Genomic DNA, 49,698 nt, shown 5'->3' with positions numbered 1-49,698 from the left:
CGCGGTGCGGTCCTCGGCCGCGCACGAGGACACCGGCCGGACCTCGGCGGCCGGTCAGCACGACAGCTTCCTCGCCGTGCGCGGGCTCGGCGCCGTCACCGACGCCGTACGGGCCTGCTGGGCGTCGCTGTTCACCGCGCGGGCCGTCGGCTACCGGGGCGCCCGGCCCCTCGGCGACCTCGCCATGGCCGTCCTCGTGCAACGCCATCTGGACGCCGAGGTGTCCGGGGTCCTGTTCACCCCCGCCGGCCCGCGCGACGCGACCCGGATCGAGGCGTCCTGGGGGCTCGGCCCGAGCGTCGTCGGCGGCACGGTCACCCCCGACGCCTTCCGCGTCACCGGGGACGGATCGGTCACCCGCGCGGTCGCGCGCAAACAGACCCGCCTCGACCGGCGCGGCGGGCGGCTCGTCACCTCCGACGTGCCCGGTTCCGACCGTGACCGGCCGGTCATCGACGACGCCACCGCCCGGCGTCTCGCCGCGCTGGGTACGGAGATCACCGCCGTACGCGGTGGACCCCAGGACGTCGAGTGGGCGATCGCCGACGGCCGCGTGTGGATCCTGCAGGCCCGGCCGCTCACCGCCGAGCCCCCGGCCTGGCCGCCATCCCTCGCCACCTCACCGGCCACCACGCCCTCCACCACGCCGGCCACCAGTTCGGCGGCCGTCGCCATGCTGACCGGAACCCCCGGCAGTCGCGGGATCGTGACCGGCACCGCGAGGATCATCCGCGGCCCCCGCGACTTCGAACGAGCCCGCCCCGGCGACATCATCGTCTGCCCCTTCACCGACCCCGCCTGGACGCCGCTGCTGCGGATCGCCGCCGGCGTCGTCACCGAGACCGGAGGCGCGCTCTCCCACGCCGCCATCGTCGCCCGCGAGCACGGCATCCCCGCGGTCCTCGGCGTCGCGAACGCGACGGCCAGACTTCACGACGACAGCACCGTCACCGTCGACGGCGCCACCGGCACCGTCACACAGGAAGCCCCGTGACCGGGTCCGCGCCACCCCGGAGCCGTCACCAGGCGGCCCCGCACCGAGGCAGGCGCCCATGACCACGCGACACCTCTATCTCGCACGCCACGGCGCGGCCGACGCGTTCGGGAACCTCACCGACATCGGCCGCCGGCAGATGGACCTGCTGGGCCGGCGGCTCGCCGACCTGCCGATCGACGCCGTGTGGCACTCTCCGCTGCCGCGCGCCGCGGCCAGCGCGGGCGAACTCGCCCGGCACCTGCGGGACGCGCCCGTCGCCGAGGCCGCCGAACTCATCGACCACGTGCCCTACGTTCCCCGACCGGCTGAGACGCCGCCCTCCTGGGCCGGTTTCTTCGACGGCTACGACGAGGCGGAGGCGGTCTCGGGGCACAGGCTCGCCGAGGCGCTGATCGCCCGGTTCGCGCAGCCGCCCGGCCCCACCGACACCCACGAGGTGCTGCTGACGCACGCCTACCCGATCGCGTGGCTGGTACGGCACGCCCTGGACGCGCCGCCGTCGCGGTGGCTCGGCCTGAACAGCGCCAACTCCGCGCTGACGGTCATCGACTACCGCACCGCCCTGCCGCCGACGCTCGTGATGTTCAACGACATGAGCCACCTGCCGGCCGACCTGCGCTGGACCGGCTTCCCCGGCGGCACGAGGCCATGAGAACGATTTCGGGAGAGCGGCTCCAGCGGGCTCCCTCCCCACCTTCGGTACAGGGGACCGGCGGTCAGGGGCCGGACGCTCGGAGCCGGGCAGGCGGAGGGGTCAGGTGACCCAGGTGGGGCCGCCGTCGGGGCGTGCCGGGTCGGACACGCTGGAGCAGTTCAGGTCGACGTGGTCCAGGCGCCGGGCCGTGCCCGCCTGGCTGTCGATCCACCTCAGGTCGATCGGCCCGTGCATGCTCATGCGGTACTGCCACACCAGCGCGGAGGGGAAGCCGGACGTCGCCGGATCGCGCGCGAGTTCCGTGCCGAGGTCGATCGTGGACGGCCCTTGGTCGATCGGGCCGTACACCCACGTCTGCACCGGGTGGCCGGTCTCCGTCACGATGTCGGCCACGTTGTCGGCCACCTGCTGGGCGGTCTGGGTGCGTGAGCAGTAGACGCCGGCCCAGTAGATGGAGTTCACGTGGACCTCGCGGATCCACGCTTTCACGTACTTGACCTGGTTGTTCGGCATCAGGCCGCCGTTTTCGACGTCGAGGTAGACGACGCACTGAGGGTGCAGCCGGATCCCGGCGGCGAGACCGGCGGCGTGCAGCCCGTCGATCGTGCCCTGCGCCTCGGTGACGTGGTGACTGCCCGAGCCGATGACCTGCTGGCCGACATAGGTGGGCAGGACGCCCCAGCCGATGGACTGCAGGGCGGGGGCCGCCTCCATCCAGGAGGTGTCCGGGTGGCTGGGCGCGGGCGCCAGATACAGCCCGACGAACGTCATGTCGGCGACGGAGTCCCACAGGGACGTCATCAGGGTGGCGCCGGGGAAGCTGAAGCGATCGAATCCGAGAAGCATGGTGGACCCCCGCAACGTCGAATCGGCGAGTGTGCTCCAGCTACCCCTCTCTGACCTGCGCTAACGGTCGGTCGGAGTGCCCGGGAAAGGGCCGGGGCGGTGCCGTCAGCCCGGGCCGGGGGGTACGGCCGGCCGGACCCACGGGGTCAGCTCCGGGCGTTTGGCCGTGCGGCCGTCGCCCGAGGAGCGGCCGCGCAGGCGGCGGCCGATCCAGGGGCCGGCGAACGAGGCGAACCAGCGCAGCTCGGCCGTCGCCGTCCGCCAGGCCGCCGCCGGGGGCAGCGGCGGGAAGGGCCGCATCCACGTGTCGTCGCTGCCGGGCAGGCCGAGGGAGTGGGCCATGGCCGCGGCGATGCGGGCGTGGCCGGCGGGGCTGGCGTGCAGCCGGTCGGTGCCCCACATGCGCGCGTCGGTGACGAACTCCATCGCGAAGGTGTCCACCACCGTGACGCCGTGGCGGGCCGCGGCGTCACGGATGCGGGCGTTGAGGTCGAGGACCTTGGGCCGGAGCGGCCGGGCTACCGGCGCTATCTTCCCGATGTCGGGGAAGGTCACGGTGACGACGTGGGCGCCGGACCCGGTCAGGGCCGCGTACATCTCCTCCAGTTCCCGCGCCACGGCGGCGGGCTCGCAGCCGGGGCGGATGAGGTCGTTCATGCCCGCCATGACCGTGGCCAGGTCGGGGCGCAGCGCCAGCGCGGGGGCCAGTTGCTCGGCGCGGATCTGGGCCGCGAGCCGGCCGCGGACCGCGAGGTTGGCGTAGCGGAGCTCGGGGTTGGCGCGGGCCAGGTGCTCGGCGAGCCGGTCGGCCCAGCCGCGGTGGCCGGTGACGTCGTCGCCGTCGCCGAGGCCCTCGGTCTGGCTGTCGCCGAGCGCGACGTACCGCGCGTAGACGGTCATGGCTCTCCCCTCCGGCGCTTCACGGGGTTGACTATAGGCGGGTGGGGCCGCCTTCGGTTCGCCGAGGTCGCGCGGGCCGTTCGCCGAGCCCGGCGCGCAGCCCGTACCAGCCGATGGCGGCGGCGAGCGCGACCTGCAGCAGGTACACGGCCATGGTGGCCGTGCCGCCGAGCAGGTCGACCGGCAGCGCGGCGATGACGAGGATGTAGACGATGCCCGTGATGGACAGCGGGCGCGGCATCGTCCTGGACAGCAGCGTCCCGGCGAGCGCGAGGAGCACGCCGGCGGAGATGACGATCTGCGTGCCGACGATCGCCGGGATGAGCAGGCCGAGATGGGCGTTCAGCACGACGAACAGCTCCCGTCCCTCGGCCTCGGGCAGGACCGCGGGGTCGGCCGCGTAGGCGAACGGCAGCGCCTCCGCGGTGATCACGAGGGCGAAGAGCACCCCGCCGACGCCCGCCAGCAGGGCGCCGGCCAGGTTCAGCGCGGCGCCCCGGCCGCGGCCGAGCAGCACCAGGAAGATCGCTGTGGCCACCCAGGAGAGCGCGTACCCGGGGCCGCCGAGGTAGAGGTTCATCGGCCAGTAGGCGGCGCCGAGCGCTCGGATGTCGTCGTACCGGACGGTGCCGTCGAAAGGAGGCTCCCAGAACGCGAAGGACGTCCGTGCGGCGAGCGAGACCAGCAACAGGACGAACAGGGCGATGAGGGCGGCGCGCCACGGCGCTGTGCGAGCCGGGGCGGGCCCGGCGGACGCGGGCAGCCCGGCACCGGTGAGTTCGGATGCGGTCAAGGTCGTCTTCCCTTCGATCGGCACGGCCGGTGTCGCGCCGATCGTCGCCGGGAAGGTGCGCGCGGCGCATCGGTGCCAGCACCTATCTTGGGGTCCGGCCTGGTCAGGGGCCCTTTGCGCGTGCCCTGCCGTCCAGCCACATCCGCGCGGCCTGCACCCGCCGGTTGGCGCCCGCCTCCTGCTGGAGTCCGAGCTTGACGAAGATCGCGCGCAGGTGGGCGTCGATCGTCCGTTCGGAGACGACGAGCTGGGCGGCGATCCCGGCGTTGCTGGCGCCTTCGGCGAGCGCGGCGAGGACCTCCGCCTCACGGGGGGTCAGGACCGCCACCGGCTCGGCCGCCGCCGGGAGGGCGCCTGGCGGCGCCGGGCGGTCGTCCTCGGCGGTCAGGAGGCGGGCCAGCCGCGCGGTCCCGGTCCAGGCGCCGCCGACGACGGCGAGCGTCACGGCCGCGATGAGGAGGGCGACGGGCGTGGCGCCGAGCCGGACGCCGGGAGCGGCGATGATCGTCCCGATGGCGGTCACGACGAGGAACGCGGCGGCCAGCCCGGTGCCGCGGATGACGATCAGCACCTGCCGGGGCTCGACCCCGCCTCGGGCGGCCAGCAGGGCGCAGGCCGTGCTGAACGCCGCGGCCCCGGCGAGCGCGACGAGGAACGCGGCCGAGCCCAGCGCCGGGGTCACGGCCCCGGGGTCGCGGGCGACGGCGAGCAGGAGGCAGAAGCAGACGGTGAGCGGGGCGCCGCTGGTCCCGGCCGCGGCGACCGCGATCCTGGCGCGGGCGGATCCTGCGGAGCTCAGCGCGGCGCGCCACAGAGTGACCGGCAGGAGCAGCAGGGCCAGGACGCCGGCGAGCGTGGCCAGGACGCCGATCGGTTCGAGCGCCGTGCGCCAGGACTCGGGGGCGATCGTCGGCAGGCCGGCGAACGGCTCGCCCGGCGTCGTCAGCAGGGCGTTCGCGCACGTCACCGCGGCGATCACCCAGATCACGGCCCGGTGCGTCCACGGCGTCCGCTCGCCGGCCCGGACGGCCGTCGAGGCGACCAGTTGCAGGAGCGCGAGCGGCGGGATCCACGCCGAGCTCCACAGCGTGACCGCGAGCGCGGAGCTCGGGTCCGCGCCTTCCACGGCCCACACCGCCCAGCCGGCCAGGGCGAGGTAGGCGAGCAGGGCGGCGCAGAGCCGGCCGGCGAGCGTGCCGGCCGCGCGGTTGCCGGACTCGGTGAGCCGGGTGGCGGCGACAGCCGCGCCCGCCGCCGATGCCGCCAGCGCGAGCACGCCGGCGGGGTCGGTGGGGAAGTCGTCGTGACCGGCCAGCCGGAGGGCGAGCAGCGCGGCCGCCGCGACGGCCGCGCCGGTCCCGGCGATCAGGGGCAGGAGCCGGCCGGTCGCGGACGGCTCGTCGATGACGGTCATGCGGGTCCCACTCCCAGGTCGTCGCCGGATCGGCGGACCGGCTCCGGGCGGACCGGAGCCGGACACCGGACCCGGAGGACGCCGGGTCCGGAAGAGCTGCCGCCTCCCATGGTGGTCCCGTCACGGCCGCGCTGTCTCGCCCGGCGCTACAGGCCGGTCATCACCAGGCTCATGTAGTACCAGTAATCGGAGCCGAAGATGTGCTGCGGGATGACGGTGGTCTGCCCGGTCGCGAGGCCGGCGCAGGTGGAGCCCCGCGCGGTGACCGAGCCGAGCTCCTTGCCCTGGCCGACGGCGGGCGGGGTCACCTCGCGCAGGCTGAACAGCGCCGACCCGTTGGTGCCGATGGTGGTGGCGGGGTTGGCGAAGTTGCCGGAGTAGGCGCGGTCGCCGTCGTTCATGGCGACGTAGCGGCCGCCGCCGGGGTACATGTATCCGGCGAGGTTGATCCGGATCTCGTCGCCGTTGTTCTCGTCCACGTCGTAGGCGTCGACGTACTCCACCTCCACCCGGCACGTGCCGGCCGTCGCGGCGGCTTGTGAGGGCGCGGGTGGGACCGCGGACACGGTCAGGGCGGAGGCCAGGAGCGCCGTCAGGAGGCGCCCCCGGGTGAACTTGTCGGATCGCATGCCGTTCTCCCTTTTCGTCGATCGGCGTCACCGAACGGAACGCCGTTGCCTCAGGGTGTGACAGCGGCCCGGGCAGGTCAGTGGCCGAATGCACGCTTGATCCACGTCTTTTTGCGCGGTCGCACGCGCGCGCTTGACCGCGCGGGCACGGGTGTGAGCAAATCCCGTTATTGTGACGTTCAGCACGGGAAAGTGGAGCGGTAGTTGACGACCACGACGGAGCCGGCCTCAGGCGGAGCTCACCTCTCTGACACCAAACGAGCTCTGCTGGAACAACGCCTTCGCCGCAGGTCGAACGGCAAGCCGGCCGCGATCCCACGCCGTCCCGCCGGCGCGGACATCCCCCTGACCCACGCCCAGGAGGGGCTGTGGTTCATGGAGCAGTTCGCTCCCGGGACCGCCGCCTACACCATCCCCTTCGTGGTGCGCCTGCGCGGGGACCTCGACCCGGCACGGCTGCGCCGGGCCCTGGAGGCGGTCGTGGCCCGGCACGAGATCCTGCGTACCCGCTTCCCCGCCGACGCCGACGGCCGCCCGCGCGTCGTGGTGGACGACGCCGGGCAGGTGGAGCTGCGCGGCGTGAGCGCCCCGGACGAGGCGGCGGCCCGTGAGCTGCTGAGCGCCGAGCTGGCCCGGCCCTTCGACCTGGCCGCCGGGCCTCCCGTGCGGGCCCTGCTGGTGCGGCTGGCCGGCGACGACCACGTCCTGCTGGTGGCCCTGCACCACATCGCCGGCGACGGCTGGTCGCTGGAGATCCTGGCCGGGGAGCTGCGCGCCCTGTACGCGGGGGAGGAGCCGCCCGAGCTCGCCCTGCAGTACGCGGACTTCGCCGTGTGGCAGCGCGGCCGCCCGGCGGAGGAGGCGGATCTGGCCTACTGGCGCGAACGGCTGGCCGGGGTGCCGCCCATCGAGCTGCCCCTGCACGGCAGGCGCGGCGCGGTGGCCACCTTCGCGGGCGACTCCCACACCTTCCGGCTCGGCGCCGACGAGCTGGCCGCCGCCCACCGGCTGGCCCGCGAGCACGACGCGACGCTGTTCATGGTGGTGCTCGCCGTCTACCAGGTGCTGCTGGCCCGGCACAGCGGTCAGTCCGACTTCGCGATCGGCACGCCGGTGGGCGGACGCCCGCGCAGCGAGCTCGAACCCCTCATCGGCATGTTCGTCAACATGCTGGCCATGCGCGCCGACCTGGAGGACGATCCCACCTTCGCCGAGCTGCTCGCCCGGGTCAGGCGGAGCACGCTGGACGCCTTCGCGCACCAGCGGCTGCCCTTCGAGCAGCTCGTCGGCGAGCTCGGCCTGGCCCGCGACGTCTCACGCACCGCGGTGTTCCAGGTGGCGCTGGCGCTGCGCAGCTACGACGAGGACAGCGCCGCCTGGCCGGGCCTGACGGTGGAGCCGTACCCGCTGACGGCCGGGGCCGCCCCCTTCGAGCTGGAGCTGTTCCTGACCGAGCGCGGCGGCGGGCTCGACGGGCTGTTCGTCTACAACCGCGACCTGCTGGCCAGGGACACGGTCGAGGAGCTCGGCGACCGGTTCGGGACGCTGCTGCGGGCCGCGCTCGCCGACCCGGACCTGCGGGTGTCGGACCTGGAGCTGCTGACCGGGCCGGAGCGCGAGCACGTGCTGGCCCTCGCGGCCGGGCCGAGCGTGCCGTACCCGGCGGACCGGACGCTGGGAGAGCTGTTCGAGGAGCAGGCCGCCCGCACCCCCGACGCGGTCGCCCTGGAGTTCGGCGGGCTCCGGCTCAGCTACGCCGAGCTGGAGCGGCGCTCCGGCGAGCTGGCCAGGCGATTACGCGAGCTGGGCGCGCGGCCGGGCGTCAGGGTCGCCGTCGCCATGGAACGCTCGCTCGACCTGGTCGTGAGCCTGCTGGCGGTGGTCCGGGCCGGCGCCGCCTACGTGCCGCTCGACCCCGACTACCCGCGCGAACGCCTGGACTTCATGCTGCGGGACGCGCGAGCGGCGATCCTGCTGCCGGAGGAGACCGTACGCGAGCGCGAGGATCTGCCGGACACGCCGCTGACCCCCGCCTGCCCCGCCTACATGATCTACACCTCCGGCTCGACCGGCCGCCCCAAGGGCGTGCCGAACTCCCACGCCGCCATCGTCAACCGCCTGGACTGGATGCAGCGCCGCTTCGGCCTGACCGGCGCCGACGCGGTGATGCAGAAGACGCCCGCCGGGTTCGACGTGTCGGTCTGGGAGTTCTTCTGGCCGATCATCACCGGCGCCCGCCTGGTCGTCGCCGCGCCCGGCGGCCACCGCGACACCGCCTACCTGCGCGACCTGATCGTCTCCTCCGGCGTGACGACCATGCACTTCGTGCCGTCGATGCTCGCCGCCTTCCTGGAGGAGGAGGACGTCGAGCGCTGCGGGTCGCTCAAAAGGGTGATCTGCAGCGGGGAGGAGCTGCCGGTCGCCGTCGCCGCCCGGTTCTTCGAGCGGCTGCCGGAGGTGGAGCTGCACAACCTCTACGGGCCGACCGAGGCCGCCGTCGACGTGACCGCCTGGCGCTGCTCGCCCGGCGAGAGCCGGATACCGATCGGCCACCCGGTGCAGAACACCCGCATCCACGTGCTCGACGCGCGGCTGCGCCCGGTGCCGCCCGGCGTGACCGGCGAGCTGTACATCGGCGGCGTCCAGGTCGCCATCGGCTACCACGACCGGCCCGCCCTGACCGCCGAACGCTTCCTGCCCGACCCGTACGGGCCCGCGGGCTCGCGGCTCTACCGCACCGGCGACCTGGCCAGGACGGACCGCGACGGCGCCGTGGAGTTCCTCGGCAGGGCCGACGACCAGATCAAGATCCGTGGCCAGCGGGTCGAGCCGGGCGAGGTCGAGGCCGTGCTGCGCGAGCAGCCCGGCATGCGCGAGGCGCTGGTCGTGGCCGACGCCGACGGCCTGGTGGCCTACGTCGTCACCGAGGCCGACCCGGCCGGGCTGCGCGCCCGGCTCAAGGAGCTGCTGCCCGACCACATGGTGCCCACCGCGTACGTGCGGATGGACGCGCTGCCCCTCAGCCCCAACGGCAAGGTCGACCGGTCCGCGCTGCCGGCCCCCACCCGGTCGAGCGGCGGCGGAGCCCTGCCCGGCACGCCCGCCGAGATCGCCGTGGCGCAGATCTGGAGCGAGCTGCTGGGCGTGCCCGGCATCCGGGCCGACGACGACTTCTTCGACCTCGGCGGGCACTCGCTGGTCGCCATCCAGGTGGTGGCCAGGATCCGCAAGCTGCTGGCCCCGGCCGAAGGCCGCTCGGTGGGCGTCATGGACCTGTTCCAGCACCCCACCGTGCGGGGCCTGGCCCAGCTCATCGAAGGGCCGGCGCCGGCCGAGGACAGGCCGCGCGAGCTGCTGCACCGCCTGACCCGCTCGCGCGCCACCCCCGCCCTCACCCTGGTCTGCTTCCCGTACGGCGGCGGCAGCGCCCTGGTCTACCAGCCGCTGGCCGACGCGCTGCCCGAGGAGTGCGCGCTGTACTCCATGGCCTTCCCCGGCCACGACCCCGGCCGCCCCGACGAGCCGGTGATGCCGCTGGAGGAGGTCATCGAGCGGGCCGTGCAGGAGATTGTCGACGGCATCGAAGGCCCCATCGCCCTGTACGGCCACTGCGGCATCGGCGGCGCCGTCACCGCCGAGGTCGCCCGGCGGCTGGAGGCGCGAGGCCGCGAACCGGTCGCCGTCTACATCGGGGCGATCTTCCCGTTCGCCCGCCCGGAAGGGCGGATCGCCGGCCCGCTGGGCAGGCTGCTGCGCACCGACCGGCTGCGGGGTGACCGCTCCTACGAGAACCGCATGAAGGCCATGGGCAACGACATCTCCGGCCTGGACGAGGAGCAGGTCAAGTTCATGGTCCGCAACCAGCGGCGGGACACGCTGATCGCGGAGGAGGCCTTCACCCGCATGCTGTCGCAGCAGGCCCGGCCGCTGCGCGCCCCGGTCATCGCCGTCGTGGGGGAGCAGGATCCGGCCACCGACTACTACCGCGAGCGCTACCGCGAGTGGCACTTCCTGTCCGAGACCACGGCGCTGGTCGTCCTGGACGAGGCCGGCCACTACTACCTCAAATACCGCGCCGACGACCTGGCGCAGGTCCTCACCAACACGCACATCGCCCTGGAGTACGGCGCGGCCGACGAGCTGAGCCGCCAGGCCCGCGGCCCCGCCGCCGGGTGGTGGGTGGAGAAGACCTCGACCCGGGGCGGACAGGACGATCCGCCGCCGCGCAAGCGGGCGCCCGAGCCCGGCATGCGCCGCTTCCTGGCCGTCTCGGCGTTCCAGCTCCTGTCCATGGTCGGCACCGCGGTCACCGACTTCGCCATCCCGATCTGGGTCTACACCACCACCGGCTCCCTGCTGAACTTCGCCCTGCTCGTCGCCCTGGCGATCATGCCAGGCGTGCTGGCCGCCCCGCTGATCGGCGCGCTCGTCGACCGGCACGGCAAGAGGGCCATGATGGCGCTGGGCAACTGCGCGGCCGGCGCCGTGCAGCTCGTCTTCGGCGTGCTGCTGTGGACCGGCACGCTGGCCACCTGGCACATCTACCCGCTGGTCGCCCTGCTGTCGATCACCCTGGTCTTCCAGCGGCTGGCCTACACCGCGGCGCTGCCGCAACTGGTGCCCAAGCAGTACCTGGGGCACGCGGCCGGGGTGGTGCAACTGCTCGCCGGCACCTCGCAGTTCGTCGCCCCGCTGCTGGCCGTCGCGCTGCTGGCCGGGATCGGGCTCGGCGGCATCCTGGTGATCGACGTGATCAGCTTCGGCGTGGTGCTGGCCGCGCTGGCGCTCATCCGCTTCCCCGCCACGATGGCGCTGGAGCGGCGCGAGACGCTGGCCGCCGAGCTCGCCGGCGGGTTCCGCATGTCGCTGGGCAACCGCCACCTGCGGTCCGCGCTGCTCTACTTCGCGGTGCTGAACGTCATGCTGGCGGCGGTGCTGATGTCGATCTCGCCGCTGGTGCTGTCGTTCGCCGACCTGGACACCGCCGGCCGCATCTCGTTCATCGGCGGCCTGGGCGCCACCCTCGGCGGCGTCATCGTCGCGCTGTGGGGCGGGCCGCGCCGCCGCCGGATGCGCGCCGTGCTGCTGGGCACCCTGGTGCTCAGCCTGTTCGCCGTCGTCACCGGGATGTACGCCTCGCCGCTGGTCGTGGGCCTGGGCGCGTTCGGGCTGTGGTGCAGCCTGTCGGTGGTCAACGGCGTCTTCATGACGATCATCCACGTGAAGGTGCCGCAGCGGTTCCACGGCCGGGTGATGGCGTTCAACCAGATGATCTCCTGGTCGACGCTGCCGGTCGGCATGGCCGTGGTCGCCCCGCTCGGCGAACGCCTGCTGGAGCCGCTGCTGATGCCCGGCGGCGCGCTGGCCGGCACCGTCGGCGCGGTGATCGGCGTGGGCCAGGGCCGCGGCATCGCGTTCATGTACGTGCTGCTGGGGCTCGGCATCGCGGTGCTCGCGCTGGTGGCCATGCGGATCCCGGTGCTGGCCGGGTTCGACGAGGCGGTGCCGGAGGCCGACCCCGACGACCTGGTCGGCGCGCGGGCGCTGCGGGAACGGGCGGGCAACGTCGTCAGCCTCGCCTGGAGCGCCCCGGCCTTCGCCAAGGCGCTCACCATGCCGCTCAGCGCGGCCAAGGCGGGCGAGCTGCTCGGGGAGCCGGTGGAGAAGGTGCTGCTGCGCACCGGCGGCGAGATCAGCGCCGTCTACGAGGTCAGGACCGCCGACCGGGAGCTGATCGTCAAGCTGTACCCGGGGCTGTTCACCGAACGCATGCGCAAGGAGCGTCAGGTCTACGACCTGCTCGCGCGGACCGGCGCGGCGGCGCCCGCCGTGGTCCTGGCCGACGACTCCCGCCGTGACCTGCCCCAGGCGTACCTGGTCATGACCAAGGTGCCGGGCCGGCCGCTCTCCCAGGTCTCCGCCGGCCTGGACCGCGACACCGTCGAGCGGCTCTACCGCGACATGGGCCGCCTGCTGCGCACCGTGCACAGCGTGACGGCGCCCGCCTTCGGCCCGATCGACGGCGTGACGGAGCCCACCAACGACGCCTACGTCGGCGGCCAGTTCGAGCTCAAGGCCGCCCACTTCGCCGAGTTCGGCGGCGACCCCGGCCTGCACGCGGCGCTCCTGGCCCGCCTGAGCGCCGACCGCCACCTGCTGGCCCGCTGCGCCACGCCCGTGCTGCTGCACCACGACTTCCACGAACGCAACGTCATGGTCGCCCGGCGCGACGGCCGATGGGAGCTGACCGGCCTCATCGACGTCGAGAACGCGCTCGGCGGCGACCCGCTGATGGACCTGGCCCGCACCGACTACTTCGCCGTCCGCGACGACCCGCTGCGCCGCCGCGCCCTGTTCGAGGGGTACGGGGACCTGCCCGGCGACCGGGACGAGCGGCTGGCGTTCTACCGGCTCTACCACGCCCTGGACCAGTGGCACTGGCTGGCCACGATCGGCGAGGTCAGCGCGCTGGAGCCGATCACCCGGGAGATACGCGCATGCCTTTGACCGAAGACGCCTTCGCCGCCTCCTACGCGCAGGAACGCGTCTGGTTCCTCACCAGGCTGCTGCCCGGCGTGCCGCTCTACAACATCGCCGGCGTCTCCCGGCTGGAACGGCTCGGCGCGGTCGAGCCCGGCCTGGTGGAGCGGGCGCTGCGGCTGGTGGCCGAACGGCACGAGCCGCTGCGTACCCGGCTGGAGCCGCGCGGCGACGCGGTCATGCAGCTGATCGCCCCCGAGGCGTCGGTGCGGCTGGCCCACACCGACCTGTCCGGCCGCCCCGAGCAGGACCGCGCCGCGGACCTGGCCGCGCTGGCGGCGGCCGACGCCGCCGAGCTGTTCGCCCTCGACCAGGCGCCGCTGTGGCGGACCCGGCTGGTGCGGCTCGGCGGCGGGCAGTGGCGGCTGGTGCTCGTCGCCCACCACGCCGTCTTCGACGCCTGGTCGATGCGGATCTTCACCGAGGACCTCGCCGAGGCGTACCACGCGCTGCGGGAGAACCGGCCGCCCCGGTTCGCCGAACTGGCCGTGCAGTACGCCGACTACGCCGTCTGGCAGCGCGAGCAGGGCTTCGAGGCGTCCCTGGCCTACTGGCGCGAACGCCTGGCCGGGGCGGCGCCGCTGGAGCTGCCCACCGACCGGCCGCGGCCGGCCGAGTTCGGCTACGCGGGCGCCAACCACCCCTTCACCGTCCCGGCCGAGCTGACCGCGCGGGTGAGCGAGCTGGCCAGGCGCACCGGCAGCACCTCCTTCATGGTGCTGCTCACCGCGTTCGCCGCGCTGCTCGCCCGCTGGAGCGGGCAGAGCGACGTGGTGATCGGCTCGCCCGTCGCCGGCCGCGACCAGCCCGAGCTGAGCCCGCTCATCGGCATGTTCGTCAACACGCTGCCGCTGCGCGCCGACCTGAGCGGCGACCCGTCCTTCGCCGAGGCGCTGGAACGGGTCCGCACCACCGTCGTGGACGCGCTCGACCACCAGGACGTGCCGTTCGCCCGCATCGTCAGCGAGCTGAACCCGCCGCGCGACCCCTCCCGCACCCCGCTCTACCAGGTGGCCTTCAACCAGCTGCCGTACGACGTGCGCGGCCAGATCGGCACCGGCACCACCAAGACCGACCTCACGCTGGAGATCCAGAACGCCGACGGCGACCTGAGCGCCTGGCTGGAGTACGCCACCGACCTGTACGACCCGGCCACGATCGACCGGCTGGCCGAAGGGTTCCTCGCCCTGCTCGGCGCCGCCACCGCCGATCCCGCACTGCCGCTGTCGCGGCTGCCGCTGATGCCCGAGGGAAGGCGGCGGGAGGCGGTGACCTCCGGGCACGGGCCGCGGCTGCCGTACCCCGGCGTGCCGGTGCACGCGCTCGTGGCCCGGCACGCGGCGGCCCTGCCCGGCGCGGCCGCCGTCGTCGTCCCGCACGAAGGCCGCACGCTCACCTACGGCGAGCTCGACGAGCGGGCCGCGGCGCTGGCCCGGGTGCTCCTCTCGCGCGGCGTCGCGGTGGAGTCGCCGGTGGCGGTCTGCCTCCCGCCCGGCGGCGACCTGGTGATCGCGCTGCTCGCGGTGCTCAAGGCGGGCGCCTGCTACGTGCCGCTCGACCCGCGCTACCCCGTGGAACGGCTGCGCTTCATGCTGGCGGACTCGGAGGCCGCGCTCGCCCTGACCACGCCGGAACTGGCCGGACGGCTGCCCGGCGTGCCCGTGCTCACCGACCTGGCGCAGAGCCCGCCGGACGAGCGGCCGCTGCCCGAGGTCTCACCCGGCCATCTGGCCTACGTCATCTACACCTCCGGCTCCACCGGCGTGCCCAAGGGCGTCATGGTGCCGCACCGGGGCGTGGTCAACCTGGTCACGAGCCTCGGCTTCACCGCGGCCGAACGGATGCTGCTGCTCACCCCGATGTCCTTCGACATCGCCGCGCTCGAACTGTTCGGGCCGCTGCTGTCCGGCGGCACGGTGGTCGTGGCGCCGCCCGAGGCCAAGCTGGGCCCGGTCCTGGCCGAGGCGGACGTGCGCACCGTGCAGGCGCCGCCGTCCGTCCTGGAGGAGATCGTCGAAGAGCTGCCGGTCGGCCTGCCCCGGGTGCTGAGCGGCGGCGAACCGCTCGGCCCCGCCTTCGCCCGGCGGCTGCGGGAAGTCGCCGGCGAGGTGCACAACATGTACGGCCCGACGGAGACCACCATCTGGTCGCTCACCCACGTGACGCGGCCCGGGGAGCAGAGCGTCCCGATCGGCCTCCCCGTCGCCAACACCACCGTCCACGTGCTGAGCGAGGCCATGGAGCCGGTGCCGCCCGGCGTGGTGGGAGAGCTGTGGCTCGGCGGCGACGGGCTGGCCCGCGGCTACCACCGGCGGCCGTCCCTGACCGCGCAGCGGTTCGTCCCCGACCCGTTCGGCCCGCCCGGCGCCCGCCTCTACCGGACCGGCGACCTGGTGCGGCGCTCGGCCGGCGGCGCCGTGGAGTTCGTCGGCCGGGTGGACGACCAGGTGAAGGTACGCGGCGTCCGCGTGGAGCTCGGCGAGGTCGAGGCCGCCCTGACCGCGCACCCGGGGGTCAGCCGCGCCGTCGCCGCCGTCCGCGACGACGCGCCGGGCGGCCGCGCCCTGGTGGCGTACGTGGACGAGCACGCCCCCGTGGCCGAACTGCGGGCCTACCTGCAGGACCGGCTGCCCTCCACCATGATCCCCAGCCTGTACCTGGCCGTCGGCTCCTTCCCCAGGCTGCCCAACGGCAAGCTCGACCGCTCCGCCCTGCCCGCCCCCGTCCCCGCGCCCGCCGCCGAAGCCCTCCCGCCGCGGACCGCCGCCGAGGAACTGGTGCACGAGATCTGGAGCGAGGTGCTCCACCGCGACGGGTTCGGCGTCGAAGAGGACTTCTTCGACCTGGGCGGGCACTCCATGCTCGGCACCCGGGTGGTGGCCCGGCTCTGCTCGGAGCTGGAGATCGAGCTGCCGCTCAACATCCTCTTCCTGACCCGTACCGTCCGCAGGCTGGCGGCGGCGGTGGAGGAGAGGCTGGCGGCCGAGATCGACGAGCTGTCGGACGAGGAGGCGGCGGCCCTGATGGAAGCCTGACGCCGGGTCACCGGCGCACCTGATAGCGCAGGTGAAGGACCTGGTCGCCCTGGATCACCACGTCAGGATCCTCCAGCAGGTGCCGCGCGGAGACCGACCCGAAATAGCGCTTGCCGGACCCGAACACGACGGGCACCACGTCCATGCGCACCTCGTCGACCAGCCCGGCGGCGAGCACCTGGCCGCCGACGTCGCCGGCGGCGACCTCGACGATCCGCTCACCCGCGAGCTCGCGCGCCCTGGCCACGGCTGCCTCGACGCCGCCGACGAAGTGGAACGGCGCCTCGGGGTCCCAGCCCTCGGGCGCCGGCCGGTGCGTCACGACGACCACGTGGTCGACGCCGCTCGGCGGCTCGCCGTCCCAGCCGTCCGTCAGGTCGAAGACGTGACGGCCGACGATCGTGACGCCGATCCGGTCCCAGTACGTCCGGGTGTAGTCGTAGGACGCCTGCGACACCTTCAGCTCGCCGCTGTCGTCCAACGGGACGTCACCGCTGGACAGCCAGTCGAACAGCGGCCCGGGCTGGTCATTCTCGTCCGCGACGAAGCCGTCCACCGACACCGAGCTGTACATGACCACCTTGCCCACGGGGCTCTCCTCTGCTTCGGGGCCCTCAAGGTAGCGTGCCGTGAGCCTCCGGCTCTTGTAAGAAATCAATCGGCCGGCAGCGGCCAGCGTCCAGCGCGTGACCGGGATGCTCGCGCAGGAACCGCCGCCGGACCTCGACGTACCGGGTGGGCGTGAGCCCGGTGAACGCCCGGAACTCATGGCCGAAGTGGGCCTGGTCGAAGTAGCCCGCGCCACCGGCGAGCCCGCCCCAGTCGATCGGCCCGGCGGGGTCGATCGCGAACACCGTGGCGGCGAAGCGGTGGGTACGGGCCAGCCGCTTCGGCGTGACGCCGATGAGCTGCTTGAACCGCTGGGCCAGATGCGTGCTGCTGACACCGGCCGCCACGCTCAGGTCGCCGATCGCCACCGCCCCGCCGGCCGCCGCGATGACGCCGCTCGTACGGCGGACCAGCCCGAGGCCGGCGGTCTCGCTCAGCCGTCGCATGAGCTCCTCCTCCAGCAGCGTCAGCATCTCGTGCGGCCCGTCCGCCTCGGCCAGCCGCTCCCGCAGCTCGGCGACGGCGGCACGGCCCCAGATCTGCTCGATCGTCACCGGCCGGTCACACAGCTCGGCCGCGGGCATCGGCAGGAACGGCGCCAGCCCCCACGGCTTGACGTGCGCGCCGACGGACCGGGTCGGAAGCGGGTAGCCGAACTCCAGCGCGCGGGTGGGCATGGTGACCACGCAGCCGTCGGCGTACTCGGCCGTCTGGATGTCGGCGCCGGCGCGGATGCGGAACGGCGCCCCGAGGTTGACGATGAGCAGCGCCGACGGCATCGGCGGCAGCGTCAGTAGGGCGTACGGCGGGGCGCCCTCCAGGTAGTAGAGGTCGTCGATCAGTCCGTCCAGCGGCGGTCGCGGCACTCTGGACACGTACTCCACGCCCCCAGTATCGCCGACGCCGATGATCTCCCACCGGATGCCGGAGCGCCTCCCGGATGAGCGGACGGCCTCGGCGGCCGCCGCGCGATGACGGCAGGTTCTGCCGGTTGTCGCCACTTTCGGCGCCGCGGTCACCGTGGACGGGCATAGCCGCAGGTCATAGGGCCGCCCCGGGCGGCCGGCGGGAGCGACGCGGTGCAGACATCGTGCAGGGCGACGCCAGAGGGCCTGCTTAACGTGAGCGGGCGAACGTGCGGGAGGGCCCTCGCGTGCCCGCCGTCCGCCACCAGCTCCCTGTGAAAGGAACCATCGGTGACCCTCTCCACACCCGTCCTGTGGTCTGGCTTCGGTCATTGTCATCAGGAGACCGGCCCGTACGCGGGTCCCTCCCTGCCCGTCGTGGCGCCCTTCCAGTGCGTGGTCGCCTACGTCACCCACGGCGTCAGTTCCTTCGGCCTGGGCCTGGTCAACAGGCTGTTCGCGGACAGGTCCGCCGCCGGCCCGCCCGCCTTCACCTGCACCTTCTGCTCCGACGACGAGCGCGGCCTGCGCACCGACCTGGGCCTGCTGATGGAGGGCCACCACGGTCTGGCCGCCATGACCGCGGCCGATCTGATCGTCGTGCTGCCCACCGACGAACCGCTGGTGCCGCTGAAGCCGCAGGTGGTCGACGCCCTGCGGCAGGCCCACCGTCGCGGGACGATCATCGCCGCGTACGGCAGCGGGTCGTTCCTGCTGGCCGGGACCGGTCTGCTGGACGGCCGCCGGGCCGCCACCGACAGGGACCTGGCCGAGAAGATGGCGCGCAGGTACCCGCGGGTTAAGGTGGACCCGGCGGCTCTGTACTGCGACGAAGGGGACATCGTCACCGGCGCGGACGGCCTGGCGGGCCTCGACATGTTCCTGCACCTGCTGCGCCGCGAGCACGGCACGGCCGCCTTCACCGCCGCCGCACACGACGTGCTGGCCTTGCCGCGCCGGGAGAACGGGCAGGTCCGCTACGTCGCTCCGGCATCGGACACCGACACCGCCAGCAGGGCGGCGGTGGACCGCGACCGCGTGACAGATCTGCTGGAATGGGCGCGAACCCGGCTGCAACAACCCCTGTCGGTCGACGACCTGGCGCGACAGGCGTTGATGAGCCCGCGCACCTTCGCCCGCCGCTTCCGCGAGGCCACCGGCACCACGCCGCAGGCCTGGCTTCGCGATCAGCGGCTCGACCGCGCCGAAGGGCTGCTGGAGACGACGGACCTGCCCGTCGAGAAGATCGCTCACCTGGTGGGCTTCGGCTCCGGCGGGGTTCTGCGCCTGCATTTCGCCAAACGTCACGGTGTCGGCCCGCACGAGTACCGGCGTGCTTTCCACGCCAGATCCTGACGCGAAGCGGCCCGCGGCCGCCCTCACGGGTGTCGTGTCTCCTGCGGGAGCACGCGTGTGAGGAAGTCGCGGACGAGGGGCACGATCTCGTCCAGGCTGGTCTCCAACGCCCAGTGACCGGCGTCGAGCAGGTGCAGCTCCGCGTCGGGGAGGTCGCGCAGGTAGGCCCTGGCCGACTCCTCGGGCATGTAGCCGTCGTGCGGTCCCCAGACGATCAGGGTCGGGGGCCGGTGTTCGCGCAGGTATGCCTGCTCCTCGGCGAACCACGCGAGCGTCGAGGCCTGGTCCTCGATCAGGTTGACGACGTTGGCGAGCCGCTCAGGGGTGTTCATCAGCTTCCAGTGCAGGGTCCACAGATCCGGGCTCACCCGCTCGGCCAGACGCGGGGGCAGCTCGCCGACGAACTCGCCGCGGAAGCCCTCCTCCGAGACGTGCGCGACCACCTTGGCCCGGCCCTCCGGCGTGGGGTGCGCCCAGTGCTCCTTCAGCCAGGCGTACTTGGGTCCGAGCGTGTCCTCGTAGATGTCGCCGTTCTGGATGATGAGGGCGCTCACGCGCTCGGGGGCGCGCATCGCCAGCCGCAGTCCGAACTGGGAGCCGTAGTCGTGCAGGTAGAGCGCGTACCGGGACAACTCCATGACGTGGGCGAACCGTTCGAGGAAGTCGGCGTAGCCGGCGAAGGTGTAGGAGAAGTCCTCGGGAGTGGCGCTGTAGCCGAAGCCGGGCAGGTCGGGCGCGAGAAGGCGCCAGCGGTCGCCCAGCGCCGCCATCAGGTCGCGGAACTCGTAGGAGGAGCACGGATAGCCGTGCGGCAACAGCAGCACCGGCGCGTCGGGCGGGCCGGCCTCGCGGTAGAAAATCTCGATCCCGTCGACGACGGTGGTCCGGTGGGCGACGGGTGCGGGCAACAGGGACATGATCTCACCTCCGGCGGCTTGCCCTGCCCCGGACCGGGCGGGGCCATGCGTCCGCGACCGCGGTCACAGGAGGCCGTCCCACGGGCGCCGTCGTCTCGGAACGGCCGCCCTGACCTGCGCCATCAGGCTGTCACTGCCAGAGAACGTCGTGATCCTGACAGACCTTGGCGGAGAGGCTTCCAAGATCCGGCCGATGCGTAGGGTGATGCCGGTCCGCATCGCTCGGGGACGGCGGCGCATCGGGGCCGTGACGCCGGCGGGCGGGCTCAACGTAACCACGTGAAGGGAAGACGGATAGATGACCCTCTCATCCGGACGGATGACTCGTGCCACCGGCCTGGGACTGGCTCTGGTGCTCGGCTCCTCACTGGCGGTCGCCGGCGCCGCTCTGCCGGCCGCGGCCGACGTGCGCGCCGGGGTCGCCGGGGAGGCCACGGCGACCGCCGTCGTCGAGCGGCGGGTCAAGGTCTACGAACTGCTCACCAAGGACGGGGGCTACTTCTACACGGCCAGCGAGTCGGAGAAGCAGAGCGCCGTCACCAAGCACGGCTGGACGCTCACCCAGACTCCGCTGCACTTCATCTCTCCCGCGCCGTTCCGGGGTGGCAAGCCGCTGTATCGGCTGCGCTGGTCCAAGAAGGCGTCCTACCTCGTGACGGCCTCGCTCAGCGAGCGGGACACGCTGGTGAAGTCGGGCGACTTCACCTATGAAGGCGTGCTCGGCTACGCGCCGGGATCGGCCGCGGCGGGTGGCGAGGTGAAGGTGTACCGGCTGTCGAACAACGGCAGATGGCGCCTGGCCATCGAGGCGCACAAGAACAGCATCCTGGTCAACGAGCCGGGATGGGAGCTCAACGGTCCTCTGCTGTACCAGTTCAGGTCCGGAAACTAGGGCCCAGGGCGGGCCTGGACGGCGCGCGGTCAGAGCGTCGATCGGCGGGTGACACCCAGTTCGCGGCGCAGCCGCGCGCTCTCCCGCCGGTACGCGGCCCCGTCCGCGCCGGTGAGCACGTCGCCGAGCACGCGGGTCGCGCGCGCCTCACCGAGGCGGTGACCCGTCCGGCGGTGGACGTCCAGGGCCGCCCGAGCCTCCCGCTCCGCCTCCGCGAGGTCCCCGGCCGCCAGCGCGATGCCGGCGAGCGCGGTGCGGGCCTGGCCCTCGACGATGCGGAACGATCGTTCGCGGGCGATCCGGAGGGCCTGCCCGGCGAAGGCGGCCGCACCGGGGTCGCGCATGGCCCCGGCCGCGACCGCCCGCCCGACCAGGGCGAAGGCTCTGACGATCGGGTGCGGGTCGCCGGCCAGGTCGGCGGCGCGCTCGTGATGCTCGGCGGCCCGGGCCGGGCGTCCGGTCAGCTGCTGCAACCGGCCCAGCGCGTTGTGCGCCTGCGCCTGCGTGTAGCGGTCGTGGAGGTCGCGGCTACGGTCCAGGGCCTCCTGCGCGAGAGCGAGCGCGATGTCGTGTTGGCCGAGCTCGCCGCGTACCTCGGCCAGCTGGACCAGGCAGGACAGCTCCACGCTCCGGGCCTTGGCCGACAGGCTGCGGGCACGCGCCTGCCCGAGGTGGCGCAGCGCCTCGGCGAAGCTGCCGCGCAGGTGGCACACCTCGCCGAGGTTGAGCGCGATGATGCCGTCGAGGTCAGGGTGGAGATCGACGGCCTTGAGAAGGTGGCTGTGGGCGTCCTCCAGCAGGCCGAGCTGGGCGTACGTCGCCGCGAGATTGACGTGCTTGACGCCGAGCCAGGCCGTCCGGCCGTCCTCCTCGTCGAGCTCGATGCCGCGCCGCAGCGTGCGGACCGCGTCAGGCAGCTTCCCGAAGCGGGCTTGGTGGCCGCCGAGATTGTTGACGATGGAGGAGGCGCCGGCCCGCCATTCGCCCTTCACAGCGAGATCGAACGCCTGCTCGTACAGCGAGAGCGCCTCGTGCCGCCGGTGGAAGGCGTGCGCGTCGGCGAGGGCCAGCAGGGCCGCCGCCTGTCCGGCCGCTTCGCCCTCCTCCTCGGCCGCCGTCGCGGCCGCCCGGGCGCAGGACAGCCAGTCGGCCATGTTCCCGCTCGCCCAGAAGTGGCTGCGCATCGCGTCGACGAGCAGCCACGCCGACCGTCTGGGCCCGGAACGGGCCGCGGCGTGGACGGCGGCGACCAGGTTGCCGTGCTCGCGGTCCAGCCAGTGCGCCGCCGCGGCGAGATCGGCGAACTCCATCGCCCGCGTCTCCTCCGGCCCGGAGTCCAGGGGCAGCCTTCCCCAGTGCGGGTGACTCTGCTCGACGGCGGCCCGTACGCTCAGCACGTACCAGTCGTACAGGCGCTGCCTCGCCTCCGTCAGGCGCCGCGGGCTTTCCAGCGTGGTGGCGCGCTCGGCGGCGTACAGGCGCAGCAGGTCGTGGAAGCGGTACCGGCCGGGTTCGACCCGGTCGACGAGGTTCGCGGTGGCCAGCCGGGCGAGCTCCCGCCGGATCTCCCGTACGGTGGAGCCGGTGAGCGCGGCGGCGGCCTCGACGCTGAAGTCGATGCCCGGGAGCAGGCCGAGCAGCCGGAACAGGCGGGCCGTGGACGGAGGCAGCGCGGCGTAGGAGAGGGCGAAGGCCGCCTCCACGGCCGCGTCGGCCGTGCCGTCGACCGCCAGCTCGGCCAGCCGGTCGCCCTCGCGCAGGGCCGTGACGTAGTCCCGCACCGTCGCGTGGGTTCCGCGGCTGATGTTGGCCGCCGCGATCCGCAGCGCCAGCGGCAGCCGCGCGCAGAGCTCGGCGAGCTGCTCGAACAGCGGCGCGAGCGTGTCGTCGGCGCGCGGAGCGAGCGTCCTGGTCAGCAGGGTCACGGCCTCCCGCATGCTGAGAACGTCCAGCTCCACGATGAGCGCGTCGTCGTGGACCCGTAGCCCCGACAGGTCGTTGCGGCTGGTGGCGACGACCGCGCTGCCGCCGCTGGCCGGGATGACGGGACGGACCTCTTCGGGGCTGATCACGTCGTCCAGCACGATCAGCAGCCGCCGCTCGGCCGTGAGCGATCGGAACAGCGCGCTGCGGGCGTCCACGTCGAGCGGCACGGACGCCGGCGCGACCCCGAGGGCGAGCAGGAAGCCGGTCAGGGCGTCCGCGGCGGTCTTGGCGGTGTGCGCGGAGTAGCCGCGCAGGTTGTAGTAGAGCTGCCCGTCGGGGAAGCGGTGCCGCACCCGGTGGGCCCAGTGCACGGCCAGCGACGTCTTGCCCACTCCGGCGGTGCCGCTGATCACCGACACCCTGGCCGCCGCCGGCTGCGCGTCCGCGGCCGGCAGGTACGCGTCCAGCGCGCCGAGCTGCTCCCCACGGCCGGTGAACGCGGCGAGGTCCGGGGGCAGCTGGGCGGGGACGGCGGCGGGGACGGCGGCCGGCGGCGCGGTGGAGGGGGCCCGGGGGTTGTCCCGAAAGCCGTCCCGAAAGCCGTCCCGAAAGCCGTCCCGGGGGTCGTCGCGGGGGCCGTCGCGGGGGCCGTCCTGGCGCAGGACGCGGGCGCGGGCGTCCCGCAGCTCCGGGCCCGGGTCGATGCCCAGCTCGGCCTGGAGCCGGTCGCGCAGGTCGTCGTAGCGCCGGATCGCGGCCGCCCGCTGCCCGGACGCGGCGAGGGCGAGCAGGATCCGCGCGTTCAGCCCCTCGTGCAGGGGTTCGGTGTGCGCCACCTCGTGGAGCCGCTCCAGCGCGGCCCCGGCGTGCCCGGTGTCCAGCGCGAGGTCGGCGTACTCCAGCACCGCCGTCAGCCGCTGCCGGGCCAGGGCGACCACCGTGGGGTGCTGGAAGGTGTGGGCGGGAAGGTCGGCCAGCGGCTGCCCCCGCCAGAGCGACAGCGCCTGCTCATACGCCTGACGCGCGGCATCAGGGCTGGCCGCGGCGCGATGAGCCGCGGCCCGCTCCAGCAGGCCGGTGAACTCCAGCGCGTCGCTCTGATCGGCTGCCAGGGTCAGCCGGTAGCCCGCTCCCGTCCGGGCGATCAGGCCCGCGCCCGCCCCGGCGTCGCCGAGGAAGCGCCGCAGCCGCGACACGTGACCGTGCACGAGGTTGAGGTAGGAGGCGGGGATGTCGGCGTCCCACAGGAAGTCGACGATCTCCGTGTGCGTGACGACGTGGCCGGCGCGCAGCGTGAGCAGCCCGAGAAGGCGGCGCTGGGAGGGAGACGCCAGGTCGACCGCGTTCCCGCGCACGCGGATGGTCAGCGGCCCCAGCACGTCGACGCGCAGGAGCGGGGGCCGGGCGGCTGCCGGCGCGTTCCGCTGGAGCAGGTCGAGCTCGGCGACCGACAGGCCGACCGCATCGGCGAGCGTGGCCTTGGAGCGGCTGTTCGGGCGGAGGGCGACGCCATGCTCCAGGTCGCGGAGCAGTCGCACGCTGATGCCGGCCCGGGCCGCGAGCTCCCGCTGGGTGATCCCCGTCCGCCGTCGATACGCGAGCAGGAATTCCCGCAAGGTCATGGAGCCTCCCCGTGGCTGCGTACGGTCCCCGAAAGCTCGCCCGGACCTCGGCGAGTGGATCGGGGCCGCGCTCCTGGCTCGTCACCCCGGCCTCGTCCAGGCAGGAACGCGGCCGGGCCGAGGCCGCCTCGGTCCCGGTGACAGGACCATCCGGCGACCCCGGCCCGGCGCGCTCAAGGACCTGGCTACGTCCGCCCCTGGCATCGTCGCCGAGCGTACGACGAGCCGCTCGCCCTTCGGGGAAATATGGTCTACATGTCCCGGTTGTCCGTCGTCTGGGTGATCCGCACACTGCCGGTGTCGTCGGCCGCGGCGGCGCCGGCGGAAGCCAGAGCCACTCCGCCGCCCACCGCCAGAACGGTCGCCACCGTCGCGATGACACGCTTCATGAGAAATCCCTTCGTCAGTGAACACACTCGTGGCCAGCGTGGCACTGTCCAGGCGGCAGGCTCCAGCGCCGGGACCGCCATCCACCGCCGCTTTCCCGCCAATCACCCTGGGGGACGGCTCATCAGCACACCGTGGCCGGCCACGGGTGAGGCGCCGGTACGGGGTGGCGAGGCGCGGTCGCGCCGCGGAGTCACCGTCACCGCGGGGCGGACTTCGCCAGTTCGGCGATCGTCCCCGCCACCGTGTCGACCTCGGCTTCGGTGTTGTAGTAGTGCGGCGACAGCCGCAGCGCCCACTCCACGTCCTTGTCGGCGAAGTCGTACTGGGCGAACTCGCGGAAGCTCAACGCGGAATTGACGCCCCGGGCGTCGACGGCCGACTTGAACCGCTGAGGGTCCCAGCCTTCGACGTCGAAGGTGACCAGGGCGGCCAGTTGCGCGCCGCGGTCCAGCACCCGGACGCCGGGGATGGCGGCCAGCTGGTCGCGCAGGCGGGCCGCCAGCGCCGGGGTGCGCCGGGAGATGGGCTCCAGACCGATGCTCAGCGCGTAACGGGCCGCCGCCGCGCAGCCCAGCAGGGTGGAGTAGGGGAACTCCCACTCCTCGAAGCGGGCCGCGGACTCCACCGGCTCGTACTGGTCGCCGGCCACCCAGCGGGCGCCGTACATGTCGATGAACAGCGGCTCGTAGCCTTCGGCGAGCACCCGGTCGGAGACGTACAGGAAGCCCGATCCGCGCGGGCCGCGCAGGAACTTGCGGCAGGTGGAGGTGAGCAGGTCGCAGCCGATCTCCTCGACGTCGATCGGGTACTGGCCGATCGACTGGCAGGCGTCGACGAGGTAGAGCAGGCCGAGTTCGCGGCAGTGGCGGCCGATCTCGGCGATCGGCTGGACCAGGCCCGAGTTGGTCGGCACGTGGGTGGCGGCGACCAGGCGTGGACGCCTGGCGCGCATGAGGGCCGCCATGGCCGCCACGTCCACGCCGCCGCCGTCGGGCAGGTCGGGGGCGTGCACGATCTCCACGCCGAAGCGCTTGCGCAGGGCGAGGAAGGCGATCTGGTTGGAGATGAAGTCGTTGCGGGTGGTCAGGATGACGTCGCCGGGTTCGAAGGGGATGGCGGAGAGCGCCTTGCTGTAGGCGTGGGTGGCGCTGCCGGCGAAGGCGACGTTCTCCGGGCGGCATCCGATGAGCTCGGCGATGGAGACGTAGAAGTCGCGCACCTGCTCGGCGCGGGCGGCGGAGGCCTCGTAGCCGCCGATCTCCGCTTCCAGCCGCAGGTGATCGATCATCGTCTCGAGTACGGGCCGGGGGAGGAGGCCGCAGCCCGCGTTGTTGAAGTGGATGACCGATGCGGAGGCGGGGGCGTCGGCCCGGAGGGCCTGAAGTGTTTCCGCGGTGAACTCGAAAACGTTACTCTTATCCAACATGCACGAGAGTAACACTACTCAGCAGCTCGTGGCCAGCCTCCGTGCGGAGATCGCGGGCCTCTCGTCGGGTGCCCGGCTCCCCAGTGCCCGCGAGCTGGTACACCGCCATGGCGTCAGCCCGGTGACCGTGACCCGCGCGTACGCCCTCCTGGCCGCGGAGGGCCTGGTGGTGACCCGGCCGGGCAGCGGCACCTTCGTCGCCGGACGGCGGCCCGGACGCGGCCCCGCGCCCGGGGACACCTCCTGGCAGGCGCTGGCCCTGGGAGACCGCAACGTCGACACCGCCCGGGTGAGCCAGATGATCGGCCCGCCGCCGCCCGGCTCCATCACCATGTCCGGCGGATACCTGCACCGGTCACTCCAGCCGGCCAGGGCGCTGGCCGCGGCACTGGCCAGAGCCTCACGCCGCCCCGACGCCTGGGACCGGGCCCCGGCCGAAGGACTCGCCGCCCTGCGGGCCGTCTTCGCCAGGACCGCCGGCGTGGACCCCGACGACGTCCTGATCACCGGAGGCGGCCAGGGCGCGCTGTCGACGGCGTTCCGCGCCATCGCCGCGCCGGGCGATCGCGTCCTGGTGGAGTCGCCCACCTACCCCGGGGCACTGTCCGCGGCCCGCGCCGCCGGCCTGCGTCCCGTGCCGGTGCCACTGGACGCCGACGGCGTCCGCCCGGAGTCGCTGGCGGAGGCCTTCGCCATGACCGGGGCCCGCCTGCTGTACTGCCAGCCGGTCTTCCACAATCCCACCGGGACCGTCCTGGCGGCCGAGCGCCGCCGTCAGGTGGTCGACGTGGCACGGGCCGTCGGCGCCTTCGTCCTGGAGGACGACTTCGCCCGCCTGCTCGGCCATGGCCGCCCCTTGCCGCCCCCTCTGGTCAGCGACGACCGGGACGGCGTCGTGGTGTACGCGACCTCGCTCACCAAGGCGTCCTCGCCGAGCCTGCGCATCGGCGCGCTGGTGGCCCGCGGCCCGGTGATGGCCAGACTGCGCGCCATGCGGCTGGTCGACGACTTCTTCATCGCCCGGCCCCTGCAGGAGGCCGCGATCGAACTGGTCAGCTCGCCCGCGTGGGACCGGCACCTGCGCGCGCTGGCGGCGGCGCTGCGGGAGCGCTGCGCCGCCTTGGCCGCTGCGCTCGCCGAGCACCTCCCGGACTGGCAGGTGGCGCAGATCCCCGCGGGGGGCCTGCACCTGTGGGCGCGGACCGGCCGCCTGGGCGACGCCGCAGAAGCGGCCCGGCGTCACCACGTGGCGATCGACTCCGGCCAGGATTTCTTCGCCGCAGAAGCGCCGGGCGACTTCGTCAGGCTGAACTTCGCCGCCGCCGCGAACCTCACCGAGCTGGCCGACGGCGCACGCCGCCTGCGCGCGGCCATGGATGACGCCCCGTGATGCCGTCGAACCGGATCAGGCCGACCGGGATCCGCCAAACGGCATGCCGTTTCCGCCAGTGGCGGCACAAGCCGAACATCCGGCCATCCCAGGCCCGTCCCGCCCGATACCTTCCCGTGGTGCAGTGCTGTCAGGCGATCGACACGGCAGGGACGGCGCGACAGGCGCGGTCACGCCGGATGCGCCTGGGCCTCTCCGCCTCACCGGCCCCGGTGATCCCCCGTGACGACGAGAGAACGCAGTGTGATGCGACATCTGTGGAAAGCGGCACTGGCCGTGACGTTCGGCTTGTGCCTGCTCGCGCCCGGTCCGGCGGTCGGCGGCGCCGACCGCGAGCCCGGCGCGCGGACTCTCACCTCCGCCGCCGCGGCCGAGGTGCGTGATCCCGTGCCGATGATGGAACTGCTGGCGCCGGGCGGCAAGGGACGGCTGTACACGCTCTCGGTCAGCGAGGCGAACGCGGCGGTGCACCAGCATGGGTTCGTCCGCGCCCCGGGCCAGATCGGCTACTGGCGGACCTCGGCGTTCACCGGCTCGCAACCCGTCTTCCGGCTGCGCGCCGGATCGGCGTACCTGCTGACGCCCTCGGCGGAGGAACGAGACAGCCTGGTGGCCGGGGGGCGGTTCGTCCATGAAGGGATCGCCGGACACCTGGCCAAGCAGCAGGCTCCCGGCACGCGGCGGCTGATGCGCTTCAGCCGCTCCGGTGAGTGGCGGGTGGCGTTCGAGGACCGTACGCGGGAACTCGCCGCCGAGGGCTACCACGTCGACGGGCCGCTGGGCTGGGCCCACCCGGAATGGATCCGCGCCGGCGCGATCTACTTCGGCACCTTCAACCCTGGGTCGAAGGACGTCATCGCCGCCACGAAGCGCGTCTTCGGCCGGGAGGGCGACTGGTGGGGAGGCGTGCGGGACTTCTCCGGCGCCGACGCCCCGCAGGTGCCACGCGACACCCAGGGCTGGGAGGGCGACTTCTCCCGGTTGCGGCCCCAGATCGGCTTCTACGATGACTCCCGCCCGGCGACACTCGAACGGCACATCAGCCAGGCCACCGCCGCCGGTCTCGACTTCTTCCAGTTCTATTGGTACTGGGACAGCGCCCGGCAGGCCTCGCCGGAGGTGTTCGAGGCGTCGCTGGCGGCGTTCGCCCAGGCCCGCAACCGTCACGACATCGACTTCGCGATCACCGTCTGCGCGCACCCCTGGGGTGGTCTGCACATACCCGAGGCCGACTACACGACCGTCGCCAAAAGGTTCGCCTCCAGGTTCTTCAGCCAGCCCCACTACCTGCGCGCCAACGACGGCCGCCTGATCCTCGGGCTGTGCGACCGGCGCGGCCTCGGCCAGGGCGACGACGCCGACACGCGCGCGTTCGCGGACGCCGTGCGCAAGCAGGCGAAGCTCATGCTGAACGAGGACGTGCTGGTGCTCGGCTACTGGGAGGCGATGCTCGATCCGAGCGCCCCCGCCAGGTGGGGCGCCGACGGCGCCTACTGCGGTGTGACCATCGACCAGGTCAAGAGCTACGCCGACTACGTGGCCGGGCTGCCCGGATACCTCGGCAGGACTCCGCCGCAGTTCATGCGGTGCGCGGCGGCCGGATTCGACGAGCGCCCGCGTTACCCGCACCTCATCCCCGACCGTGCGGCGATCCGCTTCTACACCGACCAGACCCCCGAACGGTTCGGCCAGGCCCTGGACCGGGTCCGCACCGACATCGCCGGCTCCACCCACCTGTCGGCCGTGGACAACTTCGTCAGCGTCTACGCGTGGAACGAATGGCACGAAGGGGGAATCGTCGAGCCCAACGCGGCGGAAGGCTGCCTGTACGTGGGCCTGATCCATGACCGGCTCAACCTGCAGCAGGGTGCTTCCTGCCCGGCCGGAGCCCGACGTGCCACGACCAAGGAGCCGAGCTCCGGCCGGCGCCCCGCTTCGGGACGGACCGCGAGTCCGCGCGCGTCCGGATGATCCGTGTGACAACAGCTTTTCGGAAGGAAATGCTCATGAAAATGATCAAGCGTGTCGTGGCGACTGCGGCACTGAAGGTGGACAGCGACAGCCCCTGGAACATCAACCTGTGGGCTTCCAAGGGCTGATCGGGCATACAGGCAGGTCGGTGTCCATGGCCGTGCGCGCACCCCGGACCTTCCGGGGTGCGCGGTCTGTCACGAGGTGCGGCGGAGCAGGCTCAGGGCGGCCTCCTCGATGGACGGCGCGTCGATCCGGTGGCTGCGGTAGACGTCCTCCAGTGAGCCGCCCTGGCCGAAGCTCGAAACGCCCAGGCAGGACACCGGGCTCCCGGTGAACGCGCCGAGGAAGGCGAGGGTGTGCGGGTGCCCGTCCAGCACCGTGACAAGCGGCGAACGGCGGGAGGCCGGGAAGACCTCCTCCACGATCCAGGTCCCGTCGCCGGACGGGCCCGCCGACATGGCCCGCCACAACAGGTCGTAGGAGGTGACGACGACCACGTCGCAGGCGACGCCGGCCTCCTCCAGCCGCTCGGCCGCCTCGATCGCCTCCGGCACCAGGGCGCCGGCGGCGGCGAGGGTGACGTCGGGGACCCCGGGCACGGCCCGCAGGCGGTATCCGCCGTTCAGCACGGCACGCCGGCGCCGTTCCCGGCCGAAGGCGTCGGCCGGCACGGCGGCCAGTTCCTGGTCGATCGGCCGCGTGGTGAGGCGCAGGTAGGCCGACTCGCCGTCGGCCCGGCCGAGCCGGGAGAGCGCGTGCAGCAGGCACCATTCGGCCTCGACGGCGAAGGCCGGTTCGTAGGTGGTGACGCCGGGCTGCTGCAGGCCGACCGTCGGGGTGACGACGCTCTGGTGCGCGCCGCCCTCCGCGGCCAGCGTCACCCCCGACGGGGTGCCGACCAGGATGGACCGCCCGCCGGCGTACGTGCCGAACGACCACGGCTCCAGCGCGCGCCCCACGAACGGGTCGTAGATCGTGCCGATCGGGAGAAGCGGCTCGCCCACGGTCAACCAGGTGGCGCCGAGTTCGCCGAGCAGGCCCATCAGGTTGACCTCGGCGATGCCCAGCTCGATGTGCTGGCTGCGGGGCGACTCACGCCACCGGATGAGGCGGTCGCCGTCCTCCGCGAACCAGTCGTGGCGTTCGCGCGGTGACCACACGCCGACGCGGTTGATCCAGCCGCCCGCGTTGGTGGAACTCGCGACGTCGGGGGAGACCGTCACCACACGCGCCGCCACATCCGGCGCGTCCCTGGCGAGGTCGCCGAGGACGCGTCCCAGCGTCGCCTGCGTCGACTGACGCCCCCGGTAGCGCCGGCCGAGCTCGGTGGGCATCGCCGGCGGCTCGCTGCGGAGCGGCTCCCCGCGCCGCAGACGGTCGGCGACCTGGGCACAGAGCCGCCCGGCGGCGGAGCCCGCCTCGAAGGGCCGCCACGGGTCCTGCGGATCACCGCCGATCCGCTCGGCGAGCTGCCGGTACTGGCCGTCGGACAGCAGCGCCGAGTGGTTGCCCGGGTGGCCCTCGATCGGCAGGTTCCAGCCCTTGATCGTGTACGCGAACACGACCGTGGGGCGGGAGGGGTCGGCCGTGGCGAAGGCCCGCGACAGCTCCGCCATGTCGTGCCCGCCGAGATCACGGATCAGTGCCGCGAGCTCGGCGTCATCGCTGTCGCGCAGCACCCGTCGCAGCGCACGGGCGTCCGGGCCACCGCCGATGAGCCGTTCGCGCAGGTCCTGGGCCGGGGTGCGCAGAAGCCACTGGTACTCCTCGTTGCTCATCTCGTCGATGCGGCGGCGCAGGGCCTGCCCGCCGGCCCGGGTGAACATGCGGTGCAGCTGACGGCCGTACTTCACCTCGACGACGTCCCAGCCTGCGGCGGCGAACATGCCGGACCACCGTCCGATGGCGATGTCCGGCACGACCCGGTCGAGCGACTGACGGTTGAGGTCCACGACCCAGAGGACCTCTCCCAGATGGGCGACCATGGGGTCGGCCACACACTCCCAGATCGCGCCCTCGTCCAGCTCGGCGTCGCCGAGCAGCGAGATCTGGCGGCCACCGGCCTCGGTGCCGAGGCGGGCGGAGAGGTAGCGCCTCGCGATCGCGCCCCAGACGGGCGCGGTGGCGCCGATGCCGACGCTGCCGGTGGAGTAGTCGGGGTGGTCCGGGTCTTTGGTGCGGGACGGGTACGGCTGCAGCCCGCCGTACTCGCGCAGGCGTGACAGATAGCTGACGTCCAGGCGCCCCAGCAGGTAGTTGATCGCGTGCAGGACGGGTGAGGCATGGGGCTTCACCGAGACCCGGTCCTCCGCCGTGAGCCCGTCGAACCACAGGGCCGTCATCAGGCTCACCATGGACGCCGACGACGCCTGGTGGCCGCCGACCTTGATGCCGCTCGGGTTCGCCCTGACCCGGTTCGCGTGGTGCACCATGGAGGTCGCGAGCCACAGCACCTTCTGCGCGACCTGGTCGAGGACCGCTTCGTCCGGGGCCGGGTCCTCGTCCATGGACGAGGAGCTGTATTCGGGAATGGCCGACACGTTCTCTCCTGTGGCCCTCCGGGCCGGGGGTAGTGGTGGTTTCTGTCAAGCCCGGTGCGGCCCGCCGCCGATCGCGAGCACACCTCGTGCCCACTTGACCACGGCTTCGTCGATGAGCTGGCCGTCGAGCAGCTGCGCCCCGGCGGCGCCGGACGCCGACAGCGCCTCGATGACCGCCTCGGCCTTCCGCACCTGTTCGTGCGACGGCCGCAGTGCGGCGTGCACGGCCTCGATCTGCGCGGGGTGGATGCAGAACTTTCCCAGGTAGCCGACGCCCGCGGCCTGATCGGACTCGGTACGCAGCCCGTCGAGGTCGCTCACCCAGGGGAACGCGGTGTCGACGGGCGCGGCCAGGCCAAGGGCCGTGGAGATCCATACGATCATCGACTTGGCCGCGAGCAGCGATGGGGAGCCGGGCAGCCAGGCCGCGCCGGTGTCGGCGGAGAAGTCGCCCGCCCCGAAGGCGAGCCGTACGACCCGCGCGGGCAGCCGCGGCAGGGTGGCGAGCCGCAGCAGCCCCGCGGCCGTCTCGACGATGCCGAGCACGGGGACCGAGTCCGGCGCCAGCCCTCGCGCCTGTTCGGCCTCGCTGATCAGCCGGTCGGTGTCCGTCGCCGAGTCCGGGTCGAGCTTGGGCACGACGAGGCCGCCGAGCCCGGCCCGGACGACGCTCTCAAGGTCGGCGGCCAGTTCGCCGGTATGCACGTCGTTCACCCGGACCAGGATGGGGACCTGCGCGGCCTGATGCCGCTGGAGCAGGTCGGCGAGATGGCCGCGGGCCCGCGGCCGGTCGGCGGGCCGCACCGCGTCCTCGAGATCGACGATGACGGCGTCGGCTCCGGCGGCCAGAGCCTTGTCGTACCGGTCCGGACGGTCGCCGGGCACGAAGAGCAGCGACTGCGCCCGGCACAGCCGATCGTGGTCAGGCTTCATCAGTGGTCTCCTCCCGCGAGCCGAAGCCTCCGCCGCCGGGCGTCTCTATCAGCAGCACGTCGCCGGGCAGGGTCGTGATCCCCGTCTGCTGGGGGGCGAGCGGCCGCTCCTGGCCGTCGCGGATGAGGGTCCACCGGGACACCGCGCCGTCGGCCCCGCCGTCGGCGCCGGGCGGACCGCTGAGGGTCCGGTAGCCCCGCAGCGACAGGACGCCGTCGGCGAGGAAGCGCACCCGGCGGACGAGCCCGTCGCCGCCGCCGTGGCGGCCCGCGCCTCCGGAACCGCGGCGCAGGCGGACTTCCTCGATCAGGACGGGATGGTCCTGTTCGAGCACCTCGTTGGGGTAGCTCATCGCGTTGGTCACACAGTTGTCCACCACACTCGCGCCGGCCCGCCGGGAGGTCGCGCCCATCCCGCCGGTCGTCGAGTTGTCGATGAGGATGCCGTCCGTGTGGGCCCATACGTACGGCATCGTGGTGCCGCCGCTGCTGCCGGCCGCCCTGACGCCGCTGTGGGCCTGTCCCATCGCGTCGACCATGGCCTCGTTCACCAGGGCGGCCAGCGCCGCGCGTGCGCCGACCGGCGCCGGCAGTTCGGGGTTGGTGACCCGTCCCGGCAGGCAGGTGACGCGCACGCACCGTTCTATCCCGGCGTTCATGGGCAGCTCGTCGGACAGGAAGCAGCGCAGCGCGACCAGCGCGGCCGACCGGCTGTTGGACAGCACGACGTTGAACGGCAGGGCGATCTGCGGGTCGGAGCCGGACAGGTCGATCGCGAGTGTGCCGTCGTCGCCGACGCCGACCTCGGCGTGCACGCGTACGAGCTCGGGCGCCCTGCCCGGGTCGTGGTGCAGCTCCAGGGTGCGCGCGGCGGCGTAGGCGCCGGGGCGGAACTCCTTCAGCTCGGCGCGCACCAGGGCCTCGCAGTAGTCGAGGTACTCCCGCCGCAGCCGGTCGAAGACCGTGGTGCCGTAGCGGCGGACGAGCTGCGTCATCCGCTCGACGCCGACGAGGGTGCCCGCGATCTGCGCGTCGAGGTCACCGCGCATGCTGCCGGGGAGCCTGCTGTTGGCCAGCAGGACGCTCATGAGCTCCTCGTTGACCTGGCCCGCCCGTACGAGTCGTACGGGAGGACAGCGCATGCCCTCGGCGAACAGCTCGGTGGCGTCGGCGGGCATGCTGCCGGGCGTCTTGCCCCCGACGTCGGCGTGGTGCATGAGGGTGGAGACATAGCCGGCGAGGTACCCGTCCACGAGGACGGGGGCCACGGTGAGGTAGTCGTTGAGATGGGGCGAGCCGATGGCCGGGTCGTTGGTGACGAGGATGTCGCCCGGCCCGAGGTCCCGGGCGAAGGGCGCCAGTTCACGGGCCACGGTCGACAGCACGCCGAGCTGCAGCGGGATCCCGTCGGCGAGGGCGAGGTACTCGCCGTCGGGGGAGATCAGCCCGGCCGAGCAGTCGAACATCTCCTTGATGATGGGGGAGTAGGCGGCTCTGATCATGGACACCTGGAGTTCGTTGGCCAGGCCGTGCAGTGCGTTGCCGAAAACCTGCAGGGTGACGGCGGACTTCGCCGGGTCGGTCATCTGGTCTCCTCCTCGTCTGTGCCGTCGGCGGGCGGCAGCCTCATCTCCAGCAGCGAACCATCGCCGACGGCCCGGATGCGCGCCCCGGGCGGCACGACGATGGTGGTGTCCACTTGGACCACCAGCGCCGGGCCCGTCAGCCCGGCCGCGTCGACGTCGGCACGCTGGACCACGTGTGCCTGGTGCGGCACTCCGTCGAAGATCACGGTGCGTTCCGCGGAGGCCGGAACGGTCGCCCACCGGGGGGTGGTCTCGACGGTGCCGGACGGCGCGGTGGCGGTGACGCGGACGGTGGTGACCTCGACGTCCCGGGACGGGGTCTCGTGGTGGTAGGCGGCCCGGTGGGCGGCGCCGAAGCGGGCGAGAAGGTCGTCGGTAGCCGGCAGCCGGGTGCCGTCGAGGTCGACGGGGATCGTGTAGGTCTGCCCGGCGTAGCGCATGTCCAGCTGCGCCGTGAGTGAGCTCAGCTCACGTCCCGGCGCCTGTTCGCCCGCCTGGGCGGCCGCCTCGGACGTCAGGCGGTCCAGGTGGGCGGCGAGCAGGGCGCGGTCCGCCTCTTTGGCCGGCCGCGCGCGGACCCCGACGGCCAGATCGACGCGCACCTCGGACTGGAGCAGCCCGAGGGCCGAGGCGACCCCGGGGAAGGCGGGGAACAGCAGCGTGCTCGTGCCCAGCTCGCGGGCGATCGCCCAGGCGTGCACCGGGCCCGCCCCGCCGCTGGGGATCAGGGTCAGCTCGCGTGGGTCGACCCCTTTGGCGAGGGAGACCAGCCGGACGGCCCCGGCCATCTGCGCGACCGCCAGCTCGAACACGCCTGAGGCGGCGTGGACCACCGATCCGGCGGCCCCGGCGGAGACGAGCGTGCTCAGCGCCGCCTCCGCGAGATCGCGGCGGAGCACGCCGAGGCCGCCCGCCTCCTCGGCCGGGGCCGAGTCGAGATAGCCGAGCACGAGGTCGGCGTCGGTGACGGTGGGCAGGCCACCGCCGCGTCCGTAACAGGCGGGCCCCGGCGTGGACGACGCGCTGCGCGGCCCGACCCGCAGCGCACCGGTCGCGTCGAGCCAGGCGATGCTGCCGCCACCGGTCCCGATCTCGGCGAGGTCGATGACCGGGGAGCGCAGCGGATGCCCGGTGCCCTTGCGCAGGAAGTCCCCCGAGTGCGCCGCCCCGCCGATCTCGTAGTCATGGTTGACCCGGGGGGTGCCGTCCATGATCAGGGCGGCCTTCGTCGTCGTCCCGCCCATGTCGAACCCGACGGCGGTCCGCACGCCGGCGCGGCGCGCCGCCCACGCCGCGGCGATGACCCCGGCCGCGGGGCCGGACTCCACCAGTTCCTCCGGGTGGGTGATGGCGTGGTCGGCGGTGGCCAGCCCGCCGCTGGACTTCATGACCCACAGCTGGTCGACGGGGGGTTCGTCGCGCAGGCGGTCCGCCAGCCGGCGCAGGTAGTGCCGCACGACCGGCCCGAGGTAGGCGGCGATCACCGCCGTGCTGATGCGCTCGTACTCGCGGGCCTCGGGGATGATCTCAGCCGAGGTCACCACCGGGAGGCCGGGGGCGGCCTTCGCGACGGCCGCGGCGGCGCGGCGCTCGTGGACGGGGTCGAGATAGGAGTGCAGGAAGCCGACCACCACCGCTTCGGCGCCCCCGGCCACCATGCGGCGGGCCGCCTCCTCGACCTGCGCCTCGTCCAGAGGCGTCACCACCTTGCCCGTGGCGTCGATCCGCTCGTCGATCTCGGCGACGAGATCTGCGTCCACCAGCAGGGCGGGCTTGCGATGGTCGAGGGTGTAGGGGTCGGCGCGCCTGAGCCTGCCGATCTCCAGCAGGTCGGCGAAGCCTTTGGTGATCAGCATGCCGACCTTGGCGCCGCGGCGTTCCAGCACCGCGTTGGTGGCCACCGTGGTCGCGTGGATGACCGTGCCGACCCTGGCGTCCGGGCCGCCGAGGGCGCGCCGCGCCAGGTCCACTCCGTCGCGGACCGGCCTGCTGAGGTCGTCGTAGTCGGTGGGGAACTTGCCGACGAGCATGTGCCGCCCGCGGACCGCGACGATGTCGGTGAACGTGCCGCCGATGTCGGCGGCTACCACGATCTCGTCCGGGACACCCTCGTCCGGCACACGGCGCTCGGTCGTGGGATCGGTGCTGTTCGTCATCTGGCGGGCCTCCTGTCCACCGTTCGATCGAAGCCGGGCGGCACGGTCTCCTCCGCCGGCGAGAGCCCGTCGAGCACCCGCAGGCCGCTTTCGACCGCGCTGCGCATCATGTCGTCGCGCGTCGAGGTCGTCGCGCTGCCGATGTGCGGGAGGGCGACGACCCTCGGGTGCCGCACCAGCGGATGCCGCGGGTCGACGGGTTCACGGCCGAAGACGTCCAGGCCCGCCCCGCCCAGCCGTCCGCCGTCGAGTGCCGCGAGGAGCGCGTCCTCGTCGACGACGCCGCCGCGTGAGGTGTTGATCAGCAGCGCGCCCTGCGGCAGCAAAGCGAGCTCACGTTCGCCGATGAGGCCGGCCGTCTCACCTGTCAGCGGGACGTGCACGCTCAGCACGTCGGACGCGGCGAGCAAGGAGTCGAGGGGGACCTGCTCCAGCCAGGGCGGCAGCTCCTCGCGCGGGGAGCGGGCGGTGAACCGGACCCGCATGCCGAGGGCGTGGCCGTAGCCGGCGACCAGTCCGCCGATGGCGCCGAGCCCGAGGACGCCGAGCGACCGGCCGGCCAGCAGGCCGCCCGTCCACTGGTAGGGCATCCACGAGGTCCAGGATCCGGCGCGCAGGTCGTTCCACGCCTCGATCAGGCGGCGGGCGGTGACCAGCGTCAGGGCCAGGGTGAGCTCCGCGGTCGCGACCGAGGTGATCGCCGGGGGCACGCGCCGTACCTGGAGGCCCTGACGGGCCGCGGCGCCGAGGTCGATGTGGTCGGTGCCGGTCGACAGGGTGCCGAGCACGCGCAGCGGCCCGTCCGCCGGCGCCTGGGAGATGAGGTCGGCGTCGACCCGCTCGGAGATGGTGACGATCACCGCGTCGAAGGTGCGGACCGCTCGCTCCAGGTCCGCGCGTGGCATGGGCAGGGCTCCGTCGTAGCCTTCCACGCTCGCGCCCCGGGCGCGCAGGGAGCAGGCGATGTGGTCGGGGACGGGGCGGGTGACGAAGATCCGGCGAGTCATCTCCACAGGCCGCCGGTCCACTGGTCGTCGTCGGAGCCGAGCGGACGGCCGAGGAACCGCACCCGGCCGGGCGTGTCGCAGAGCCGGGGCACGGGCGCCTGCACGAGCACCTCGCCGAGCTCGTCGTCGGGGACCCGGATCAGCGAACCCCGCGCCACGACGTGCTCGTTGCCGACGATGTCCGCGACCGAGTTGACCGGGGCGACCGGCACGCCGCCCGCGTTGAGCTCCTCGATGGCCTCGTCGCGGGTACGGAGCGCGGCCCACGCCGAGATCACCTCGTCGAGCTCGTCCTGGTGCGCCGTCCGCACCGTGTTGGTGGCGAAGCGGGGATCGTCGAGCAGTTCGGGGCGGCCGATCGTGGTGAGCAGCCGGGTGGCGGTGTTCTGGTTGCTCGCCGAGATCGCGAACCAGCCACCGTCCTTGCCCTGGTAGGCGTTGCGCGGGGCGCTGAAGGGCGTGCGGTTGCCCATCCGGTCCTGCACGATGCCCTGCTGGTCGTAGTCGATGACCAGCGAGCCGAGAGCGGCGAGCATCGGCTCGTAGAGGGCCAGGTCGATCACCTGGCCGCGGCCGCTCCGGTCCCGTTCCCGCAGGGCGCACAGGATGCCGAACGCGCCGATCATGCCGGCCATGGAGTCGGCCAGGCCGAACGGCGGCAGGGTGGGAGGCCGGTCCGGCCAGCCGTTGATGTGCGCGAATCCGCTGAACGCCTCGACGAGCGTGCCGAACCCGGGACGCTCGGCGTAGGGCCCTTCCTGGCCCCATCCAGAGACCCGCAGCACCACCAGTCGTTCGTTCGCGGCCCGCAGCCCGTCGGGTGACAACCCCCAGCGTTCGAGCGTGCCGGGCCGGAAGTTCTCGATGAGGACGTCGGCGTCGGCGAGCAGGCGCCTGAGCCGGTCGCGGCCGGCCTCCTCGTGCAGGTCGAGGGTCACCGTGCGCTTGTTGCGCGCCAGGACCTTCCAGTACAGGGCGATGTCGTCCTTCCTGTGCCCCCACTGCCGGATGCCGTCGCCGACCTCGGGCATCTCCACCTTCACCACGTCGGCGCCGTGATCAGCGAGCAGCATCCCGGAGAACGGCGCCGCCAGCATGGTGGCGACCTCCACGACCCGCAACCCCTCAAGGCTGCCGTTGCTCGGCCGGCCTCCTTCGTCGGCCGGGGTATCGACGCTCATCTCGCCCTACTTTCGCTATGTGAAATGTCGATTCAAAATGAGTGAGTAAAGGATGGAGGCGCGGCTCAGATCACGTCAAGGGTGTAGCGGAGAGCAATCATCCGCTGCCGGAAAGATGCCTTCTTGACCGCCTCCTTCGCAGAGCAGCGTCGAGACCTGCAAGAAAAGGTTCTCGCGTTCCCCCTCTTGACAGTCGGCAACCGTCACCCCTTCAATGCCATCAATCGAATGCGAGTTTCACAATGTGAAGGCCGAGGCGATGATTCGAGACATTCGGCGCGAAGAGATCAACCGGTATGCCGAACGTGTCGGTTTCACCGTGGGCGAGGAAGAACTGGACGGGTTCCACGCGCTGGCCCGCGACGTCCTCTCGCGCGTGGAACGGTTCCAGCAACTGGTCGGCCCCCTGGTGCCGCGGCCCAGCGTGGTCGCCGGACCGCGGAACGCGGGCCGCCCCCCTCTCCCCGGGGAAGACCCGTGCAACGCGGTGCTGCGCTGGGTCGACGTGTGTGCCGACGAGGCCGAGCGCACCAGCGACCTGCTCGCCGGGAAACGCGTCGCGCTCAAGGACCTCATCGCCGTCGCCGGCGTGCCCATGACCGTGGGCTCACGCGTGATGCAGAACAGCACGCCGCAGTCGGACGCCGTCCTCACCGAGCGCGTGCTGCGGGCCGGAGGACGCATCGTGGCGATGACCAACCTGGAGGCGCTGGCGTTCTCCGGCGGCGGTGAGACCAGTTCTTTCGGCCCGATCCGCAACCCCTTCGACCTGGGCCGTACCGCCTCCGGATCGTCGGGAGGATCGGCTTCGGTGCTCTTCCATCCCCACGTCGACATCGCGTTCGGCACCGACCAGGGCGGTTCGATCCGTCTCCCGGCGTCCTGGTGCGGCGTGCTGGGCCTCAAGCCGACCTTCTCGCTGGTGCCCTACACCGGGCTCGCTTCCCTGGACCGTACGTTCGATCACGTCGGCCCGCTCACCCGGACGGCGTCGGACATGGCGATCGCCATGGCCGCGGTGTCGGGCGGGCATCCGTCCGACCCGCGGCAGGCCGCGCCCGTGCCGGAGCTGCCGTTCGTCGAGGCGGTCAGGACGGCCGGAGACGACCTTCGCGGCCTGCGGATCGGCATCCTGGCCGAGGGGACGCGGTTCCCCGACGACGGCCATGAAGGCAGGACCGAGACCCTCGCGGCGGTGGAGCGGGTGTGGGAGCGGTTCGCCGAACTCGGGGCCGAACTCGTCGAGATCTCCGTTCCCGAGCACGAGGTGGCCGGGTCGATCATGTTCGCCGCCTTGCTGGAGGGCGTCGCAGCCACCGTCTACGGCAACGGGGAGGGCTACCACTTCTCCGGCCGCTACGCGCCCGAACAGCGGGAGGCGTTCGGCAAGGGCGTGGCGGCCTACGGCGACGAGATGCCCGGGTCCTTCAAGGCGGTCGCGGCGATAGGCGAGTATCTGCGCGATCGCTACTTCGGGGCGATCTACGCGACCGCGCAGAGCAGCATCCCCGCCCTGCGGACCGCCTACGACCAGGCCCTGGCCCAGGTCGACGTGATCGCCATGCCGACCGCGAGCCACTACGCGCACCGCGTCGATCCCACCGCCGACGACTTCGCCAAGGCGCTGCGCGGATGGACGATGCTGGACAACACCCCGCTGCACAACGCCACCGGCCATCCGGCGTTGTCGATCCCCGCCGCCGAGGCCGACGGACTGCCCGTCGGCGCCATGCTGGTCGGCCCGCACTTCAGCGACCACCGACTGATCGCGATCGCCGAGACCTACGAGCGGCGTTTCGGATGGCTCCCCCAGCCCGCCCCCGTCCACGGGAGCGAGATCACCCTGTGACCCCCCGTCGCAGGCCACAGGCCGCGCCGACCCGGCCGAGTACAACCAGATTCGAGGAGGAATCGTGCCCCGACGAGACCGACGCCTGACCGGGTTGACGGTCACCGCGACGTCGCTGTTGCTGATGGTGACCGGTTGTGGCGTGGAACGTGACAACGCCGGCGGCGAGGCCGCCAGCGCCGCACCGAGCACCTGCGACACCGCCGAGAAGAGCCCGGGGGTGACCGAGTCCGAGATCAACCTCGGCGTCACGTCCGGTCTGAGCGGGCCGAGCGCCTCCGCCGCGAAGCCGGCGCTGGAAGGCCAGCAGTGGTACTTCGACAAGATCAACGCCGAGGGCGGGATCCAGGGCCGGAAGATCAAGCTGACCGTCCTGGACGACCAGTACCAGCCCAACGTGGCCCTGCAGAACGTGCGGCGGCTGGTCGACCAGGAGAAGGTGTTCGCCATCTCGGGCGGCGTCGGCACCCAGAACTTCGTCGGCGGGCTGCCCTACATCAACCAGGCCAAGATCCCCGCCGTCGCTCCGTACGCGCCGTCGAACCAGATCGGCACCATGCAGAACCCCTACGTCTACATGCTGTGGACGAACTTCTCCGACGAGTTCGAGGCGTTGACCCGGTTCCTGGTCGAGAAGCGGAACGTGAAGAGCTTCTCCATCCTGGCGATGAACGGGGACGTCGGTGACGACGCCCTGGCGGGCGCCAAGAAGGTGCTCGACGCCGAAGGGCTCGAGTTCAAGACCGTGGTGCGCAGCGAGCCGAACACCACCGACTACCGTCCGATCGCCGAGCAGCTCAAGCAGGCCGGCGCCGACTACGTCCTGTTCCTCGCGACCCCGCCCGACGTCGGCAACGCGATCACGGCCATGCAGAAGATCGGCTACAAGCCCGGCGTCGGTGCGCAGTCGGACATGCTCGACTCCGGCTGGATCGAGGCGTTCGGGTCGGTCGCGCAGGGACTCCTGGCCCCCAGCAAGCTGGCGAACCTGGAGAAGTCCGATGACGCGAAGGTGAAGCAGTTCGTCAGCGACTGGACGTCCGCCCACGGCGGCAAGGCGCCCACGAGCTGGAACACCGTCGGTTACGTCCAGGCGCTGGTGACGGCCGAAGCACTCAAGCAGGCCGAAGCCCTCACCCGGTCGTGCTTCGAGGCGTCGTTGCAGCAGATGAAGGACTTCGAGACCGGCGTCATCCCGCCGATCACCTTCGGCCCCCAGGAACGGCAGGGCGTCCGCGCCGCCGGGATCGAGGCGATCAAGGACAACGGCACCGTGACCGAGCAGCCGTTCACGGCGATCGGCCGCTGACATGCGCACACCTGATCGGGCTGACCGGGCCACCCGCCCGGTCAGGCCGGCTTCCCGGACGGCCGGCCGCTGATGTCCGAACTGTCGTTGCTGATCGGCGGAGCCGCCACCGGAGGGGTCTACGCCCTCCTCCTCGCCGGCATCCTGCTGATCTACCAGGTCAGCAAGGCCGTCAACTTCGGGCACGGCCAGTTCGGCATGATCGCGGCCTTCTTCAGCTGGTACCTCTACCAGCAGCTCGGCGTGAACCCCCTGGTCGCCATCGTGCTGGCGGTCCTGACGGCGGTGGTCGTCGCCGTCCTGTTCGACGCGCTCGTCCTGCAACGGGCGTCGGACCGGCAGGTCGGCTCCGACCTGGTGGCGACGCTCGGCCTGCTCCTGCTGGCCACGGCCGTCGCTGAGAACGTGCTCGGCGGACGTACCCAGTCCTACCTCACCCTCGGCAGCCGGACGGTCTTCGACCTCGGCGGGCTGGCCGTGAACCTGAGCGACCTGGTGACGATCGTCGTGGCGCTGCTGTCGGTGCTGGGCCTGTCGCTCGTGCGCCGGCGCACCCGGGTCGGCGCGATGCTGAACGCCGTCGCCGAGAACCGGGCCGTCGCGGAGTCACTGGGCATCCCGTCCGCCCGCGTGCGGGTGGCCACCTGGGCGCTCGCCGCGATCCTCGCCTCGGTCGCCGGGATCCTGGTCGCCAGCCGGACCAGCGTGGACGCGTACTACATGACGCCCTTCGCGATGAAGGCGTTCATCGCGGGGATCCTCGGCGGGCTCAACCGGTTCGGTCTCCCGCTGGCGTTCGCCTTCGGGCTCGGCGTCTACGAGGCGTTCGTCGTCTATCTGCTCGGGGCCCAGGCCGTGACCCCCGCCGTGTTCACACTGATCATCGTGGTGCTCGCCTTCGCGCCGCGGAGCTACCTCTCCGAAGGGCGGGAAGCCCGTGCCTGACCGACGATCACCTGCCCGCACGCTGCGCCCGGTCCTCCTGCTCGCGGTGCTGGCGGTGCTCCCGCTGCTGCTCGACTCGTTCAGCCTGTACCAAGCGACGATGATCCTGGTCTACGTGACCGCGATCATCGGGCTGGACATCGTGTTCGGGCGAGCGGGCGTGCTGTCGGTCGCCCAGGCGGTCTTCATCGGCATCGGCGCGTACACCGCGGCCTGGATGTCGCGCACGACCTCGGTGTCGATCGGCGTCGAACTGATCGCCGCCGCCGTGGTCGCCGGCCTCGCCGCCATCCTGGTGGGGCTCCCGGCGCTGCGGGTGTCCGGGCTGAGGCTGGCGATCCTGACCTTCGCGTTCGTCGAGCTCTTCCAGTGGGGCCTGACCACCTTCGCCTCGGTCACCGGCGGGACCCAGGGGCTCCTGGTGAACCCCGGCGGGTTCGGGGCGATCACCACCGCCGATCCGTTGGTCGGCTACGGGCTCGCGGCCGTGATCGCGCTGCTGGCGACCTGGCTCGTGATCCGCCTGCAACGCAATCCCATCGGCCGCGCGATGGCGGCGGTGAAGAACTCCAACCTGCTCGCGGAGTCGGCCGGCGTGTCGACCGTCCGCACCAAGCTGATCGCCTTCATGCTCAGCGGGATGCTGGGCGGGCTCGCCGGCGTCGTGCTCGCGCACGTGGCCGGGAGCGTCACCCCCGCCGGCTTCACGGTGTTCTCCTCCCTCAACCTGCTCGTCGCGCTCATCCTGGGCGGTACGGGGCGGGCGCACGGCGCGTGGCTGGGAGCCGCGTACGTCGTGCTCATGCCCGAGCTGTTCGCCCGCCTGGGCATCCCCAACGCCTACCCGATCGTCAACGGGGCGGTGCTCATGCTGCTGCTGGTCGTGCTGCCCGGCGGCATCGCCAGCGTGCTGGACGGTATCCGCGATCGGGTGGCACGCCGCGGCGCCGCACCTCCACCTCCCCTGACCCCGGCCGCTGAACGGAGCTCGTCGTGATGGCCACCGACCAGGCCGGCCCGCCCCCGGCCGTGCTGGAAGTACGTGACGTGCGGGTCACCGTGAACGGCGTGCGGGCACTGGGCGGGGTGTCGTTCGACGTGCCCGAAGGCTCCTTGTTCGGCCTGATCGGGCCCAACGGAGCCGGCAAGACGACGATCATGAACGTCATCTCCGCGGTGATCACACCCCAGCACGGCTCGGTGCGCTTCCGCGGCCGGGAACTGACCGGCACGAGCACCGTGGCCCGGGTACGGTCGGGCATCCTGCGCAGCTTCCAGCAGGTGCGCCTGCTCGAAGACCTGACCGTGCTCGACAACCTCCTGCTCGGCCGGGAACGCTTTCGCACCGTCGGGCTGCTGCGCCAGATCGGCGGCAGCCGCACCGGCCGCCGCCAGGCACGCCGCGACCTGGAAGCGGCCCAGGAGGTGGCAGCGGTCCTCGGGCTGTCCGACCTCCTGCACCGGGACGTCCAGGACCTGCCCTTCGGGGCGCGGCGGCTGGTCGACGTGGGCCGCGCCTTCGCCGCCGAACCCGACCTGCTCCTGCTCGACGAGCCCGCCGCCGGGCTGGACGTCACCAGCCGCCGGTTGCTGCTCGATGCGATCAAACAGGCGCAACGCACCACCGGAGCCACCGTCATGCTCGTCGAGCACGACGTCGACCTGGTCAGGAGGGCGTGCGAAGAGGCCGTCGTCCTCAGCAACGGCGAAGTCCTCGCCCGCGGCACGCCGACCGAGGTCCTCGCCGATCCCGCCGTTCTCCGCGCCTACTTCGGACGTAACGATGCTTGATCTTCACAACGTCGGGGCCTGGTACGGCTCCACGCAGGTTCTGTTCGACATCGACCTCACCGTCCCGGCGGGCCAGAAGCTCGCCATCGCGGGCACCAACGGCGCCGGCAAGACCACGCTGCTGCGATCGGTGCTGGGGCTGGTGAAGTCCCGCGGGGAGATCAGCTGGGAGGGCCGCCGCATCGACGCGCTGCCCTGCCACCGCCGGGTGCGTGACGGCGGCATCGCCGTCGTGCACGAAGGACGTGGTCTCATCACCAGCCTGAGCGTGCTCGACAACCTCACCCTCGGCGTCGAATCCGCGGCGCTGGGCCGGCTCGACGAGGTCTTCGACGCGTTCCCGGTCCTGGCCGAACGGCGGAACCAGCCGGTCACCAACCTGTCGGGCGGCGAACAGCAGATGGTGGCGCTGGGCCGCACCATGCTCCGTCCCGTGCGGCTGCTGGTGATCGACGAACCGTCGCTGGGGCTCGCGCCGTCGATCGTGACCCAGCTCTACGCCACCATCGCGCGGATGTCGGCCGCGGCCGAGACGACGGTCCTGCTGGTGGAGCAGGAACTGCGCTTGGCCTGCGAGATAGCGGACCGGGTCGTGGTCCTGCGCGCGGGTCGGCTGGTCCAGGATTACAGCGGCTCAGAGGTCGACTTTGACATAATCGTCGATGCCGCAACCGGTGGATAAGGGGCTGAGCACATGGCATACGAGCTACGCAGCTTGGAACGGGCCCTCGAAATCCTGGGGTTTCTCGCGACGGTCGAGCAGGCCACGCTGACCGAAGTGTGCGAGAAGTGCGACATCAATACGACGACCTGCCTGCGGACGATGCGGGTGATGGAGCGTAACGGTTTCGTCCGGCGCTCCGCGGACGGCAAGCACTATCTCCTCGGTCTGCGGCTCGCCGAACTCGGCACCCTGGCGCTCGGCCGGATCGACATCGTCTCCCTGATCCGGCCGCTGGTGCGCGGCCTCACCGAGGAATTCAGGGTGACCGCGCACATCGGGCTGCTTCGCGACGGGATGATAACGGTCATCGACAAAATCGACTCGCCTGACGGATTCGTTCGCTATTCGCTGCTCGGCACCCGCATGCCGCTGCACTGCAGCGGGATGGGAAAGGCGATCCTCGCCCTCTTCTGGCCCGACCGTCTCGCCGAGGCCGGGGTCAAGCCGCCGCTGGCCCGCTTCACCCGCGACACCATCACCGACATGGAGTGGCTCGCCGCCGATGTCGCCCGGTGCGCGGAACGCGGATTCAGCATCGAGCAGGAGGAGTGGCAGCCCGGCTACGTGTGCACCGGCACGGCTTTCGCGTTCAACGGCGACTACTACGCCGTGAGCCTTTCCGGGGTCGTCGTGCCCGCGTCCGAGCTGGAGCAGCGCGGACGGCGCCTGAGCGCGACGATCCGCGACTACCTCCAGCAGCAGGGATCCTCGCTCTCCCAGCCTCTCTATTCCTGAGGTCTATTCCTGAAATCTATTCCTGAGGCCGCCGCCCGCGGGATCGAACCGGGCGGCGCAGCCCTCGATCAGCCGGTCTGGGGCGAGGTCTCCTTGGAGGAGACGGGCGCGGGGCGGGCGCGGGCGGCGGCGATGGTGGCCCGGCCGGAGGGCAGGCGGGTGGCCACCGTGATCACGGCGATGGCGGCCAGGCCCGAGCCGATGAGCAGAGCCTGCACGCTGACCACGTCGGCCACCGGACCGAACACGGCCATGCCGATCGGCGTGGCCAGCGCCATCACGATGCCGACGTAACTGAACACCCGCCCGTGCATGGCGGGCACGACGGTCTCCTGGATCAGCGTCATGAACGGCGTCGAGAACGGCGGCACCAGCAGCCCGAACGCGAACATGAAGGCGTAGAAGACCCACAGGTTGCCGCTCAGCCCGAGCGCCACGGTCGCCAGCCCGAAGCCGTAGACGGCGACGAGGATCAGCCTGATCGGGCTGCGCCTGGCCAGCACCGTGGACATCAGGACGCCACCGAGCAGCATGCCCAGGCTGAAGGCGATCTCCAGCGCCGCCAGCATCCACTCCTCGCCGCCGAACGTGCGCGCCACCAGCAGCGGCGTGATGAACGAGGGCGCCACGGTGAGCAGGAAGATGACCGCGTACACGACGAGCAGCCAGCGGACGGTCGGCTGGGCGCGGATGTAGCGCATCCCCTCCGTCAGGTCCTGCCGGTAGGTGAGGCGGGCCTCGCCCGCCCGTTCCAGGGTCGGGACGGCGACCAGGGCGAGCAGCCCGATCCCGAGCACCGCCGTGACCACGTCCAGGAAGAAGACGGGGACGAGGCCGAAGGCCGCGAAGATCGCGCCGGCGGCCGCGGGGGCGAGCAGGGCCATCGCCGACTGGATGGTCTGGAAGATCCCGTTGACGCGCATCAGGTGCTCGCCCGGCACGATCTGCGGGATCATCGCCTGCACGGCGGGCGTCTGGACCCCGGCTCCCAGTGACCGGACGACCACGGCCAGCAGGACGATCCACAGGTCGGTCACGCCGTTGGCCATCAGCAGCGCGAGCGCCAGCGTCGCCGCGGCGATGGCGCCGTCGGCGACCATGACCAGCACCCTGCGGTTCATCCGGTCGGCGAGCACGCCGCCGAAGATCGACACCACTCCCTGAGGCAGGAACGCGGCCACCGCGTAGAGCGCCACCGCCAGCCCCGAGCGGGTCTGCAGCGTCACCCACCACATCACCGCGTACTGCGCGACCATCGAGCCGAACAACGACACGGTCTGCCCGGTCAGGAACAGCGCGACGTTACGCCGCCACCGGGTCATGGTCATGGCCGTCAGCCTAGCGGTCGGTCTCCCGTCGCGTTGCAATGCATGCCTATATAGGCATATGATGTGGCCATGGCACGAGCGGCGACGACCTCCGACGCGTTCAACGCGATCGCCGAGCCGCAGCGACGGGAGATCCTGGCGCTGCTGCGGGGCGGCGAGCGGCCCGTGACCGAGCTGGCGCGGGACCTCGGGATGAGCCAGCCGCAGGCGTCCAAGCACCTGCGGGTGCTGCGCGAGGTCGGGCTGGTGCGGGTCCGCGGGGCGGGCAAGCAGCGGCTGTACGGCCTGGACGCCCGGGGACTGCGGCCCGTCCATGAGTGGGTGGGCGGCTTCGAGGCGTTCTGGAACGGGACCTTCGACCGGCTGGACGCGTACGTACAAGATCTGAAACAGGACAAGGCAGGAGAAAGCACCGATGATGACGACCGATAGCGGCGGCGAGGCCGACCGCGAGATCATGGTCTCCCGGGCCGTCAGGGCCCCACGGGAGCTGGTGTTCGAGGCGTTCACCGAGGTCCGGCACCTGGCGCGGTGGTGGGGGCCGGAGGGGTTCACGACCACGACGCGGTCCTTCGACTTCCGCGTCGGCGGGGTCTGGGACTTCGTGATGCACGGGCCGGACGGCACCGACTACCAGGAGTGGATCACCTGGACCGAGATCGCGCCGCCGGAGCGGATCGCGCTGGAGCACGGCGAGTCCCGCGACGACCCCAACGCCTTCGCGTCGCTCCTGACCTTCGAGCCGGCCGGCGAGGAGACCCGGATCATGATGCGCACGGTGTTCCCCACCAAGGAGCTCCGTGACGAGGCGGTGGAGAAGTATCACGCGATCGAGGGCGGCGAGCAGACCCTGAGCCACCTGGCGGCCTACGTCGCCGAACTCGCGTCGAAGACGACCAGGAACGGAGCGGAGAGCTGATGGCCGGCAAGGTGTTCTTCAGTGTGACGATGTCGCTCGACGGCTTCATGGCGCCCGAGGACGTGCCCCTCGACCTCGTCTTCACGCCCGAGGGCCGCAGCGACCCGCGGGCCCGGCGGTGGCAGCGGAAATGGTCGGAGCTGCAGGCGTGGGTGTTCCCGCAGCGGTGGTTCAGGGAGAACCTGAAGCTGGGCCAGGGCGGCGAGGAAGGAGCCGACAACGACGCCCTGCGGGCGACGTTCGAGCGCACCGGCGCGAGCGTGATGGGCAGGCGCATGTTCGACGGGGGTGAGCTGGCGTGGCCGGAGGAGGCGCCGTTCCACACGCCGGTGTTCGTCGTCACCCACACCAAGCGTGACCCGTGGGAGCGGCCGGGAGGCACCACCTTCCACTTCGTCACCGACGGCATCGTCAGCGCACTGGACCAGGCCCGCCAGGCCGCCGGCGACCGCGACGTGCGCATCGCCGGCGGCGCCGAGACGATCCAGCAGTACCTGGAGGCGGGGCTCATCGACGAGTTCACGATCGCCCTCGCGCCCGTGCTGTTCGGCACCGGCATCCGCCTGTTCGACCGCGTGGACCCGGACCGCCTCGCCCTCGAACAGACCCGCACGGACGGGTCGTCCCGGGTGACCCACCTGACCTACGCCGTCCGGCAGCGATAGCCCGTGCCGGCTCGGCGGGCGGTGAGGGCCGTGACCGGCATCGGCACGTCCAGCGCGCGGGCGCCCTGTGACCTGGAACGTCTCCAGGGCGCGCGGGTGAACCGCCGTGGCTCACCGGGTCACGCGGCCACCGAAGGGACGCGCGGGATGGCGGAGTTGGGGTCGGCGCCGCCGAAGGCCAGCCCGATGACGAACCCGGCCACCTCCTCCAGCTGACGAGCGCGGTCCAGCGGCCCGAGCACGGCCGGGGCCCCGCCGACATCCCGGACCAGCTGCCCGACGACGCGCAGCGCCTCCGCGTCGTCCCCGCACATCGCCACCGTGACAGGGGGTTCGCCTGCGGCGCGAGGGCTCGTCCACTGATCGGCGGGGAACAGGTGGAAGGCCTTGACGACGTGCGCTCCGGGGGACTGCCGGGCGAGCCGCTGGGCCATCGCCTCGCCGGGTCCGGTGGTCAGCACGCCCACGCCGTGCTCGACGGCGTTCGTCGGATCGATCAGCGCCGTGCCCGCCAGGGCGCCGTCAGCCGCCCCCGCGCCGCGCAGCATGTCCTCGGCGCCCTGCCAGGTCACCGCGAGCAGCACCGCGTCGCGGTCCGCGACCGCCTCGCGCGGGGCGACGGCGCGTGCCCCGCCGCCCAGCCGTTCCGCGAGCAGCCGCGCCTTGTCCGGCGAGCGCCCCGCGACGGCCACCTCGTGCCCGGCGCGCAGCCACCCTTCGCCCAGCGCCCCGGCCAGCGTTCCCGTCCCCAAGATCCCGATACGCATCCGCGTTCTCCTTTGCCTCACGTCGAGCGGTGATGGCTACGGTAGGGA

The 49,698-nt window shown here is 72.6% G+C and carries 37 protein-coding genes; 18 read left to right on the top strand and 19 right to left on the bottom strand.

Annotation, left to right across the window (positions count from 1 at the left end; genetic code table 11):
• The coding region (locus OUY22_RS11465) for a PEP/pyruvate-binding domain-containing protein (protein ID WP_270154847.1) at positions 1-994 on the top strand (994 nt) is incomplete at its 5' end.
• 58 nt (positions 995-1,052) lie between these two features.
• Positions 1,053-1,649, top strand: coding sequence for a histidine phosphatase family protein (locus tag OUY22_RS11460; protein WP_270154846.1), 597 nt, complete (start codon positions 1,053-1,055; stop codon positions 1,647-1,649).
• A 102-nt stretch (positions 1,650-1,751) separates the two neighbouring features.
• Here the strand turns inward: OUY22_RS11460 and OUY22_RS11455 are convergent, their stop codons facing one another.
• The 5 genes from OUY22_RS11455 to OUY22_RS11435 form a co-directional block, all read right to left on the bottom strand.
• Positions 1,752-2,498 (bottom strand): glycoside hydrolase domain-containing protein, encoded by a 747-nt coding sequence (locus OUY22_RS11455; protein WP_270154845.1) that lies wholly within the window; start codon positions 2,496-2,498, stop codon positions 1,752-1,754.
• A gap of 105 nt (positions 2,499-2,603) precedes the next feature.
• Positions 2,604-3,398, bottom strand: coding sequence for an SGNH/GDSL hydrolase family protein (locus tag OUY22_RS11450; protein WP_270154844.1), 795 nt, complete (start codon positions 3,396-3,398; stop codon positions 2,604-2,606).
• A gap of 31 nt (positions 3,399-3,429) precedes the next feature.
• A complete protein-coding gene (locus OUY22_RS11445; RefSeq protein WP_270154843.1) occupies positions 3,430-4,191 on the bottom strand; it encodes a hypothetical protein in 762 nt (253 codons plus the stop codon).
• A gap of 103 nt (positions 4,192-4,294) precedes the next feature.
• Positions 4,295-5,605 carry a response regulator transcription factor gene (locus OUY22_RS11440; protein ID WP_270154842.1) on the bottom strand — a complete coding sequence of 437 codons (1,311 nt, stop codon included), beginning with the start codon at positions 5,603-5,605 and terminating at the stop codon, positions 4,295-4,297.
• Positions 5,606-5,751: 146 nt separating this feature from the next.
• Positions 5,752-6,234, bottom strand: coding sequence for a hypothetical protein (locus OUY22_RS11435; protein WP_270154841.1), 483 nt, complete (start codon positions 6,232-6,234; stop codon positions 5,752-5,754).
• A gap of 375 nt (positions 6,235-6,609) precedes the next feature.
• Here OUY22_RS11435 and OUY22_RS11430 point away from each other — a divergent pair, with 375 nt between their 5' ends.
• Complete coding sequence (locus OUY22_RS11430; protein ID WP_270154840.1) at positions 6,610-12,741, top strand: non-ribosomal peptide synthetase; 6,132 nt, start codon at positions 6,610-6,612, stop codon at positions 12,739-12,741.
• On the top strand, positions 12,732-15,809 hold the full coding sequence (locus OUY22_RS11425) for a non-ribosomal peptide synthetase (RefSeq protein ID WP_270154839.1): 3,078 nt from the start codon (positions 12,732-12,734) through the stop codon (positions 15,807-15,809). Before OUY22_RS11430 ends, OUY22_RS11425 begins: the two co-directional genes overlap by 10 nt.
• A gap of 7 nt (positions 15,810-15,816) precedes the next feature.
• Here the strand turns inward: OUY22_RS11425 and OUY22_RS11420 are convergent, their stop codons facing one another.
• Together OUY22_RS11420 and OUY22_RS11415 are read right to left on the bottom strand one after the other, a co-directional pair.
• Positions 15,817-16,398 (bottom strand): dihydrofolate reductase family protein, encoded by a 582-nt coding sequence (locus OUY22_RS11420; RefSeq protein ID WP_270154838.1) that lies wholly within the window; start codon positions 16,396-16,398, stop codon positions 15,817-15,819.
• A 25-nt stretch (positions 16,399-16,423) separates the two neighbouring features.
• Positions 16,424-17,302, bottom strand: coding sequence for a helix-turn-helix domain-containing protein (locus tag OUY22_RS11415; protein ID WP_270154837.1), 879 nt, complete (start codon positions 17,300-17,302; stop codon positions 16,424-16,426).
• Positions 17,303-17,701: 399 nt separating this feature from the next.
• On the opposite strand from OUY22_RS11415, the gene OUY22_RS11410 reads away from it, so the two are divergent.
• Positions 17,702-18,679, top strand: coding sequence for a GlxA family transcriptional regulator (locus OUY22_RS11410; RefSeq protein WP_270154836.1), 978 nt, complete (start codon positions 17,702-17,704; stop codon positions 18,677-18,679).
• Positions 18,680-18,702: 23 nt separating this feature from the next.
• Here the strand turns inward: OUY22_RS11410 and OUY22_RS11405 are convergent, their stop codons facing one another.
• On the bottom strand, positions 18,703-19,596 hold the full coding sequence (locus OUY22_RS11405; protein WP_270154835.1) for an alpha/beta fold hydrolase: 894 nt from the start codon (positions 19,594-19,596) through the stop codon (positions 18,703-18,705).
• Between the two features lie 319 nt (positions 19,597-19,915).
• On the opposite strand from OUY22_RS11405, the gene OUY22_RS11400 reads away from it, so the two are divergent.
• Complete coding sequence (locus tag OUY22_RS11400; protein WP_270154834.1) at positions 19,916-20,488, top strand: hypothetical protein; 573 nt, start codon at positions 19,916-19,918, stop codon at positions 20,486-20,488.
• A gap of 29 nt (positions 20,489-20,517) precedes the next feature.
• On the opposite strand, the gene OUY22_RS11395 is transcribed toward OUY22_RS11400, so the two are convergent.
• The 3 genes from OUY22_RS11395 to OUY22_RS11385 form a co-directional block, all read right to left on the bottom strand.
• Positions 20,518-24,036 carry a BTAD domain-containing putative transcriptional regulator gene (locus tag OUY22_RS11395; RefSeq protein WP_270154833.1) on the bottom strand — a complete coding sequence of 1,173 codons (3,519 nt, stop codon included), beginning with the start codon at positions 24,034-24,036 and terminating at the stop codon, positions 20,518-20,520.
• Positions 24,037-24,287: 251 nt separating this feature from the next.
• Complete coding sequence (locus tag OUY22_RS11390) at positions 24,288-24,425, bottom strand: hypothetical protein (RefSeq protein WP_270154832.1); 138 nt, start codon at positions 24,423-24,425, stop codon at positions 24,288-24,290.
• 197 nt (positions 24,426-24,622) lie between these two features.
• On the bottom strand, positions 24,623-25,852 hold the full coding sequence (locus tag OUY22_RS11385; protein WP_270154831.1) for an aminotransferase class V-fold PLP-dependent enzyme: 1,230 nt from the start codon (positions 25,850-25,852) through the stop codon (positions 24,623-24,625).
• Here OUY22_RS11385 and OUY22_RS11380 point away from each other — a divergent pair.
• Together OUY22_RS11380 and OUY22_RS11375 are read left to right on the top strand one after the other, a co-directional pair.
• On the top strand, positions 25,851-27,242 hold the full coding sequence (locus OUY22_RS11380; protein WP_270154830.1) for an aminotransferase-like domain-containing protein: 1,392 nt from the start codon (positions 25,851-25,853) through the stop codon (positions 27,240-27,242). The two genes, OUY22_RS11385 and OUY22_RS11380, sit on opposite strands and share 2 nt — an antisense overlap.
• A gap of 246 nt (positions 27,243-27,488) precedes the next feature.
• Positions 27,489-29,213 (top strand): glycoside hydrolase family 99-like domain-containing protein, encoded by a 1,725-nt coding sequence (locus tag OUY22_RS11375; RefSeq protein WP_270154849.1) that lies wholly within the window; start codon positions 27,489-27,491, stop codon positions 29,211-29,213.
• A 197-nt stretch (positions 29,214-29,410) separates the two neighbouring features.
• On the opposite strand, the gene OUY22_RS11370 is transcribed toward OUY22_RS11375, so the two are convergent.
• The 6 genes from OUY22_RS11370 to OUY22_RS11345 are packed head-to-tail and all read right to left on the bottom strand — an operon-like array spanning position 29,411 to position 38,618.
• Positions 29,411-31,756: a transketolase-like TK C-terminal-containing protein gene (locus OUY22_RS11370; RefSeq protein WP_270154829.1), complete on the bottom strand. Its 2,346-nt coding sequence runs from the start codon at positions 31,754-31,756 to the stop codon at positions 29,411-29,413.
• Between the two features lie 45 nt (positions 31,757-31,801).
• Entirely contained in the window at positions 31,802-32,689 is an 888-nt protein-coding gene (locus tag OUY22_RS11365; protein ID WP_270154828.1) for an HpcH/HpaI aldolase/citrate lyase family protein, read from the bottom strand.
• Complete coding sequence (locus OUY22_RS11360; RefSeq protein WP_270154827.1) at positions 32,679-34,274, bottom strand: hydantoinase B/oxoprolinase family protein; 1,596 nt, start codon at positions 34,272-34,274, stop codon at positions 32,679-32,681. Before OUY22_RS11360 ends, OUY22_RS11365 begins: the two co-directional genes overlap by 11 nt.
• On the bottom strand, positions 34,271-36,430 hold the full coding sequence (locus OUY22_RS11355) for a hydantoinase/oxoprolinase family protein (RefSeq protein WP_270154826.1): 2,160 nt from the start codon (positions 36,428-36,430) through the stop codon (positions 34,271-34,273). Before OUY22_RS11355 ends, OUY22_RS11360 begins: the two co-directional genes overlap by 4 nt.
• The gene (locus OUY22_RS11350; protein WP_270154825.1) at positions 36,427-37,437 is read right to left on the bottom strand and encodes a 2-hydroxyacid dehydrogenase; all 1,011 of its coding nucleotides are present in this window, start codon (positions 37,435-37,437) and stop codon (positions 36,427-36,429) included. The genes OUY22_RS11355 and OUY22_RS11350 overlap by 4 nt, the downstream gene beginning before the upstream one ends.
• The gene (locus tag OUY22_RS11345) at positions 37,434-38,618 is read right to left on the bottom strand and encodes a CaiB/BaiF CoA transferase family protein (RefSeq protein ID WP_270154824.1); all 1,185 of its coding nucleotides are present in this window, start codon (positions 38,616-38,618) and stop codon (positions 37,434-37,436) included. Before OUY22_RS11345 ends, OUY22_RS11350 begins: the two co-directional genes overlap by 4 nt.
• 259 nt (positions 38,619-38,877) lie before the next feature.
• Between OUY22_RS11345 and OUY22_RS11340 the strand changes: the two genes are divergently transcribed.
• The 7 genes from OUY22_RS11340 to OUY22_RS11310 all read left to right on the top strand — a co-directional run bounded on the left by OUY22_RS11340 (position 38,878) and on the right by OUY22_RS11310 (position 45,971).
• On the top strand, positions 38,878-40,467 hold the full coding sequence (locus OUY22_RS11340) for an amidase family protein (protein WP_270154823.1): 1,590 nt from the start codon (positions 38,878-38,880) through the stop codon (positions 40,465-40,467).
• A gap of 64 nt (positions 40,468-40,531) precedes the next feature.
• On the top strand, positions 40,532-41,776 hold the full coding sequence (locus OUY22_RS11335; protein WP_270154822.1) for an ABC transporter substrate-binding protein: 1,245 nt from the start codon (positions 40,532-40,534) through the stop codon (positions 41,774-41,776).
• Between the two features lie 72 nt (positions 41,777-41,848).
• Complete coding sequence (locus OUY22_RS11330) at positions 41,849-42,721, top strand: branched-chain amino acid ABC transporter permease (RefSeq protein WP_270154821.1); 873 nt, start codon at positions 41,849-41,851, stop codon at positions 42,719-42,721.
• Positions 42,714-43,718: a branched-chain amino acid ABC transporter permease gene (locus OUY22_RS11325; protein ID WP_270154820.1), complete on the top strand. Its 1,005-nt coding sequence runs from the start codon at positions 42,714-42,716 to the stop codon at positions 43,716-43,718. The genes OUY22_RS11330 and OUY22_RS11325 overlap by 8 nt, the downstream gene beginning before the upstream one ends.
• Complete coding sequence (locus OUY22_RS11320; RefSeq protein WP_270154848.1) at positions 43,718-44,512, top strand: ABC transporter ATP-binding protein; 795 nt, start codon at positions 43,718-43,720, stop codon at positions 44,510-44,512. The genes OUY22_RS11325 and OUY22_RS11320 overlap by 1 nt, the downstream gene beginning before the upstream one ends.
• Positions 44,505-45,194 (top strand): ABC transporter ATP-binding protein, encoded by a 690-nt coding sequence (locus OUY22_RS11315; protein ID WP_270154819.1) that lies wholly within the window; start codon positions 44,505-44,507, stop codon positions 45,192-45,194. The genes OUY22_RS11320 and OUY22_RS11315 overlap by 8 nt, the downstream gene beginning before the upstream one ends.
• A 12-nt stretch (positions 45,195-45,206) precedes the next feature.
• A complete protein-coding gene (locus OUY22_RS11310; RefSeq protein ID WP_270154818.1) occupies positions 45,207-45,971 on the top strand; it encodes an IclR family transcriptional regulator in 765 nt (254 codons plus the stop codon).
• A 68-nt stretch (positions 45,972-46,039) separates the two neighbouring features.
• Here OUY22_RS11310 and OUY22_RS11305 read toward each other — a convergent pair whose 3' ends face one another.
• Positions 46,040-47,299 (bottom strand): MFS transporter, encoded by a 1,260-nt coding sequence (locus tag OUY22_RS11305; RefSeq protein ID WP_270154817.1) that lies wholly within the window; start codon positions 47,297-47,299, stop codon positions 46,040-46,042.
• 69 nt (positions 47,300-47,368) lie between these two features.
• Between OUY22_RS11305 and OUY22_RS11300 the strand changes: the two genes are divergently transcribed.
• From OUY22_RS11300 to OUY22_RS11290, 3 genes are read left to right on the top strand one after another with little or no spacing between them, the layout of a single operon-like run.
• Positions 47,369-47,731: an ArsR/SmtB family transcription factor gene (locus OUY22_RS11300; protein ID WP_270154816.1), complete on the top strand. Its 363-nt coding sequence runs from the start codon at positions 47,369-47,371 to the stop codon at positions 47,729-47,731.
• Positions 47,715-48,218: an SRPBCC family protein gene (locus OUY22_RS11295; RefSeq protein WP_270154815.1), complete on the top strand. Its 504-nt coding sequence runs from the start codon at positions 47,715-47,717 to the stop codon at positions 48,216-48,218. The genes OUY22_RS11300 and OUY22_RS11295 overlap by 17 nt, the downstream gene beginning before the upstream one ends.
• Positions 48,218-48,883, top strand: a complete 666-nt coding sequence (locus tag OUY22_RS11290) for a dihydrofolate reductase family protein (protein ID WP_270154814.1) — start codon at positions 48,218-48,220, stop codon at positions 48,881-48,883. The genes OUY22_RS11295 and OUY22_RS11290 overlap by 1 nt, the downstream gene beginning before the upstream one ends.
• Before the next feature lie 119 nt (positions 48,884-49,002).
• Here OUY22_RS11290 and OUY22_RS11285 read toward each other — a convergent pair whose 3' ends face one another.
• Positions 49,003-49,650 (bottom strand): NADPH-dependent F420 reductase, encoded by a 648-nt coding sequence (locus OUY22_RS11285; RefSeq protein ID WP_408638141.1) that lies wholly within the window; start codon positions 49,648-49,650, stop codon positions 49,003-49,005.
• Positions 49,651-49,698 lie beyond the last annotated feature (48 nt).

This window comes from Nonomuraea corallina, assembly GCF_027620315.1.
GTDB classification, from domain to species: Bacteria; Actinomycetota; Actinomycetes; order Streptosporangiales; family Streptosporangiaceae; genus Nonomuraea; species Nonomuraea corallina.
The sequence above is the reverse complement of the archived record's forward strand: the minus strand, read 5'-3'. Positions and strand labels throughout refer to the sequence as shown.

Bases quoted from the DNA above. Each gene is read 5' to 3' on its own strand.
- OUY22_RS11460 (WP_270154846.1), top strand. From the start codon at position 1,053: ATGACCACGCGACACCTCTATCTCGCACGCCACGGCGCGGCCGACGCG.
- OUY22_RS11455 (WP_270154845.1), bottom strand. From the start codon at position 2,498: ATGCTTCTCGGATTCGATCGCTTCAGCTTCCCCGGCGCCACCCTGATG.
- OUY22_RS11450 (WP_270154844.1), bottom strand. From the start codon at position 3,398: ATGACCGTCTACGCGCGGTACGTCGCGCTCGGCGACAGCCAGACCGAG.
- OUY22_RS11440 (WP_270154842.1), bottom strand. From the start codon at position 5,605: ATGACCGTCATCGACGAGCCGTCCGCGACCGGCCGGCTCCTGCCCCTG.
- OUY22_RS11435 (WP_270154841.1), bottom strand. From the start codon at position 6,234: ATGCGATCCGACAAGTTCACCCGGGGGCGCCTCCTGACGGCGCTCCTG.
- OUY22_RS11430 (WP_270154840.1), top strand. From the start codon at position 6,610: ATGGAGCAGTTCGCTCCCGGGACCGCCGCCTACACCATCCCCTTCGTG.
- OUY22_RS11425 (WP_270154839.1), top strand. From the start codon at position 12,732: ATGCCTTTGACCGAAGACGCCTTCGCCGCCTCCTACGCGCAGGAACGC.
- OUY22_RS11405 (WP_270154835.1), bottom strand. From the start codon at position 19,596: ATGTCCCTGTTGCCCGCACCCGTCGCCCACCGGACCACCGTCGTCGAC.
- OUY22_RS11400 (WP_270154834.1), top strand. From the start codon at position 19,916: ATGACTCGTGCCACCGGCCTGGGACTGGCTCTGGTGCTCGGCTCCTCA.
- OUY22_RS11395 (WP_270154833.1), bottom strand. From the start codon at position 24,036: ATGACCTTGCGGGAATTCCTGCTCGCGTATCGACGGCGGACGGGGATC.
- OUY22_RS11390 (WP_270154832.1), bottom strand. From the start codon at position 24,425: ATGAAGCGTGTCATCGCGACGGTGGCGACCGTTCTGGCGGTGGGCGGC.
- OUY22_RS11380 (WP_270154830.1), top strand. From the start codon at position 25,851: ATGCACGAGAGTAACACTACTCAGCAGCTCGTGGCCAGCCTCCGTGCG.
- OUY22_RS11385 (WP_270154831.1), bottom strand. From the start codon at position 25,852: ATGTTGGATAAGAGTAACGTTTTCGAGTTCACCGCGGAAACACTTCAG.
- OUY22_RS11375 (WP_270154849.1), top strand. From the start codon at position 27,489: ATGCGACATCTGTGGAAAGCGGCACTGGCCGTGACGTTCGGCTTGTGC.
- OUY22_RS11365 (WP_270154828.1), bottom strand. From the start codon at position 32,689: ATGAAGCCTGACCACGATCGGCTGTGCCGGGCGCAGTCGCTGCTCTTC.
- OUY22_RS11360 (WP_270154827.1), bottom strand. From the start codon at position 34,274: ATGACCGACCCGGCGAAGTCCGCCGTCACCCTGCAGGTTTTCGGCAAC.
- OUY22_RS11355 (WP_270154826.1), bottom strand. From the start codon at position 36,430: ATGACGAACAGCACCGATCCCACGACCGAGCGCCGTGTGCCGGACGAG.
- OUY22_RS11350 (WP_270154825.1), bottom strand. From the start codon at position 37,437: ATGACTCGCCGGATCTTCGTCACCCGCCCCGTCCCCGACCACATCGCC.
- OUY22_RS11345 (WP_270154824.1), bottom strand. From the start codon at position 38,618: ATGAGCGTCGATACCCCGGCCGACGAAGGAGGCCGGCCGAGCAACGGC.
- OUY22_RS11340 (WP_270154823.1), top strand. From the start codon at position 38,878: ATGATTCGAGACATTCGGCGCGAAGAGATCAACCGGTATGCCGAACGT.
- OUY22_RS11330 (WP_270154821.1), top strand. From the start codon at position 41,849: ATGTCCGAACTGTCGTTGCTGATCGGCGGAGCCGCCACCGGAGGGGTC.
- OUY22_RS11320 (WP_270154848.1), top strand. From the start codon at position 43,718: ATGGCCACCGACCAGGCCGGCCCGCCCCCGGCCGTGCTGGAAGTACGT.
- OUY22_RS11315 (WP_270154819.1), top strand. From the start codon at position 44,505: ATGCTTGATCTTCACAACGTCGGGGCCTGGTACGGCTCCACGCAGGTT.
- OUY22_RS11310 (WP_270154818.1), top strand. From the start codon at position 45,207: ATGGCATACGAGCTACGCAGCTTGGAACGGGCCCTCGAAATCCTGGGG.
- OUY22_RS11305 (WP_270154817.1), bottom strand. From the start codon at position 47,299: ATGACCATGACCCGGTGGCGGCGTAACGTCGCGCTGTTCCTGACCGGG.
- OUY22_RS11300 (WP_270154816.1), top strand. From the start codon at position 47,369: ATGGCACGAGCGGCGACGACCTCCGACGCGTTCAACGCGATCGCCGAG.
- OUY22_RS11295 (WP_270154815.1), top strand. From the start codon at position 47,715: ATGATGACGACCGATAGCGGCGGCGAGGCCGACCGCGAGATCATGGTC.
- OUY22_RS11290 (WP_270154814.1), top strand. From the start codon at position 48,218: ATGGCCGGCAAGGTGTTCTTCAGTGTGACGATGTCGCTCGACGGCTTC.
- OUY22_RS11285 (WP_408638141.1), bottom strand. From the start codon at position 49,650: ATGCGTATCGGGATCTTGGGGACGGGAACGCTGGCCGGGGCGCTGGGC.